This is a genomic window from Stappia albiluteola, from assembly GCF_014050225.1.
Classification (GTDB): domain Bacteria; phylum Pseudomonadota; class Alphaproteobacteria; order Rhizobiales; family Stappiaceae; genus Hongsoonwoonella; species Hongsoonwoonella albiluteola.
The window spans coordinates 1-57,671 of record NZ_JACFXV010000058.1; the positions used below are offsets into that span (position 1 = coordinate 1).

Sequence of the window (57,671 nt, forward strand, 5' to 3'; positions counted from 1 at the left end):
GAGCAAGGCCGGCCCGGTCTGGACGGGCGAGGTGCGGTTCAACGAGCAATGGCTTGACCAGCCCCTGCGCTGGAAGCGGCCGCGGCGCATCTTCGTCGCCGCTCATGGCGACCTGTTTCATGAGGCCGTGCCGGACGAAGTGCTCGACGAGGTTTTCGCCATCATGGCGCTTTGCCCGCAGCACACATTCCAGGTGCTGACCAAGCGCAGCAAAAGGATGCGGGAATATCTGAGAGACCCCAATACGCCGTTCAGGGTCGCCGATATGGCGACGGTTGTTGGCCGTCATCTACCAGATGGACACCCAGGATGGCAGCGAGGCAATTGGCGGGCATCGCCAATAATCGGCTGCACTCAACCCGCAAATTGGCCTCTGACGAACGTCTGGATTGGCGTCTCCGTCGAGGACCAGACCCGCGCCGACGAGCGCATTCCCGACCTGCTCGCCACCCCGACCGCCATCCGCTTTGTCAGCGCCGAGCCGCTTCTCGGGCCGGTGGATTTTTTGGCGTTCCAGGAGGGAATCCCCGGGAATGAGTGGCTGACATGGCTTGATGGCATCGACTGGATAATCGTCGGCGGCGAAAGCGGCCCCGACGCACGGCCGATGCATCCGGATTGGGCGCGATCCATCCGCGACCAATGCGCCGCCGCCGGCACCGCTTTCTTCTTCAAACAATGGGGCGAATGGGCGCCGCAAGTGGGCGCCGTCGATGGCTGGAACATCGACGACAACCCGGAAATAAGCCGCTTTGACCACAGGGATTGGGAAGGCGGCCATTGGGGTGAACCTTATCGGCCTATGTGGTGCGACGAAGTCGATGACGACACAGTCTCCCGCATCGGCAAATCCCGCGCCGGCCGTCTTCTCGACGGCGTCGAGCACAACGCCATGCCGGAGGTGGCCCGGTGAACCGTTGCACAAACCTCATAAAGCGAGCGTTCATCGGCCTTGGCCGCGCCATATACGACGCCTTCCCTGTCTGCCTATGCGTCCTTGGCGGCGTCTTCTTCGGCATCTCCTTCCACGTTCCGGAAAATCATGATTCTGGAATGCTAGGCATGGCCCTTCTCGGCTTGGTTTGCTGTTCGACGGCGCTTTCTCTCGCCAGCGAGCGCGCGCGGGCGCGCGGATTTCTGGACGGGGCCGAAGCCCTCTTTCACCTGATAAACCGCGAATTCGCAAAGGACGACGGCCAATGACCGCCGCCCTTCCCGTGACGATCGATGCCGCCGCCACCCTTTGCCACCGGCGCAAGGTTGCCGACCGCCGCGTCAGGCTGGAGCTGCTGGTCGAGGATTACACGGTCGACGCGCAGGCCGCCTATGACGTCGGCGATCCGGGCCTCGGCAAGGCGCTCGAGCGCAACGCCGGCCGCATCCGCGCGAAAGCAAAATCGCTCAGCCGCCGCAACGACGGCCGCTGACGCACGCCGCCCCATCGGCATTTCCCCCTCGTTTCAGGAGGTCAATGCAATGTCTGATTTGCTCAAGATCGAGACCCCCGCCGGCGACCTGCGCAAGGTTCTGTCGCTGCTGTCGCGCATCCGGCTTCACAGGTCGAAAATCCCTGTTCTCGGCTGCGCGCTTGTCGAGGCGAAGGACAACGCGGTCACCCTGACCGTGACGGACCTTGGCGCCTGGCTGACGCTCAGCCTGCCGGCGCGCGTCCACGCGCCCGGCCGCGCGCTGCTGCCGTTCAACCTTGCCCGCATGCTTGTCGCCAATCACGCCGCCGGCACGCCCATCACCATCGAGCAGGCGGCCGGCGGCACCGAGCTGACGGTGAGCGACCCGGACGGCCGCACGACGCTGATCACACCACCGGTCAGTGACTTTCCCGAAGATAACCTTTCCACCAGGCCCGTGATCGGCACCTTGACGCTTGCCGACGAGGCAGCCTTTCGCGACAGGTTGAAACGGGCGCTGCGTGTCGTTTCGACCGAAGAGACGCGCTATTACCTCAACGGCGTCTGCCTGGACGTTGCCGAAGGCGCCGACAAGGTCAAGCTCGTATCGACCGACGGTCACCGGCTGATCGCCATCGATGCGGGGGCCGAATGGAGCCCGGCGGCGCAGGGTGAGATGGACCCGCCCGACCAGCTTTGCATCCTGCCGCGCATGATCGTCCCCGCATTGACGGCCATGCCCTTCGCCGGGCCGATCCTGCTGCGCGAGGGGGAGAATTTCGAAGTGCCGCTCGTCGGCGGCCGCATCATCACCAGCACGATCGATGGCAAGTTTCCGGACTGGCGCCGCGTCGTGCCGAAGTTCGGCGAACGGCAGCCGGACATGATCAGCTTCGACCGGGCCGAACTTCTGTCGGCGATGCGGCGTATCCCGTGGGGCCATAGATCGACGCGGATCGACATCGCTGTCGGCAAGGGCAAGGCGGTTCTTAGCTACAACAGCCGGCATGACCTCAGCGGCTTCCGGGTATTGTCCGTCGAGTCGTCCACAAAAACACCCGAGTGGTTTCACGCCTTTGACCGACAGCACCTCACGGAGGCCTGCCTCGCCTGCCGGGGAGATCTGCTGACACTCGAATGCACGGCCGGTGAGGAAGGCGCTCCAGTCCTCATCGCCTCTGACAGTGGCGTGGACTTCGTGCTGATGCCGATGCGCGGCGATCAGGACGAGGCCCTCGCGCTGCTGCGCTCCCTCACCGCCGAACAGCCCCGCGCCGCCGCCTGATCGCCCACCCCCACAACGGAAGGAAATTCCGATGTCAAATCACGGCGGCGTTGCCGCAGACCAGCTCCGCGCCTTTGTCGAGCGCATCGAGCGGCTGGAAGAAGAAAAGAAGGTCATCAGCGATGACATCAAGGACGTCTATGCCGAGGCCAAGGGCAACGGCTATGACGTCGCCGTGCTGCGCAAGGTGATCTCGCTGCGCAAGAAAAAGCCACATGAGCGCGAGGAAGAAGAAGCCGTGCTCGACCTCTACATACACGCGCTCGGCATGGCCGGCAGCGGCGAAGCGGAGGGCCGGGACAATGGCTGAGCCAAGCATCGAACAGGCCGAAAACTGCACGCCTGTCGATCATATCGACGAGGTTTCCCCGGTCTACCCGAAGCCGGATGACTGGATCCTGACGCGTGACGGCCGGCCCTATCTCAAGGGCGCGTCATGGGGTGCGTACGGTGATTGCTTCGACGAGGACGTCTTGCCGCTGGCGGAAGGCGACACGGTCGAGTTTTGTTTTGCCACCTCCGATGGCCGGACATTCATCACCATCCACGAGACGGCCCGGCAAGATGGCGGCACGGCCACCGCTGCGGATTTTGAGTTCGAGCGGTCAGGCGCGACCGGCAGTCTTTACTGGATCCCCGGAGATCCCGACACGATCAACGAAGACCCGGTCGAATTCATGCGCGAACAGCAAGACTACGACCCCTGGCACGACGACGGCGAGACGGTCGAGTTTGAGGCTTACACCCTCTTCAACCGATGGATGCGCCTGACCCGCACCGACGCCGGCGAATGGACGTTCCGGGAAATCGAACAGGAGGCGCCCCGCCAATGAACGCCCCCGTCAAAAACCCAGTCGCCGCAGCACGTCCACCCGTCTGGAAACAGATGGCGTCCGGCCGCATGGTCGACCTGGCGAACCTCAAGTCCCATGACGTCTATTTCCCGGACATCGTCGAGGCCCTTTGCAAGATCGCCAGGTTCGACGGCGCCACGCCGAACGTGGTCTACACCGTCGCCCAGCATTGCTGCCTGGCTTATGACGCAGCGTCCGAAGAGCGGGTGAAACCCTTCGCCCTGCTGCATGATTTTCATGAGGCCTATATCGGCGACATCACCACGCCGACAGCAAGGCTGCTGCAGGCGATGCATATCCACCCCGGCGAAATCGTGGGGCTGATCGGACGGGTGAAAGCCCATCTCGACACGGCGATCTTCGCCGCCGCCGGCATCCCGCCTTTTATCGACGTCGCCGCCTATCAGGACGTTGCCCGCCAGGTGCGGGCGATAGACGACGCGCTGCTCGCCACGGAACGGCGCGACCTTCTGGCGCCGGCGCAGGGCGCGGGCTGGCCGGAGCCGATGCAAAGGCCCCTGCCGACCCGCATCAGGCCATGGGGACAGGACAAGGGCCGCGAAGAGCTGCTCAAGCGCCTTAGCCTGATCGGCATCGACGGCAGGGGGTGAGCGGTGGCAAAGTCTTTACAACTGACCGATATTTCGGACGACGAGCCGGTTACCCTGGCCGAGGCGTGCCGCCTTTTTTTCGGCGGCAGGTTGTCGCCGTCAGCGTTGCGCACGGAAGCCGCGAAGGGCAATCTTGAGATCATGCAGATCGCCAGGAAGGACTTCGTCACCCGGCGCTCGATCGAGGAAATGAAACAGCGATGCCGCAGAAGCGCAAGCCGCCCCGACTCTGGCTCAGAACAGAAACCGACTCCAAGGGTCGAAAGCGGCAAAGCTGGATCATCAAGGACGGCAGTCGGAATATCCGCACAGGATGCCTTGCGGAACAAACTGAGCAGGCGGAGCAAGCCCTGCACGACTACCTCGCAGAAAAATACGAAGCCCCAAGGGGAGGTCGTGCCTCTGAAATCACGGTCGGAGATGTCCTGACCGTCTACCTTGACGAAAAATCGTCGGCCACCGCCCGGCCCCGCGAGACGGAACAGGCGATTGGCCGCCTGAACGAATTCTTCGGCGACAAGCCCCTGAGCGATATCAAGGGCAAGACATGCCGGGAATTCGCGGCGCACCGCGCGACGCAGGCCGGCGCCAGGCGCGACCTCGAGATCCTGCGCGCCGCGATCAGATACTATCACCGGGAATATGGCCTCGACGTCGTGCCCGCCCTGACGTTGCCGCAGAAAAGCACGCCGCGCGAGCGCTACCTGACGCGCTCGGAAGCGGCCCGCCTGTTGCTGGCCTGCATGGGATGGGAACGGGTATCCGAAGATCCTGACGCCCGCTGGCGTCGACGGCCATACCACCGGGGCAGCCATCTTGCTCGCCTGGTCCTCATCGGCCTCTACACTGGCACCCGGCCGGGCGCGATCAAGGCCCTGCAGTGGATGCGCAACACGACCGGCGGATGGGCCGACATGGAGCGGGGCGTCATATTCCGCCGCGCGGAGGGCGAACGCGTTGCCCACAACAAGCGCAAGCCGCCGGTCAAGATCGCCCGTCGCCTGTTGGCGCACATGGCACGGTGGAAGCGGATGGACGGTTGGGAGGCTGACCGCACGGGACTGCGCTATATCGTGCATTACTACGGCAAGCCCGTCGTCAAGGAGAACAAGGCCTTCCGATCGGCAATAGCAGCCGCCGGGCTTTCGGACGATGTCACACCCCACATTCTGCGCCACACACGCGGCACATGGCTCGCGCAGCGCAATGTGCCATCGAACGAAGCCGCAGCGTCCCTCGGGCTCACGGTCGAGGAATACGAGCGCACCTACCTGCACAACGATCCTGAATTCCAGAAATCCGCCGCCGACGCCTACTGACGTCGCGTTCTTCGCTTGATTTCTCGCTCGATAGCGTCGCGGATCATGTCCAGGCGCGCCTCGCCTTGCATGAGTACAGCATCGATTCGAGCGGTATCCCCCTCAGCGAGGGGGAGCCGCAGTTGCTCCGCCCATTGCTTTTTCCGTCCGCCGCGCCTGGGCACTTCCCGATCTGTCATGTTGACTTTCTATCATGTACACGGTACACGTTCAAACATGTACATGAATGAGGTGTTTTATGCCGCAGCATCGCAAGCCTCCGCGACTGCTATTGCGTAATGAGAAGACCGGAAAGACGTGGATTATCCGAGACAATGGGCGATCATTCAGAACTGGCTTTTCTGAGGGGGAAATCGATCTCGCAGAGGAACGATTGGCCCAATATGTCGCTGGAGAATACACACCCTCAAACACGAAGATAGCTTACGTCTACTATGTGACGGCCGCCCACTCGGTCGACTACCCGATAAAAATAGGGTTCACGGCCGGCGCCATGTCCATCCGACTGACACAGTTTCAGTTAGGGAACCCAAACGTGCTGGTTTGCTTGGCGACGGAGATTGGATCACAAGCCCTTGAGCGGGATCGCCACGCGCGCTTTCGGCATCTTCACATTCGTGGAGAGTGGTTTAGGCGTGATCCGTCTTTGATGGGCTTCATAGAGAGTATCCAGCCAACAGAGATCTATAAGTAAACAAACGGTGCGCGCGCACCGGCAACGCACCAAATCACGGAACATGAGCGGAACAAACGCGGTTCAGTTGGAATGAAATTCATTGATTTCTATGAGATTTTTGAGAGGCTCCCTTTTTCGGGACGAGGGGGTCGCAGGTTCGAATCCTGCCACTCCGACCATTTTTCCTCAAATAACTTATTGATATTTATTGGAATTTCGCATTCCTGCGATATTCCTGCAAAAAGCATGTTGTTACGCGCCAATGATTGGGCCAGTGTTTCGTTGTACAAGCATGGCACTTGAGTAATTGGTTTGGCCGGCAGCGGCCATGATTGCTTTCACATTGGGCAATGACGATTGCTCGATATGCCTCGCCTATGAAGGCTTGCGCTCCGACCCGGCAGCATAGCCGTGGCGACCTCATCGAATTTGGCCTCTTCTCGCGTGGCTTCCTGGAACCCGCAAATGGCGAAATTTTGATAGAAAATGGCGACGCCTTGCAAGGTAATTCTCCAATTGATCGGTTACACCCCAAAGAGGTAGCCGCAGCGGTTGGAGGACCACGCGGCCATCACCGGAAGGGGAGGACATGGAGGTCTTTTGGTTCATCGCCGGGAACTGGGCATCGATCGTCGAGTTGGCGCTTGAACACATCACCATTGTCGGTGTTGCTGTCGGCTTTGCTATAGTTGCGGGCGTTCCCATTGGCATCGCAATCACGCAGAACCAGTCGATTGCGAACGCCGTGCTTTATATCGCATCGATCATCGTCACGATTCCGTCGATTGCCCTGTTTGGCCTGATGATCCCGATCCTTTCGACGATCGGCCACGGCATCGGCTGGCTGCCGGCGGTGATAGCCATCCTCCTCTATTCGCTGCTGCCGATCATCCGCAACACCCATACAGCCATCACCAATGTCGACCCTGCCCTGCGCGAGGCTGCCCGCGGCATGGGAATGACCTCAATGCAGCGCCTGACACGGGTCGAGATCCCGATCGCCGTTCCGGTCATCATGGCCGGTGTACGCACGGCGGTCGTAATGAATATCGGCGTAGCGGCCATCGCCGCCTATATCGGTGCCGGCGGTCTCGGCGTGCTGATTTCGCGAGGCATCAGCCAGACTGACCCCCGCCAGCTCATTACCGGAGCCATAGCCGTCTCTCTTCTCGCGATTTTTGCCGATTGGACTTTGCTGAAGCTGCAAAAGCTTCTGACCCCCAGCGGCCTCACGCATTGAGCCGCTACGCGGCCAAATCCCCAGGGAACCGGATGATCCAGCTCGAAAATCTCACCAAAACGTTCGAAACACCCAGAGGCGTTGTGGTTGCGGCGGACAAGGTCAACATGACGGTGCCGACGGGCGAAATCTGCGTGCTGCTTGGTCCGTCGGGCTGCGGAAAGACCACCGCCCTCAAGATGATCAACCGGCTCATTCGACCGACGAGCGGCCGCATCCTGATTAACGGCGAGGACACTGCAGACAGGAACACGATCGAGTTGCGCCGCCAGATCGGCTACGTGATCCAGCAGATCGGCCTGTTCCCGAACATGACGGTGGAGGAAAACATCTGTGTCGTGCCGCGGATGCTTGGCTGGGAGGCCAAACCCGCAAAGGCCCGCGCAGCCGAACTCATCGATCTGGTCGGCCTTGATCCGCATCACTTCCTGTATCGCTACCCGAAGGAATTGTCCGGCGGCCAACAGCAGCGCATCGGTGTTATCCGAGCTCTCGCCGCCGACCCTCCTGTCATGCTCATGGACGAACCCTTCGGCGCCATCGATCCCATCAACAGGGAGATCATTCAAAACGAATTCCTGAAGATGCAGGCCACGCTGAAAAAGACGATCATGTTCGTCAGCCATGACATCGATGAAGCCGTCAAGATGGGCGACAAGATCGCCATTTTCAGGGGCGGCAGGATCGAGCAATACGATACGCCTGACCGGATCCTCTCCCATCCCGTCAATGCCTTCGTCGCCGATTTCGTCGGCGCGGACCGCACACTGAAAAGACTGCGCCTGGTCACCGCGGAGATGATAGCGGATCCGGGCACGCCGGCTGTAGCACGCGGCGCACGCCCGCAAGAGGCGCTGCAGGCCGCCAAGGCGCATGGCGGCCGGACCGTAATCGTGATCGACGCCAATCATCGCCCTGTCGCCTATGCAACCGTCGAAGAGCTTTCAGGCGCGCACGGCACTGTGGGCGACTTTGCCCATCCGCTCCCGGCCACGGTTCCGGCCCGGGCCGACCTGCGGGCGGTCGTTTCGGAAATGTTCGCCAACGACGTGATGTGGCTCGCCTGCACTGACGATCAGGGCCGGTTTGCCGGTGTTGTTACACAGCCTGCCGTGACCGCCATGCTCGGTCAGAGCAGCGGCCAGCCTTTGACAAACTGAATTTGGACAGGCGTGATGCAAAACATGTCGGGCATGAGCCGAATGCTAAGCCTGGTGATGGTTTTCGCCCTTGGAATCTGGGTTACCTCATCCGGACTGCTCAGCGAGATCGCTGTCTATGAAGAGGACATCCTCTATCTCCTGAAGCAACACATCATTTTGGTCGCTGCGTCGGGCGGCGCCGCGATACTGGTGGGAGTTCCGATCGGCATCTGGCTCTCACGGCCGATCATGGAACGCTCTGCCGAGATGATCATGCAGATCTTCAACGTCGGCACGACGATCCCGACCCTTGCGGTGATCGCCCTGTCGATGACCCTGCTCGGCATCGGCTTCGCCCCCGCCTTCTTCGGGCTGTTCGTCGCTTCGCTGCTGCCGATCGTCCGCAACACATATACCGGCCTTCTCGCCGTCCCGAGGCACCTCAAGGAGGCCGCGATCGGCATGGGCATGACCCCTGCGCAGATGCTGATACGGGTCGAGTTTCCGAACGCACTATATGTCGTGTTTTCAGGGATCAGGACCGCGCTTGCGGTCAACGTCGGTACCACGCCTCTGGCTTTCCTGATCGGTGGCGGCGGTCTTGGCGAACTGATCTTCACCGGCATCGATCTGATGGACACCGGCATGCTGCTCGCCGGTGCCGTGCCAACCGCGCTGCTGGCGGTTTTCGTCGATTTCGTGATGGGGCAGGCGCAACTGCATCTCGTCCCCAAAGGTGTGAACCCGCTGCGCTGAATGCGGCGTCGGAAGATACAAACAACAGGGAGAAAACAAAGTCATGATGAAATATCTCAAGATCGCCGTTACCGGGATGGCACTTTGGGGGGCCGCCTCCGCTGCCCAGGCAACCGAGATCGTGGTTGGCGGCAAGAACTTCACCGAACAACAGTTGCTATCGTCGATTACCGAGCAGTTGCTGGAGGCCAAGGGCTATACCGTTGAAAACCGGGCCGGCATGGGCTCTGCTGCGGTCCGGCAGGCAACCGAAAGCGGCCAGATCCACATTTACTGGGAATACACCGGCACTTCGCTCATCACCTATAACAAGGTCACGGAAAAACTCGACGCGGACGAGACCTATGAACGGGTGAAAGAGCTGGACGCTGAAAAAGGCATCGTCTGGCTGAATGCGTCGGACGCCAACAACACCTATGCCCTTGCCATGCGCAAGAGCGATGCCGAAGAACGAGGCATCAAGACGCTCTCCGACCTTGCGGCCAAGATCAATTCGGGTGAAAGCCTGACCTTCGGCAGCAACGCCGAATTCTATGCCCGCCCGGATGGCCTGAAGCCTATGCAGGAAGCCTATGGCTATGAGTTCGGCCGGGAAAACGTCAAGCGCATGGATTCCGGCCTTGTCTATCAGGCACTGCGCGATGCCCAGGTCGACATTGGTCTCGTATTCGCAACCGACGGCCGCATTCCGGCCTTTGATTTCGTGGTGCTTACTGACGACAAAGGCTATTTCCCTGCCTATGCGCTTGCGCCGGTGATCCGCAAGGAAATCCTCGACGCAAACCCCGAACTGGCCGACCTGCTCAATGCGGTTTCGGGGAAACTTGATGACTCCGTCATGGCCTCCCTCAACGCCAGGGTCGATGTGGACAAGGTATCGATCGAAAATGTCGCAGCGGAATTTCTGAAGGAAAGCGGTCTGCTCTGATTGCCAAAAAGGGGCGCGGGACGGCCGCGCCCCTTCACTTCGAAAGGCTCTTCAATGTCCGCGCGCAAGATCAAGGTTGGTGCAGCACAGATTGCCAGCGAAATCGGCGATGTCGACGCCAATATTGAGCGTCATCTCGAATGGATCGGGCGCGGCCGCGAGCAGGGTCTCGACCTGCTCGTCATGCCGGAACTCTCGCTGACCGGGCATTACGGCCCGGAGCGGCTGCTGGACGCCGCCATGAAACGCAGCGACCCGCGCCTGAAAATGCTGGCCGAAGCGGCGGGCGACATGTCGGTCGTGATCGGCTTTATCGAGGAAGGCGCGGCGGCGCAGTTTTACAACTCGGCCGCTATGTTGCATGCGGGCCGGATGGTGCACCTGCACCGCAAGGTCAACCTGCCTACCTATGGCAAGCTGGAGGAAGGCAAGTACTATGCCTCCGGTCGATTTGTCGAAACGCACAATCTCGATGAAGACTGGTGCGCGGGGCTGCTGATCTGCGCCGACGTCTGGAATCCCGCCCTGACCCATCTGGCTTTTCTGCATGGCGCAACGCTCTTGCTCTGCCCGGTAAGCTCCGGGATCGAGGCTGTGGGGATCGATTTCGATAACCCGAGTGGCTGGGCACTGACGATGCGCTTCTATTCCATGATGTATGGCGCCCCCGCGATCATGGTAAACCGCACGGGCACCGAACGGGAGCTGACCTTCTGGGGCGGGTCGCGCATAGTCGACCCCTTCGGCAAGGAACTCGCCGTCGCGGGTTCCGGGGAAGAATTGATCTCCGCCACCCTGGACTTCGAGACAGTGCGAAAGGCGCGTCATCTCCTCCCGACGGTACGCGACAGCAATCTCGCCCTGGTCATGCGGGAAACCACCCGGTTGATCGGCAAGATCGGTGTTCCCGACTTCGTTCGAAACGACAGCTGAGGTCGAGTGCCCACCCTGGCTCACGGACCCAGTTGATATCCGAGCGTACTGGAGCAGCCACGGCGCCGGCGGAGAGAGGCATTGCCATGCATTGCGAATTCACGGATTTCCTGCATGACCTGACTTATGACGACCTGACCCCTCAGTTGAAGGGCGTCGCAAAGGGCTGGCTACTGGATCTCGTCGCGGTCGCGGCATGTGCGACTGATACCGCGCTCTCGCGGATCATCAGGGATCATGCTGCAGATCATTTTGGAGCCGGGACACGCACTGCCACCATGCTGTTCGATGGCCGGCGCGTCAGTCCAGCAGGAGCGGCGCTGGCCGGGGGAATGACCATCGACGCCATCGACGCACATGACGGCCACAAGCTGACTAAGGGTCATGTCGGCTGCGGTGTCTTGCCGGCGCTGCTGGCCTTCTGTGAAGCGGAGAATATCGATGACGGGGGCGATTTCCTTGCCAGCCTCGTGCTGGGCTACGAGATCGGCACCCGCGCCGGGATCGCATTGCATCGTATGGCCTGCGACTATCACACCTCAGGCGCCTGGGTTGCGGTGGCGGCGGCGGCTCTTGGCGCGCGTGCGCTGCGGCTGGATGCGGCCAGGACCCGCGAAGCCGTCGGCATTGCGGAATATCATGGGCCGCGCAGCCAGATGATGCGCTGTATCGATCATCCGACGATGCTAAAGGACGGATCGGGCTGGGGCTCCATGGCCGGTGTGTCGGCAGCCTATTTGGCGGCAGCGGGGTTCACCGGGGCACCTGCGATCACGGTTTACGGCGAGGACGTCTCGGATCTCTGGTCGGACTTCGGCCAGCGCTGGCGCATTCTGGAGCAGTATTTCAAGCCCTACCCCGTTTGCCGCTGGGCCCAGCCGTCCGTCCAAGCCGTACTCGATTTGCGCACGCGTCATGGTTTGACTTCCGAGGCGGTCGAGCGCATCGAAATCAAGACCTTCCACGAAGCCATCCGCCTGGCTGTGCGGCATCCCCGCACGACGGAGGAGGCGCAGTATTCGACCGCCTTTCCCGTCGCCTCGGCTCTCGTCCGCGGCCACATGGGTCCGGCGGAAGTTGCGGAGAGAAGCTTCCGCGATCCCGAGATCAACCGCTTGGCTGATACGATCACCTTCACTGAAACCGAGGCTTTCAATCTGGCCTTTCCTGCTCGTCGTTTCTCCGACGTGACGCTTTACCTTGGAGACGGGCGAATGGTCTCCTCAGGCCCGACCGAAGCCATAGGCGACCCGGAAGTTCCGGTATCCACGGACGCCATTCGTCTGAAATACAAGGAATATACTCATCCGGTTCTCGGTGCCGATCGTGCCTGCGCAATCGAGACCTGCATCGACAGCCTGGCTTCCGGGACGGGGTTGCGCAGCCTGTTCGGCCTTATCCTTGCGCCGGCCGCCGATGCGCCTCTTCAGCGTGATTGTGCCTGAGGCATCGGCCCTTCCGGAATATGCGCAAGCCGGAACCCGGCAATCAATGTCTGTCGGCCCTGCGCCGTTCTTCGCCGGGACTGAGGCCGAATGTGCGCTTGTAGGCGCTGCCCATATGCGAGGCGGATACGAAGCCGCAGCGCAGCGCAATTGAAACGATGGGTTCCGTGCTTTCCCTGAGCAATCGGCGCGCTTCCTTGAGTCGAACGGACACGTAAAACCGTTGCGGCGTCATTCCGAAATGTTGGAGCCAGAGACGTTCCATATGCCTTAAAGAAAGACTGCTTTGCCTGGCGATCTCTCCGATCTCGATCAGGTTTTCGAGATTTTCCTCCATGCAGGCAATCGCGGCATTGATCCGCTGATCATGAACGCCGTAACGCCACTGGATTTCCATGCGCTGCTGCTCTTGCGCTCCCCGGATCCGGCTGTGCATGAACTGATCGGCAACATCCGCGGCCAACTGACCGTTGTAGTCGCTGGAGATCTGATCCAGCATCATGTCAACCGCCGCGATCCCGCCCGCGCAAGTCCAGCGATTGCGATCGCGCACATAGATTTCGCGACATACCTGTATCGTGGGAAATTCCTCGGAGAACTGGCGCAGCGACTCCCAGTGCAATGTACAGCGATACCCCGACAACAACCCCGCCCGGGCCAGCACGAATGTACCCGTGCTAAGCGCGCCGAGTGCCTTGCCGCCAACCGCGAGGCGTTTCAGGAAATTCGTGACCTTCTTGTCGTGCAGCTTCTCGATGTCCAGGCTTGCAACGATCACGACACGGTCGAGTGCCGGTGCATTCTCAAGAGATTGCGTCTGCAGGTCGAATCCGCTGCTCGAAGTCACCGCGCCCCCTTCCGGGGACAGAATATGCCACGCGTAGAGGTTCTTTCCCGCGAGCCGGTTCGCCGCCCTCAGAGGCTCGCTGGCCGAGGCAAAGGCCATCATCGAGAAATTCGGGAACAGAATAAACCCGATGCGTTTCGGCCCCTCGGAAAAAACTGTGGTCTCCTCCGGAGCAGCGCGCCGGTCTTGTATCGAACTCGACATTCGCTCATTCGTTTCGGTCGGTGACTGGCATTCACTGACGACCCGTCACGGCGCATCATTTTCAACCAAAGAAACCTGAATACAACCCCGTGCCTGCCCTCGGGATTGCCGAATGCAGGACCTGGGGCACGAATCCCGGATGTAGATCGGCCCCGGACTGCGGATTGCATCCAGATCAGGCGCAATGTGCGCGAATACCATGATCGATATTATCGATGAGCGACTTGAAGATGACGTGATCAGCCATCAACTGTTGGCCATGCTCCATCCCTGCTACGAGCAAGGCGCTTTCGCCCTTCTCGCCGGGATAGACCTTGTGCAGGCGAACCGATTCCGACGGCATATGCAGGGTGTTGTCCGCACCATGGACAATCAATGCAGGCGGAAACCTGCCGGAAACCGCAGAGAGGTCAGCTTCGGGATCGAAATTCACGGAAGACTTGTAGGACTTTGCGCTTACATGGCTGCAGCCTGGCCAACGGTCCACTCCGCCCGCTTCCGTGTAATTTCCAAGCTGCTCATCCACATAAGCCTGGGTCGCCGGATCGAGGGGATAATAGCCGAGCTTTGTCGCCTCGGTGCCGGTATCGAAGGGCGGGATCGGGGCGTCGTCCGCGAGCCCCGCGATCGCGACGTGAGCTGCGACCGCATCAGCACGCAAATTCTGCAGGGCGCTGAGACGCGTGTAGCACATCGGCACAAAATAGCTGATCTGTTCGCCGCCAGCGCGCGCCAGATCCAGCACGGCGGCGAGGCTGGCAACCGAGCCCATCGCCCAGGACGCGACCGCGGGCATGGCGCCGAAACGGTTCTTCGTCCAGGCGACCAGGGCCAGCAATTCTATCTTCTGATCCTCCAGACTTACGTTCGTGATTGTCAGGTCGCCGGACTTGTAGGTATTCCGGGCTCCCTTGTTCGTGAAGAACCCCGAAACGTCATAGGTGGTTACGGAGTAGCCGCGTTGCGCCAAGGCGTTGCCAAAAAGCTGGCCATACATGGATACGCCTCCGGTAAAGCCCGAATTGAAGACGACCGGCGGGAGGGCCTTGGCCTCTTCGCTGAGCCTGGCCGGGCGGAACACGCGCCCGCGCAGCTCGATGGTTCCATCGGCATAGGTCACCGGAAAGGTGAAATCTTCTTGTACTACCTCGGTCATCGTCTTGCTTTCTTGGATTGGGGCCCGTTTTGGATCAGGAAAGACCATCGCGCGCGCGCCATGCCGAAACGCATCGGCGGAAAGGCTGGTGCGCCGCGCCGCCAGGTCGGAAAGGCGTGCGACGAAATCAAGGGCGGAAAGCGGTGTGAAAGTGTCGGCAAAAGGCCGGCCCGATTGATCCTTGCCGACATGCGGCCCGTCGCTGGCCTGCAGCAGCAGCTTGTCCGTCCCAAGCTCATCGACGATGCGAAGGACGAAAGGCAAAACAGCCTCGGGGTCTAGCCCGGTTCGATAGCCGGGCCCTTTGAAGGCGACGTTGCCCCGCCTTTTCGCCTCTTGCATCAAAGCGACATAAACGGGGTCGTCCGCTCCGCGTTCGGGCTGACAGGTGCCCAGATGATCAATGACCGTCCTTACGGTTTCAGGCACCTGCCTGAGAACCTTCAGATTGACTTCCGGATCCTGGGCATAGATGTGCAGATGCTGGTCGGCCCGCAGCCGCCCGAACAAATCGCGCCACGCCGGCGTCGCATAGGCATGCTCGCCCACGGCATGCGGACGCGCGTCGTGCAGCACGATGCGGATCCCCTTTACCTGGGGATGCGCCAGCCGCTCGGCCGTCGCATAGTCCGGCTCGGCCAAGATGGTTCCGAAAAGCTCGATTCCGCCATAGCGGGAGGGATTCTGGGCCTGCAGTCTCGCCAGTTCGTCGAAGGAGGCGAAGACGTTTTCCGATTCCGGCAGGATGCTCAAATGCACGTTGTTGACCAGGGCCGGTTTGATACCGGCATCGATCAGGGTATCGAGGTAGGCGGTCAGCGAATGGGCCGACGGCAATCTATAGGGTAGCTGTCCTGAAACCCGCGCCAGATCGTCGGCAGTGAAAAAGTGCACATGTGCGTCGATTATTTGTGACGTCTGGGCCATGTTCCGAAATCCCGCGTTGTGGCGCGAGAATATCGGTTTCAGGACTTGCTGCGTCCAAGCAGTCCGACGACTACTATCATTAGGTCGCCATATCGACGAAACGTCCTGTAGATTCCCTAGCGGAAGAACGAGCTCGGCAAGACTGCCGTCCGCGCCCGGGTACCAGGGACAGGCGGCTGCGGCATGTAGCGGCAATGAGCGAAAAAAATCCCGCCTCGCTTGTGGCTCGGCGGGAAAAAGTGACATTCGCTGAAAATCGCTGACCTCGGAAAAGGTCAGGACGCCCAACAGTTTTTCCATTCGCCTGATTTGTCAACGGCAAAATTGAATGGCCGGGAGCGAACGATTGTCCCAAGATGACGTGCATTTGATACGTAACGTAATTTCGCAGATTTTCCTGCCATCCGCTTGATCGGGAATCCGTATGTCCTTCAAGCGTTTGCAGAAGGAGCAAAGCCGGTGGCGATAGGCGGCCGGAATGTCGCGAAAGGATCAGGTCCGATGCGTTTCCTGAAGCACGCAGCCCTTCTCTTTCTCATATTGCCGGCGGCCGTTTCAGATCCCGCGCATGCAAGGCCCGACACGCGTCAGATGACCTGCGCCCAGGCGCAGGCGCTCGTCAAGAAGCAGGGTGCGGTCGTCATGTCGACCGGCCAATATACCTACAACCGCTTCGTTTCGACGCTTCGCTATTGCGATCGCTCGCAGCAGCTTGCGCCGCTCTACGCGCCGACGCGCGACACGCCGCAATGCTTCGTCGCCTATTATTGCAAGGACATCTACAGGCCGAACCGCTGAAGCGCTACGCCATCGCGAGGTCTAGCCCGCGGCGCGGCCAAGCTGGGGAGCCGTCTGCCAACCGAGATCCGGCATGGAGACGACGCGGTTGCCGCGCATGTCGCTGGCGCAGACGATGAAGCCGCGCTCTTCGAGATGGGTCAGCAGCCACCGCGCGCGACCAAGCGACCGCGTTCCGTAGGCGCGCGCAATCGCTTCGTCGGAGGGGCACGGCTCGGCACGCGCGGCCGCACCGGCGATGAGCAGGAACACGCCGCGCATGTCCTGCGGCACGCTTTCGGCGATGAACTCCGCCTTCGCCCATTCCCCGGTGTCGATCTCCTGCTGGTCGACGCCCGCGCGCGCGAAAGCCACCAATTCTCGAAAGGCCTGGAGATCGGGAACCTGCCCGGGAATGCGCGCGATCCGCAGCCGGACCTGGAAATCCTGGTAGAGCGCGGCGATAGGCTGGAAGGCCGCCTCGGGCTCCGCCATGAGATCCGTCATCACCTTCTGGATCGCCGCATCGCGCTCGGGATCGTCCACCGTTTCGGCAAGCGCGAGATCGGGTTCCCGATCCCGCCCCGACGCGTGGCGATTGAGACGTTCGAGAATATCGCCGGTCACGACAGGCGGTGCAGGTTTGCGTTCGACGAATATCCTCTCGCTCTCGGTTGCCGGCTGGAAAAGCAGTTCCTGGACGTTCTCCGCCGGCGTTTCGGGCAATGGAGTGAGCTTCGGCCCTCCTCCGCGACCCGTGGTCTCGACGGTACCGATCGTCACCTTCACCGGACGCCGGTAGAGCGCCGGCCCGAGGGCCACGAAATGGCCGCGGCCGAGATCGCGGAAGGTCTCCGCCTGGCGTTTTTCCATGCCAAGCAGGTCGGCGGCGCGCGCCATGTCGATATCGAGGAAAGTGCGCCCCATCAGGAAGTTGGAGGCCTCGGCCGCCACGTTCTTGGCAAGCTTCGCCAGACGCTGGGTCGCGATGATGCCGGCAAGACCCCGCTTGCGGCCCCGGCACATCAGGTTGGTCATGGCGCCCAATGAGGCGCGACGCGCCTCCTCCGCGGCTTCGCCGGAAGCTGAGGGCGCGAAAAGCTGGGCTTCGTCCACCACCACCAGCATCGGATACCAGTAGTCCCGGTCGGCATCGAACAACGCGTTCAGAAAGACCGCCGCCGCCTTCATCTGACGGTCGGGTTCCAGCCCCTCGAGGTTGAGGATGGTGGAGACGCGATGCTGCCGCACCCGGGCGCCGATGATCGCCAGGTCGCGCTCGGCGCCGGCCGCATCGATCACCACATGGCCGAAGCGCTCGGACAGGGTGACGAAATCGCCTTCTGGATCGATGATGCATTGCTGCACCCAGGGGGCGCTCTGCTCAAGCAGCCGGCGCAGCAGGTGCGACTTGCCGGAACCGGAATTGCCCTGCACCAACAGGCGGGTGGCGAGCAGTTCCTCCAGATCCATCTCGGCGGTTTCCCCGCTGGATGTCCGGCCCATGTCGATCCTGATCGTCATTGCGTGATGCGTGTTCCAAAAAGCAATAGCTCCGGACCTTGGACGATTCGCATCGTCACTTCAAAGGCGCCGGAAAACCCGTGTGGAAAGCGGACGGGACGGCTTCGAGCCGCCCCGACGCGGTGTCCCGCCATCAGGCGGAGAACGTGTCCTTATAGATGTCGCGCAGCACGTTCTTCTGGATCTTGCCCATGGTATTGCGCGGCAGGTGGTCCACGACGTGGACCACCTTCGGCTGCTTGAACTTGGCAAGCTTGCCGGCCAGCGGCACCTGGATCGCCGCGGCATCGAGCTTGGCGCCGGGCTTGGCCGCAACCACGGCCACCACCCCTTCACCAAAATCCGAATGGGGCACGCCGATCACCGCGTTTTCCGCCACGCCCGGAATTTCGTCGATCAGCGCCTCGACTTCCGCAGGATAGACGTTGAACCCGCCGGTGATGATCAGGTCCTTCGACCGTCCGACGATCGAGACATAGCCCCTGTCGTCGATCATCCCCATGTCGCCGGTGATGAAATAGCCGTCGGCGCGAAACTCTTCCGCCGTCTTCTCCGGCATCCGCCAGTACCCCTTGAAGACGTTGGGCCCCTTCACCTCGATCACGCCGACGGATCCTTTGGCAAGCACGGCGCCGCTATCGGGATCGGCGATACGCAGGTCGACGCCCGGCAGCGGAAAGCCCACGGTTCCCGGCCGGCGGTCGCCCTCATAGGGGTTGGAAGTGTTCATGTTGGTTTCGGTCATGCCGTAGCGCTCGAGGATCGCATGGCCGGTACGGGCTTCGAACTCCTTGTGCACCTCCGCCGAAAGCGGCGCGGAGCCCGAGATGAACAGCCGCATGTGCGAAACCAGTTCCCGCGTGAAGTCCTTCGACCCCAGCAGACGCGTGTAGAAGGTCGGCACGCCCATCATCGCCGTGGCGCGCGGCAGCAGACGCAGCATTTCCGCCAGATCGAATTTCGGCAGGAAAAGCATCGACCCGCCGGCCATCAGCGTCACGTTGGTGGCGACGAACAGCCCGTGCGTGTGGAAGATCGGCAGGGCATGCAGCAGCACGTCATCCGGCGTGAAGCGCCAGTAGTCGACGAGAGTCCGGGCATTGGAGGCCAGGTTCTCATGGCTCAGCATCGCGCCCTTGGAGCGCCCCGTGGTGCCGGAGGTATAGAGGATCGCGGCGAGGTCGTCCGGTCCGCGCTCCACGTCGGCGAACTGGGAAGATGCCACGTCGGCGCGCGACATCAGCGAGCCCTTGCCCGCCGCATCGAGTGTTTCGAGCGTGGCGCCGACGCGTGTGGCAATCTCGCCGAGCGCCAGCATGTTGGCCGGATCGGCAATCAGCACCCTCGGTTCCGCATCGCCGACGAAATAGGCGATCTCCGCCGCGGTATAGGCCGTGTTGAGCGGCAGGAATACCGCCCCTGCCCTCACCGTGCCGAGGTAGAGCATCAGCGCTTCCGGCGATTTCTCCACCTGAACGGCGACCCGGTCGCCGGGCTTCACGCCGAGCCCGACCAGCGCGTTGGCGATCTGCGCGGAGCGGGCGAAAACGTCGCCATAGCTCAGCGCGGTGCCGGCCGGCGTCTCGATGAATGTCTTTTCCGGCGAGCCGAGGCGCGCGCGGATCTGGTCGATCAGATGGTTGGTCATTCGGCGGGTACCGCGGTTTTCTTCACTTCGGGGATCGACTTCAGCAGACGGGCGACGGCGGACGATGTGGCGACCGTGCCCTTGGCTGCAAAAGCCTCGTGGTTCTTTTCGATATGGCCGAGGTCATAGAGGTAGTTGACCATCATGCCGTGGGATTGGCGCAAGCCGTTCGGCGACGGATCGCCCAGCCAGTTGACCCGCTCCAGCCTCGCGCCGTTGCCGAGGTGAAAACGGGCCACGGAATCAAGCGGCCGATCCGTGTCCTTGCGCTTCTCCCTTACCAGATAATGGGCGCAAAGCGCGCGCATGGGCTCGGCCAGGGCCACTTCCGCGTCCTCCTGCCAACTGTTTTCCGCGCTCGCCTCCAGGAGATCTTCCACCTGCGACCCCAAATGCGAGCGTGCGACGCTTTCCTCGCTGGCAAGATCCCTGTCCAGCCAGGCGCGGAACCCCGGCACCGGCGACAGCGTGACGAAGGTCTTCAGCCCGGGCAGTTCCCGCCTGAGTTCCTCGACCACCTGCTTGATCAGGAAATTGCCGAAGGAAATGCCCCTGAGCCCTTTCTGGCAGTTGGAAATCGAATAGAAGACGGCAGTCGTCGCCTCTTCCGGGGAAATGGCAGCCCGCTCCTCTGCGAGGATCGGCGGGATCGCGCCGGGGATTTCGCGTGTCAACGCCACTTCCACGAAAATCAGCGGATCGTCGATGAGGGCCGGATGGAAGAAGGCGTAGAGGCGGCGGTCGGCAAGATCGATGCGGCGGCGCAGGTCGTTCCAGTCCCGGATTTCGTGCACGGCTTCGTAGCGGATGATCTTCTCGAGGATCACGGCGGGCGTCGACCAGTCGATCCTTCGCATTACCAGAAATCCCCTGTTGAACCAGGACGAGAACAGATGCTCGAAATCGTTGTCCACCTCGGCGAGTTCGGGCATTTCCCGGAGCTTGTCGATCAGCGCGGCGCGCATGGCAACGAGCGCGCTGGTGCCGCCCGGGGCCAGGTTCAGCCTGCGGATCAGTTCCTGGCGCCTTGGTTCGGACGCGCGATGCAGTTGCCGGATCAGTTCGTCGTCGTCGGGATCGGCTGCGATCCGCGCGCAAAGCTGCTGAATCTCGTGGCGGTCCGCCCCGAAGCGTTTCAGGAGTTCCAGGAAGAACTGCGTGCGCTCATCCGGATCGAGCGCGCGGTAGCTCGTCAGCACATCGCCGGCCAGCGCCACCCCGGACGCCTCGCCGCGGCCGGAAAGCAACGCCTCGCAGACATCGCCCACGGCACGGCCGCTCGGCGCCTTGTCGCGGCGACGGTCGAGCAGTTGACGCCCCTGCACGGCGATGGAGGACAAAAGCTCGTTGAAGAAGCTGGTGTTCATAAGCTTGGTCCCATCAGAAGGTCCGGCAGCCATGTCGCTATACCCGGCAAGAGACACAGCAATATGATGCCGACGATCATGCATCCCACGTAAGGGATCGAGCCCTTCAGGATTTCACCAAGACTGATCGACGGCGCAATGCCGTTGATCACGTAGAGGTTCAAACCCACCGGCGGTGTGATCAGCCCGATTTCCATGTTGATAGTCAGGATGACGGCGAACCAGTACGGGTCGAAACCGGCCTGCAGGATGATCGGCAGCAGGATCGGCGCCGTCATCAGGATAACCGCAACGGGCGGCAGGAAGAAGCCGGCGACCAGCAGGAACAGATTGATGATCGCCATCAGCACCCATTTATTGACCGAAAGGGCCGCGATCCACTCGGCGATCGACTGGGTGATGAACAGCGACGACAGCATGAAGGAAAACAGCTCGGACGCACCGATGATCATCATGATCATCACGCTTTCCTTGAGCGTGTCGCGGAACAGGCCCGTGTAGTGCCTCGGCCTCCACAGCCTGTAGATGACGGCCACGAAAAGCAGGCAGACCACCGCTCCGACGCCGGCGGCTTCCGAAGGCGTCGCCACCCCTCCGTAGAGCACATAGAGGATCGCGACGATCACCAGCACGAAGGGCAGAACCTTAGGCAGGGCCTGCAGGCGTTCGGCCATCGAATAATGTTTGGTGACGTCGCCAAGGCCTATGCCCCGTCTTTTGCAGGAATAGACCGTCCAGGCCATGAAAAGACCCGTCAGCATGAATCCCGGCAGCAATCCTGCAAGGAACAGCCGCCCGATCGAGGTTTCCGTCGCGATCCCGTAGACGATCATCGTGATCGACGGCGGAATGAGGATGCCGAGCGTACCGCCTGCCGCGATCGACCCTGCGGCGATCTCGTTCGGGTAGCCGCGCTTCGTCATCTCGGGGATGCCCATCTTGCCGATGGCAGCGCAGGTGGCGGGCGACGACCCCGAAAGTGCCGCGAAGATCGAGCAGGCGCCGAGGTTCGACAACACCAGTCCTCCGGGGACGCGGTTGAGCCAGCGGTCGAGCGCCTCGTAGAGATCGCGACCCGCCGGCGACGAGGCGACCGCCGCTCCCATCAGGATGAACATGGGGATGGAGACGAGGCTGAAGGAGGCGAGACCGCCGAAGAACGTCTCGCCAAGGATCCCGAGCGACCCCCAGCCTTCCGCCAGTATCAGGATCAGGATCGAAACGAAGCCGAGGGCAAAGGCGATCGGCGTGCCAATGGCAAGCAAGCCAAGGAGTGCGGCGAGGACCAGAGTGCCCCAGATCAGAGGAGTCATGCGTCCCCTCCGAAAATCTTCATGATTTCAGCGATATATTGCAGGACAAGCAGCCCCGCGCCGAGCGGCAGCGGCAGAAGCGGTATCCATAGCGGAATTGCCCACACCGTTTCCGTGCGCCAGCCGCCTTCCCATGCCTCGTGGAAATAGACCCAGCCCGACCAGGCCAGCAACGCGCAGAACAGGATTCCGACCAACCCTGCCGCTGCCTTCAGGATCCGCTGGAGTTGCGGAGGGGCCGCCATCTGCAGAAGGTCCACATTCACATGCCCCTTCTCCAGCAACACGTAGGGAGATCCGATGAAGGTCGCCGCGACGAGGGCGTAGATCACGTATTCCGTCTGCCAGATGGTTGAAGCCCCCAGCACGTAGCGCAGGAACACCATCTGGGAGACCACGATCGCCGCCGAGGCCGTCAGCAGGATGGCGACGACGGCGCCCATCCGCGACAGCACCGAGACGGCACGGATATATGCGTGCATGGAGCCTCCGGCCTGGAACCTGTTGAACTGCCGCTCCGGCCGGGGAAGCGATAACCGAACGCTCCCCGGCCGGACCTCAAGTCGCCTCAGTCGACGGCCAGCGCCTTGGCGATCAACTCGTCGCCACCTGGAACGTTGCTGGAAAACTCCTTGTAGGAAGTGTCCTTGGCGATGGCCAGCCAGGCCTCGTAGTTCTCAGGCGTCATCTCCACGACTTCGACCCCGGCCTTCTTGTAGACGTCGACCATTTCCTGATCGAGCTTCTTGGCCTCGCCGACGAAATAGTCCTCGGCGACCTTGGCCGCGGCCATCAGCGCGTCCTGCTGTTCCTTGTTCAACTCGTTCCAGCTCTTCTTCGACATCAGGATCGGTTCGTACATGAACCACAGGGCGTTGGCGCCCGGTGCCGTAAGGCACTTCACCTGCTCGAAGAGGCGGTAGGACACGAAGGAGCCGGAAGAGGTATTGGCGGCATCCAGCACGCCCGTCTGCATTCCGGTATAGATCTCCGAGGACGCCATGGACGAGATGGAAGCGCCGGCACCCACCAGCATCTGCTCGAAGGCCGGACCGGCAGCCCGCGTCACCTGTCCCTTGATCGTCTCCGGAGAGGTGATGCATTGCTGCTTGGAGGCAAAGCCGCCGGCAAGCCACGCATCGGCAAGCACCACGACGCCCGCCTCATCGATGATCTTCTTGATGTCTTCCATGAACGCAGAATCGTTGAGCCGCAGCGCCCTTTCGTGATTGCGCACGAGGCCCGGCATGAGCGTCGCGGAAAACTGCGGATGACGCCCCGACGCGTAGTCGAGCGGGAACGCGGAAATATCCAGCTGTCCCTTTGTCATCGCGCCCCATTGCTCGCGCGCCTTGAACAGCGATTGGCCGGGATAGACCTGGATCTTCAGATCGACATCGGCCTTTTCGACCTCGCGGGCCAGGATCTGCACCATCTCGTCACGGACATCGCCCTTGCCGCCCGGGAACTGGTGCGATGCCTTCAGCACCGTTTCAGCCTGGGCCACAGGCATTGCCATCATGAATGCGGCTCCGAGACAGAGCGCGGCTTTCGTCAATCGCGTCATCATTTCCGGTATCCTCCCAGTGCCGGCCGCCAAGGCGGCCTTTTGGCAATCGTTGCTCTTTGCCGCCGCCCGTTCGCCATCATGCGCCTGCGGGCAAGCGGGCGCCTCCCTTTCGCAACGTTAGGCAACCATGGCATTGCATCCAAGTCAATCAACTTTGTATACAATCGATAGGCGATTGCATAAGATGCCATCATGACGACGGTCGGAAAATCACATTCGAGAACGGCGCAAGCGCTGCGGGAAGCGCTTGAGGACGACATTGCCACCGGCCGCTATCCGCCCGGAAGCCGGCTCGATGAGGTAACGCTCGCCAACAGGTTCGCGGTTTCGCGAACTCCGATCCGCGAGGCGCTGATCGAGCTTTCCATGGCGGGACTGGTCGAGATCAGGCCGCATCGCGGGACTTTCGTTCGCGACATCGGCATTCCCCGCCTCGTCGAAATGTTTCAGGTGATGGCCGAGCTGGAGGCGATGTGCGTGCGTCTTGCCTGCCGGCGGATGACCGCGGAAGAGCAGCATGCGCTCCAGGAAGCCCACGCGGCTTGCGTTTCCGCGGCTGAAACGGGCAGCCCCGACAATTACTTCCACGCCAACGAGCGTTTTCATGAAGCCATCTATGTCGGCAGCCACAACAGCTTTCTCGCCGAACAGGCCCGCGCCCTGCAAAATCGCCTGAAAGCCTATCGGCGCCTGCAGTTGCGCGTCCGGAACCGGGTCCGCAATTCGCTGTCCGAGCATCAGGCCATCGTCGACGCCGTTCTGGCCGGCGATGCCGAGCGGGCGGAAAACGTGCTGCGGTCGCACATTCTCATTCAGGGCGAACGCTTCAACGACTTCGTGGCATCGCTCGGTGACGCCAGAAAGATCGGCTGACCCTCTTATCCTCAAGGCAAGAAAATCTGCGCGAGGTTCCCCAACGACACGATTGCGTCGCGCACTCTCAACCTTCACCCTGCACGGATGGAAGAGCCAGCAGCGGAGCGTAGTGTGGGTACCCGGGCAGAATATATTGCAGACAGCGTTATCCATGTGATCGGCATCTCGCTCGGCCTCGCGGCGGCGGTGTGCCTCGCCGTGCTTACGTGGCCGGGAGAAGACGCCGGACGCATCGCTAGCGTGTCGGTCTACAGCGTCTGCCTGATCATGATGCTGGTCGCGTCGGCCCTCTACAACATGATTGCGAAGGACGACAAGACGGGCATCCTGCGCCGCCTCGACCACGCGGCGATCTTCCTGATGATCGCCGGCACCTATACGCCCTTCTCGGCCATGGTGATCGGCGGCACCGCCGGACAGATCCTCCTGATCGTCGTCTGGAGCGGAGCGGTGGCCGGCGCGCTGATCAAGCTCTTCGCCATCAGCAGCATGGAACGGCTTACAGTGCCGATCTGCCTGGCGCTCGGGTGGGTGATCGTCTTCGCCTACGAGCCGCTGCTGATGAATGCATCCGCTGTCGGCTTCTGGTTCCTTGTCGCGGGCGGCGTGCTCTATACCGCCGGCACGGCCTTCTACGTCTGGAAATCGCTCCCGTTCCAGAATGCGATCTGGCACGGCTTCGTGCTGGCGGCCGCAGGCTGCCACTTCGTCGCCATACTGTCCGACGTCGCCTTGCCGAGCATCGGCTGAAACCGGGTCAGGCCGCCGCCGGCGTTTCCCTGGAGATCACCACGACCTTCGTTTCCAGTGGCACGCGATTGAAAAGGTCGATCACGTCCTGATGCCACATTCGAATGCACCCGCTTGAGGCATTGCGGCCGATCGACTCCGGTTCGGGCGTCCCGTGGATGCGGTAGAGCGTATCCGTCGCGCCCTGCCACAGGTCCATGGCGCGTGCGCCGAGCGGATTGTTCGGCCCCGGAGGAAAGCCTTCCTTCGCATATTTCTTCAGCTCGGGACGGCGCGCGACCATTTCTTCCGGCGGACGCCAGAGCGGCCAGGGGCGCTTGACCCGGATCTTGGCCTCGCCCGACCAGGCAAAACCCGCCTTGCCGACGCCGATGCCGTAGCGCAGGGCCCTGCCGCGGCCCAGCACCCAGTACAGATGCTTGTCATAGGGATCGACCACCACCGTTCCGGCGCGCTGGTCGGTGTCGTAATCGACGACCTGGCGCCAGAATTTCCGGTCGAATGACTGGTACTTGATCGCCGGGATCTTGTACTCGTCCTCCTGCACTGCGGCATAGGCAAGCGCGTAATCGAAGGTTTCATCCGGCAGCGGCGGCTGATTGGAGAGGCCGATCAGCGGCGTGCTCTGGCACGCCGACAAGGCCAGTGGCGCCGTCGCGATCGCGCCTGCGACAAAAGTCCTGCGGCTCAACTGGAAAGATCCGGCTTGTGCCTTTCCGGAGGTCTTGCTGAACGTCATGCCTTCACCATCGCGCCTGTTCCGGCGTTTCTCCAAACCCGTGGCCCCATCGGGCCTTCCGTCGGTTCTCGCCAAAGGGCCTGTGTTTTGCAAGCGCGAAGTCGCCTGCCCGCACCTCATCCCGAAAGATTGTTCGCCGCTGCGGCAATTAGCTCACGGGTATAGTCCTGCACCGGACTTTCGAAGATGACCGGCGTCGGTCCGGCTTCCACGATCCTGCCGTGCTGCATCACCATCACCCAGTCGGCGAGCGCCCGCACGACGGCGAGGTCGTGGCTGATGAACAGATAGGTCAACCCGTGATCTGCCTGCAGCTTTCGCAACAGCTCGACGATCTGCTTCTGGATCGTGCGGTCGAGGGCCGATGTCGGCTCGTCCAGCACCACGAGTTTGGGTTTCAGCACCATGGTGCGGGCGATCGCGATCCGCTGCCGCTGGCCGCCTGAAAACTCGTGCGGGTAGCGATTGCGAAGCGCGGGATCGAGCGAAACCTCCTCAAGCACCGCACAGGCGCGCCTGTCGCGCTCGGCCGCCGAAAGCCCCGGCTCGTGCACCAGCAGCCCCTCCGTAACGATCTGCCCGACCGTCATGCGCGGGCTGAGCGATCCGTAAGGGTCCTGGAAAACGAGCTGCATCTGCCGGCGCAAGGGCCGCATCGCGCCTCTGTCCTTGTTGGATATGTCGTTGCCGGAGAAGAAGACCCGCCCCTGATGCGGCAGCAATTGCAGGAGCGCCCGCCCGAGCGTCGATTTGCCCGAACCGCTCTCGCCGACAATGCCGAGCGTCTGGCCCTGGCGCACGGCCAGCGATACGTCATCGACCGCCTTCAGCACGATCGGCGCCTTGAGTAAACCGCTGTCGAGATCGAAAGCGACCGACACCTTCTGTCCCTCCAGCAGGATCGGGCTCTCGCCCGTGACCGGTGCCTTGCGCCCCTCCGGCTCGGCGTCGAGCAGCATGCGCGTATAGGGGTGCTTCGGTTCCGTCAGAATGCGGGCCGCTTCGCCTTGCTCGACGACCTGCCCGTCCTTCATCACATAGACCCGGTCTGCGATCTGCCGGACGATGCCGAGATCGTGCGTGATGAACACCACCGCCATGCCGAGCCGTTTCTGCAGGTCGGCGATCAGCGCCAGGATCTGGGCCTGCGTGGTGACGTCCAGCGCGGTTGTCGGTTCGTCGGCAATCAGCACGTCCGGATCGTTGGCGAGCGCCATGGCGATCATCACCCTTTGGCGCTGGCCGCCGGACAGTTCGTGCGGAAAGCTTCTCAGCTTTCGCTCGGGCTGGGGAATGTTGACGAGTTTCAGCAGTTCCAGCGCCCTTGCCTTCGCCCTGGCCCTCCCGATCCCGCCATGCTCGACCATCGGTTCGATCAACTGCCGCTCGATCGTATAGAGCGGATCGAGCGACGTCATCGGCTCCTGGAAGATCATGGTGATCTTCGCGCCGCGGATACGATTGAGCTTCGCCGTGGGCAGGCCGAGGATATTGGCGCCCCTGTAGAGCGCCTCGCCTTCCGCCTTGCCGTTTGCCGCAAGCAGGCCCATCGCCGCCATCATCGTCTGGCTCTTGCCCGAACCGCTCTCGCCGACAATCGCGACCGTCTCGCCCTTGGCCACCGAAACGTCGACGCCGCGCACGGCCTGCACCGTGCCGACCGCGGTTGCGAAGCTGACCCTGAGATCGCGGATGTCGAGCACGGCTTCCCCGGCGGATTTGTGGGCGTTCGTCATGGCTTCCGTCATGTCTCAGCGATCCTTGGGGTCGAGCGCATCGCGCAGGCCGTCGCCGATGAAATTCAGCGCAAACAGCGTCGAGGTGAGGAAGATCGACGGAAAGATCAGCATCCAGGCAGCGCCCTGCACGTTGCGCGAGCCTTCCGAGATCAGCACGCCCCAGCTTGTCAGCGGTTCCTGCACGCCAAGGCCGAGGAAGGACAGGAAGCTTTCAAGCAGGATCACCTTCGGGACCAGCAGCGTCATGTAGATGACGACCGGCCCGAGCGTGTTGGGGATGATGTGCCGCTTCAGCACGCCGGCATTGTCGACGCCCAGCGCCTCGGCCGCCTGGACGAATTCCTGCCGCTTCAGGCTCAGCGTCTGACCGCGCACGATCCGCGCCATGTCGAGCCATTCCACGGCACCCACGGCAATGAACATCAGGATGAAATTCCGCCCGAAGAAGACGACCAGCAGGATGACGAAGAAGATGAAAGGCAGCGAATAGAGAACATCCACCACGCGCATCATCAGCAGGTCCACGCGCCCGCCGAGATAGCCGGAGACCGAGCCGTAGATGACGCCGATCGAAATGGCGACGAGGGTTGCAAGCAGGCCGATCGTCAGCGATACGCGCCCGGCGATCAGCGTGCGCGTCATCAGGTCGCGGCCATTGGAATCCGTGCCGAAGAAGAAATGCAGGCGGCGCACCTCCGCCGTCACCGTCGCGGACTTGCCGTCCGCCGCGAGATCCGCCACTTCCCCGTTCCTGAACAGGTCGGAGCGGTCGAGATAACGCACCAGCCTGGGGTCGATGTCGCGAGAGGACGAAATGCGCGCCGTGACCCGCTCGCCCGAAACCTCGACGGTATCGACCGTCACGCGCCCCCGCCTCAGCAGGCTCTCAAGTGCCGGAGCGATCTGGTCTTCGCGCGGGTAGGCTTCAAGGCTCGCGGGAACCTTGACGAAATCGCGATAGACCGCGTCATAGGGATGCGGCAAAACCAGCGGGCCGAGGAAACAGGCGATCGCCACCGCCGCCAGCAGGATCATGCTGGCGACGGCCGCCTTGTTGGCAAGCAGGCGGTCGCGCGCGTCGTCCCAGAGCGAGCGCCCACGAACCGCGTTGCCGTTATCCGTTGCAGGCATTTGATCGATCGTTGCCATGATGCCCTCAGTCGTAACGCACGCGCGGGTCGAGCAGCGCATAGACGAGATCGACGATCAGGTTGAAAACGATTACGAAAACGGCGACCACAACCACCGTTCCCATGACCAGCGTGTAGTCGCGGTTGAGCGCTCCCTGGACGAAATAGCGGCCGATGCCCGGAATACCGAAAATGGTCTCCACGACCACCGAGCCGGTGAGCAGCGCGGCAGCCGCCGGCCCGAGATAGGAGACGACCGGCAAGAGCGCCCCCCGCAACGCATGGACGACCACGACACTGTAGCCCGACAGCCCGTAGGCACGGGCGGTGCGCACGTGGTTGGACCGCAGCGCCTCGATCATCGAACCGCGCGTCAGCCGCGCCACGACCGCTATCTGGGGCAGCGCAAGCGTCACGATGGGCAGGATCATGTTTCGCGCCGCGCCGTTGTTCCAGCCGCCGACGGGCAGCCAGCCGAGCCAGACGCCCAGCAGCAGGGTAAGGAGCGGCGCCACCACGAAATTCGGGATCGTCACCCCGATCGTGGCCGCCGCCATGATCGAATAGTCGGCCGGCCGGTTCTGGCGCAGCGCCGCCAGCACGCCCATGGCGCCGCCAACGATCAGCGCAAGCACAAGGGCCGACGATCCGAGCTGGATGGAGATCGGCAGACCTTCCGCGAAAAGCTCGTTGATGGTGAAATCGCGGAAATAGAAGCTCGGCCCGAAATCGCCCGAAGCAAGGCTCTTGAGATAGAGCAGGTATTGCTGCCAGAGCGGCTTGTCGAGTTGATAGATGCGGGCAAGATTCTCCATCACCTTGGCTTCCAGCGGCCGTTCGAGATCGAACGGCCCTCCCGGCGCGATGCGGATCAGGAAGAACGAGATGGTCACGATCAGGAACAGGGTCGGGATCGCGCTGAGCAAGCGGCCCAGGATATAGCGCGCCATCGAATGCGCCTTTCATTTCCAGCTTCTGTGGCGGTGCGAGCCTCGCTTCGAGGAAGCCGGAACGCTGAATTCGACGTTCTGACCACAGCACCGCAAACGGTTTCCGCCCTGCCCGGCGCGAAGCCGAGACAGGGCGGATCCAGGCTTTATCCGGCCGAGGCCATCACTGAGCGATGCTCATGTACCGGCTCGGGTGGATGTTCTGCAGGTTGTCTTCCCAGCCGTGCAGCTTGGAGGACACCAGGCTGATGGAACCGTAGTAGAGGAGCGGCAGGAAGGGCAGATCGCGCATGAAGATCTCTTCCGCATGCTTGAGGATCGAAGCCCGCTTTTCCAGGTCGGTGGTGGCTGCGGCCTCGTCCATCAGCTTGTCGTAGTCCGGGTTGTTGTAATTCGCGTAGTTGAAGCCCGGATTGTCGGATTCCACCAGGAACAGGAAGTTCTGCGGGTCGGAATAGTCGCCGATCCAGCCGGCGCGGGCGACGTCGAAATCGCCCTTGTCCCGCAGCAGCGCGTAATGGGTTGCCGTATCGGTATTGACGAGGCTGACCTCGACACCGAGCGGCTTCCACATGTCGGCGATGGCAACCGCCGTGTTCTTGTGGTTCTCCGACGTGTTGTAGCGCAGTTCCAGCTTCAGCGGATGATCTGCCCCGAAACCGGCGGCCTTCAGCAGATCCGCCGCCTTCTCCTCGCGGTCGATCTGCGACAGGTCCTTGTAGTCGGCATAGGCCGGCTCGCCATAATTGCCGATCCCCGGGGGCACCATGGAGTAGCCGGGCACCATCGTCCCGCCCCAGATTTCCTCCGCCAGGAATTCCCGGTCCACCGCCATGGAAAGCGCCTGGCGAACGTCCGGGTTGGAGAGCGCCTCGTCCTTGTGATTGAGTGCGTAGTAGTAGGTGCCGAGATACGGGGCAACGCGGAACTGATCGCCCAGCGTCTCGCGCATGAACTTCACCTGCTCGACCGGCGCGTCGTTGTTGGAGTGGATTTCACCCGCCTGGAACCGGCGCAGCGCCGCGCCGCGGTCCTCGGTCGGGTAGAACATCACCGTGTCGATCTTGACGTCGGCCGCGTCATGAAAGTTTTCGTTCTTCGTCACCTTGATGTGGCTGTTCGGGACGAACTCCTTCAGCACGAAGGCGCCGTTGGAGACGATATTCTCCGGCTTGACGAACTCGGCGCCGTATTTTTCGACGCTCGCCGGATGAACCGGCAGGCCGGTCTGATGTGCCAGCAGATCGATGAAATACGGCGTCGGCGCTTCGAGAGTGATCTCGAGCGTATGATCGTCAATCGCCTTGACGCCCAGCTCCTCGGTCTTCGCCTCGCTCTTGTTGACCTTTTCCGCATTCTTGATCGGGAAAAGGATGTTGGCGTACTTGGCGCCGGTTTCCGGGTTCATGATGCGCTGCAGCGAATAGACGAAGTCTCCGGCCGTCACCGGATCGCCGTTCGACCACTTGGCATCGGCGCGAAGCTTGAACGTGTAGACGAGGCCGTCGTCGGAGATCATCCAGCTTTCCGCGACGCCGGGGACCGTTTCGCCCTTGGCATTCGCCGTCGTCAGTCCCTCGTACAGGTCGCGCAGCACGTTCGCTTCGTAAATCGTCGAGGTCTTGTGCTGATCGAGCGTCTCCGGGTCCGCCGTGTTGCCGCGGTGATAGACGACTTCCGCCGACGCCGTAAGGGCAGTGCTGGCGATCAGCGCCGCGGCCAACAGCCCGGTGCGCATGACAGTAAACATCGAAGGCTTCTCCCTCTGTCGCGCCTTGCATCGCAAGCGCACTTTGTTGTCCGGTTCGGCACAGCGCGCCTTTATCGGAAGGTCCGCGCCCGCCGCCCCTGATCGACCTCCGGAATGCCGGATGGCAGCGCCTCCCGCCCCGCCTGTGCCGATCCTGCCAAGACCATTCCATTGCTGCCCGGAACTTTCAATCCGCCTTGCAACCACAACTTCGCTACGGGGCGAAAAAGCGGAAGTTGTTCCCGTGACCCATCATGCGAGGAATAATTTCCCTCTGGTTGCAAGACCCGATTACCACGCGTCATCCGTATTCCTGGCAGGCTGAGGAAGGCTCGTCTTGCTCATGCCCCGGAAGAGGCCGGCTCCGCTGCAAAACCGTGTTCGCCAAAGCCCTTGTGATGCGATATTGAAATTGACTGATACCCCGCAAAACACAGGCGTAAATCTGCAAGGTCAAGATGTGGCGGGCAATGAGACAAGTTTCCCGGAAAAGGGAAGCGGCCGACGGGGCGAAAATCGGAGGGGCGAGTGGCGACGAGAAAACTCAAGGATACGGTCGCGGAGAACATCGCGCTGAAAATTCTTGATGGCACGTACCCGCAAGGCGCGGTACTGCCCACCGAGGCCGAACTTTTGCACGAACACGGCGTCAGCCGCACCTGTCTTCGCGAAGCGCTGCAGGTCCTCTCCGGCAAGGGGCTGATCTCCTCGCGGCCAAAACGCGGCACCACCGTCCGGCCCTCCGTGGACTGGAACTTCCTCGATGCGACGATGCTGTCATGGCGTCAGCGGGTCGTGCCTTCCGCGCAATTTCTGGCCGAACTGACGGCGATCCGCTCGATGATCGAGCCGGAAGCCGCTGCGCTTTCGGCGACCAATGCGTCGGCCGAAGAACTGGAAGAGATGCGCGCGGCACTCGAGGAAATGCGCGTCGCCGACGGAAAGCGCACGCCGGAAACCATGGAGGCGGATGTCCGTTTCCACCGGCTGATGCTGGCCGCCAGCGGCAATCCGCTCATTTCCGGCCTCGGCGCCTGTATCGAGGAAGCCCTGCGGGCCTCGATCGCGGTCACCTCCAGCCCGAAGGTGGAAGACCCCATCGCCCTTGCCCAGCACAACCTCGTCTTCGACGCGATCGTCTCCCGCGATCCTGACAAGGCCCGGCAGGAAACGAGGGTGCTGCTGGGTATGACGCGCGAACTGCTGCAGAAGGCGAAGGTGTTTTCGTGACGTGCATTGGCATTGCCACGATAACGTGAAGTGACACGAGGTGATTGCGGACTTACGCCCGACGGCATGGGCATGCGGTTGTTCCTGAATCTCCTCCTGACTGTTGCATTCGTGCTGTCGGCGGCCAACATGGTGGCCGCAAAGCCCTTGCTCGCCTCGCAAGCCACCTTTGCGATGAAACTCTGCTGCCCGGACGAAGGCCACCTCTGCCCGACAAAAGGCGGCGAGGCGTGCGGGACGGATTGCCTTGCGACTTGCACGCCCCCGCTAACGACACCCCCAGGCAGCCACACGGGCAAGCAATTCATTCCTTCACGGCGTCTGGATCGCGGTTGGCTGGTTGACCAGCGAAAGGGCCTGCGGATCCCGCCACCGACCGACCCTCCCCGCGCGACCGCCTGAACAGTCTGAAACCTGCTGCGTCGGGCGACCAGCGGCCTCATGCCGCCCGCATGCCCGTTCGCCGGCGTTTTCGGTTCAAGCGGAGCAAATTCAATGCAAGGAAAGACAATCGCGCTGGCTCTCGGTACGGGCCTGGCGCTGCCGCTCATGGGGATTGGCACATACGCGCTGATGCCGGCCCGGGAGGCGCCAAGCGGCGCATTCAGGTGGGAAGCGGTTACCTCGGAGTTGCCGGTCGGCAAGGCGACCAAGGTCGAACTGAAACTCGTCAGCCCCGACGGCGTCGCACAAGTCGGCGGCGATGTTCGCCTGAGCCGCACCCGCCTCGACATGGGTCCCGACGGCATGGAAGCGATGGAAGCGCCCCTCACCTCCATCGAGCCGTCAGCCGACGGCACCGTTGCCTTCGAAACCGAACTGCTGATGGCTGGCCGCTGGGCCTTTTCGGTGGAAGGCGAAGTCGAAGGTTTGGACGCGCCCGTATCCGGAACCGTGCTTCTGACGGCGATCGACGGCGCCACGGATTCAGAGGAAACGGCGGAGGCCGCGCCAACCGACCGCAAGATTATCTATTATCGCAACCCGATGGGCCTGCCCGATACCTCTCCGGTGCCGAAGCAGGACTGGATGGGCATGGACTACATCCCCGTGTATGCGGACGAGGCCAACGATCCGCCAGGTACCGTGCGCATCAGCGCGGCGAAGATCCAGCGCGCCGGCGTACGCACGCAGGCGGCGGAGATGATCGAGGTTATGCGCCCGGTGCGTGCATTCGGTTCTCTCGTAACCGACGAAAGCCGCATGCAGGTGCTTACCGCCAAGTTCGGCGGCTATGTGGAAAAGCTATTCATCGGCACGACGGGAGAGACGGTGAAGCGCGGCGAACCGCTGATGCAGGTCTTTGCCGACAGCCCCGATGTGCTGCAGAAGCTTCAGGGGCTGGCGTCCGCTGCCCGCAGTGACGATCGCATGGGCATTGAAACCAGCGAATATGCGCTGAAAAACGAATTCGGTCTTACAAGCGAAGATCTCAAGCGGATCAAGGCGACATTCAGCGTTGACCGATCCCTGCCGCTGCGCTCGCCGATCGACGGCACGGTAACCCGGAAGCCCGCCATGGCAGGCCAGCACTTGAGCCCTGGCGAGATGGTCTTCGAAGTGGCCGACCTTTCCGTGCTTTGGGTGGTAGCGGAAGTTCCCGAACGCGATCTCGCGCTGGTTCGACCGGGCGACGCGGCGAAGGTAACGCTCATCGCAAATGAAGGCGAGGCAATCGACGCCAAGGTCGATTTCATCTACCCCGACATCGACATGGCAATGCGCACCGGCAGGATCCGCATCGTCCTACCCAACCCGGAGGGGCGGCTGAAACCCGGCCTCTTTGCCGAGGTGAACATCGAGACGGCGGGCGATGGCAATCCGAAAGTTTCGGTTCCCGACGCCGCCGTCATCGACAGCGGCAAGCGACGGGTCGTCTTCGTTGCGAAGGGCGACGGTGTCTTCGAGCCACGCGCGGTGGAACTCGGACGACGGGGCGGCGGCATGGTGGAGATCACCTCCGGCGTCGAAGCCGGCGAGGAGGTAGTCGTTGCCGGAAACTTCCTGATCGACGCGGAAAGCAACCTCAATGCCGCTTTGGCGAGCATTGCCGCAGCCGGGGAGAGCGCCGAATGATCGCCCGCCTCATCCGCTGGTCGGGCGAGAATGTCGTTCTCGTGCTGATTGGCGCTACCCTTGCTACCCTTGTCGGCCTTTATGCCGTCACCCGCATCCCGCTCGATGCGATTCCCGACCTCTCCGACACCCAGGTGATCGTCTACACCGAATATCCGGGGCAGGCGCCACAGGTCGTGGAGGACCAGGTCACCTATCCGCTGACCAGCGCGTTGCTGAGCGTACCGAATTCGCGCGTCGTGCGCGGCTTCTCCTTCTTCGGCGTGTCTTTCGTCTACGTCATCTTCGAGGACGGGACAGACATCTATTGGGCCCGGAGCCGCGTGCTCGAATATCTCGACGCAGCGCAAGGCCGACTGCCACCCGGCATTTCGCCGACGCTCGGCCCCGATGCCACCGGCGTGGGGTGGGTCTATCAATATGCAATCAAGGCGGACGAGCGGAACCTCGACGAACTGCGGTCCATTCAGGATTGGCAGGTGCGCTTCGGCATCGCCAAGGCGGAGGGCGTGGCCGAGATCGCCAGCGTCGGCGGTTTCGTCAAGCAATATGCCGTGGTGGTCGACCCGCTGCGCATGCGAGCCTTTGGCCTGACGCTCGGTGACCTGCAGAAGGCGATCCGCGCCAGCAACCTGGATGTCGGCGGACGCACCATCGAACTGGCCGAGGCGGAATTCATGATCCGCGGCCGCGGCTATCTCAAGGGCATTGCCGATATCGAGGAAATCACCTTGATGGCGGCAAACGGCGTTCCGGTGCGCATCGCTGACGTGGCGCGGGTGGAGCTTGTACCCGATCAGCGGCGCGGCGTCGCCGAGCTCGACGGCAATGGCGAGGTGGCGAGCGGCATCGCCGTCCAGCGCTACGGCGCCAACGCGCTCGACGTCATCGGCTCGGTGAAGGAAAAGCTCGCGGAACTCAAATCGAGCCTGCCGGAGGGCGTCGAGATCGAAACCGTCTATGACCGCTCACAACTGATCGGTCGGGCGATCGAGACGCTGCGAAAGACGTTGACGGAGGAGATGATCGCCGTCGCCGCGATCTCGTTCCTCTTCCTGCTCCACGCCCGCAGCGCCATTGTCGCCGTCGTGACGCTGCCAATCGGCGTGCTGATCGCCATTTCCGTCATGAATTTCCTCGGCATCGGCTCCAACATCATGAGCCTTGGCGGCATAGCGATTGCCATCGGCGCCATGGTCGACGCCTCCATTGTCATGGTGGAGAATGCCCACAAGCGGTTAGAGCAGACGCCGGAAGCCCAATCCCGGGTCGAGACGATCATTCGGGCGGCGGAAGAGGTCGGCCCATCGCTCTTCTTCAGCCTGCTTGCGGTCGTCGTTTCCTTCCTGCCGATTTTCGTGCTTGAGGATCAGGAGGGTCGGCTCTTCAAGCCCCTCGCCTATACCAAGACATTCGCCATGGCCGCGGCCGCAATACTCTCAGTGACGCTGATCCCCGCGCTGATGGTGCTGCTCGTCAGAGGGCGGTTGCCGCGCGAGGACCGTAATCCGTTGAGCCGGGCGTTGATCTTCCTCTATCGGCCGGTCATCCGCCTCGTGCTCAAAGCAAAGGTGCTGACCGTGCTCCTGGCGGTGGCGGTTTTCGGGGCATCGTTCCTGCCGGCAAGCCGTCTCGGCTCGGAATTCATGCCGACGCTGAACGAGGGCACGCTTTTCTACATGCCCGTCACCCTTCCCGGCCTTTCGGTCACGAAGGCTTCGGAGCTGCTGCAGACGCAGAACAGGATCATCCGGAGCTTTCCGGAAGTTCAATCGGTCTTCGGCAAGGCGGGCCGTGCCCAAACGGCCACCGACCCTGCACCTATGGAGATGTTCGAGACTGTCATCAATCTGAAGCCAGAAGCCGAATGGCGTGACGGCATGACCATCGACTCCCTTGTTGCCGAAATGGACGAGGCGCTGCAGTTTCCCGGCATCAGCAATGCTTGGACCATGCCTATCAAGGCCCGCATCGACATGCTGGCGACGGGTATCCGCACGCCGGTCGGTGTCAAGATCTACGGCGAGGACCGCGAACTCCTTGAGGCGATCGCGCTTGACGTCGAACGGGTGGTGCGGAAGGTGCCAGGCGCGACAAGCGCCTATGCGGAACGCGTCAATGGCGGCTATTTCCTGGAGATCGAGCCGGACCGGCAGAGGCTTGCCCGTTACGGGTTGAGTGTTGAAGCCGTTCAGGAGACGGTCTCTATGGCGATCGGCGCAAAGGCCGTCACCGAGACCGTGGAGGGACGCGAGCGCTACGACGTCATCATACGCTATCCTCGCGACATTCGCAGCGATCCGGACGCCATTGCCTCGGAAGTGCTGGTGCCTCTATCGAACGGCGCGTCGATTCCGCTTGGTGACGTGGCGACGATCCGCCGGACTCAAGGGCCAACCTCGATCCGTACGGAGGACGGCCAGCAGGTCGTCTATGTCTTCGTCGACATTCGCGGGCGGGACCTGGGTGGCTTCGTCGCCGAGGCGCGGGCAACCGTGGAGCGGGAGCTTCCGCTGCCTCCCGGCTACCGCATCGGCTGGAGTGGCCAGTTCGAATATCTCGAAAGGGCTAAAGCGCGCTTCCAGATCGTCGTCCCGGCGACCGTACTGGTGATCTTCTTGCTGCTCTACCTCAATTTCCGCCGCCTGTCGGATACGCTCATTGTCATGCTTTCGCTGCCCTTTGCGCTGACCGGCGGACTGTGGCTAATGGACTTCATGGGGTTCAACATGAGTGTTGCGACGACGGTCGGCTTCATCGCGCTCGCTGGCGTGGCGACCTCGACGGGCGTAGTCATGCTCGTTTATCTGAACCAGGCCCTGGAGGAAGCTCGCAACCATGCCCTCATCGAGGGCAGAAGCCTCGAACGCGGCGACTTGCACCAGGCCGTCATCGCCGGCGCGGTCGATCGCGTGCGTCCGAAAATGATGACGGTCGCCACCACCATGATCGGTCTCGTACCGATCCTGTGGAGCACGGGTGTCGGTTCGGAAGTGATGCAGCGCATCGCCGTGCCGATGATCGGCGGCATGGTCTCCTCCACGCTGCTGACGCTTGTTGTCATACCGGCGTTGTTTGCCCTGGTGCGTGGCTGGAGGATCGAACGGCGAGCACAAGGCACACCGCAACGTGCCGAGAGTGCGCCTTCCCCAGCCTGAATTTTCCGCCGGCCGGGCTGTCGCGCTTGACAGCCCGGCCGGTTAGGGGAATGACGCGCCTAGCCCAATAGCAAGCGCGAAAGCAAACCGTTCGATGGCACCTCCCCTTCTGATTCTGCGCGACATTGCATTGACCTTCGGCGCGACGCCGCTCCTGACCTCGGCCGAATTGCAGGTGATGGAAGGCGACCGGCTGGCGCTTGTCGGGCGCAACGGCTCGGGCAAGTCGACGCTTCTGAAGATCGCCGCCGGCATCGTCGAGCCGGACGGGGGCGAGCGTTTCCTGCAGCCGGGACGCACGGTGCGATACCTGCCGCAGGAGCCGGATCTGTCCGGCTTCGCGACGGTACTGGACTATGCCAGCGCTGAACTGACCGCCGGCGACGATCCCTACCGTGCGCAATACCTGCTCGAGGTGCTGGGTCTGACCGGCAAGGAAGATCCTGCCCGGCTTTCGGGCGGCGAGGCGCGCCGCGCCGCCCTTGCCCGCACGCTCGCGCCGGAACCCGATATCCTGCTTCTGGACGAGCCGACCAACCATCTCGACCTGCCGGCGATCGAATGGCTGGAAGGCGAGCTTTCCTCGCTGAAATCGGCGATCGTGATGATCAGTCACGACCGGCGCTTCCTGCAGAACCTGTCGCGGGCGACGGTGTGGATCGACCGGGGCATCTCGCGGCGGCTCGACAAGGGCTTCGCCCATTTCGAGGAATGGCGCGACGAGGTCTTCGAGCAGGAGGAACGCGACCAGCAAAGGCTGGCGCAGAAGATCCGCCGCGAAGAGCATTGGATGACCTACGGCGTGACCGCGCGGCGCAAGCGCAACATGCGTCGCGTGCGCGAGCTTGCCGATCTTCGCGCGCAGCAGCGGAACCATCGCGGCCCGCAGGGCACGGTGACGATGGCCGCCAGCGAAGCGGAAACGTCCGGCAAGCTCGTCATCGAAGCCAGGTCGATCTCGAAGGACTACGGCGGCGGCCCGGTGGTGAAGGAGTTCTCCACCCGCATCCAGCGCGGCGACCGCATCGGCTTCGTCGGGCGCAACGGCGCGGGCAAGACGACGCTCTTGAGGATGCTGACCGGCGAACTGGCTCCCGACAGCGGCAGCGTGCGGCTTGGCGCCAATCTGGAGATGGTGACGCTCGACCAGAAACGGGAACGGCTAAACCCGCAGGATACGCTGGCCGAGGTTCTGACGGGCGGGCGCGGCGACACGGTGATCTTCGGCAACGAGTCCAAGCATGTGATGAGCTACATGAAGGACTTCCTGTTCCAGCCGGAGCAGGCCCGCACCCCCGTCGGCGTGCTTTCGGGCGGCGAACGCGGCCGGCTGATGCTGGCGCGCGCGCTGGCGCGGCCATCCAATCTCCTGGTGCTTGACGAGCCGACCAACGATCTGGACCTCGAAACGCTGGATCTGCTGCAGGAGATGCTCGGCGACTATCAGGGTACGGTGCTTCTGGTCAGCCACGACCGCGACTTCCTCGACCGGGTGGCGACGTCGGTCATCGTCTCCGAAGACGGCGGGCGCTGGCAGGAATATGCGGGCGGCTACAGCGATATGGTGGCCCAGCGCGGCGAAGGCGTGACCGCCAGGAAAGTCGAAAAGTCCGCTCCGAAAAGGGACGCGAAGCCGCAGGGCAACGGCGGCCCGCCTGCCGCGAAGGCCAATGGCAGGGCCAAGCTGAGTTTCACCCAGCAGCATCTTCTCAAGACGCTGCCGGAAACGATCGACAAGCTCGGCAAGTCGCTGGAAAAGCTGCAGGCGGAAATGGCCGATCCGCAGCTCTACAATCGCGATCCGTCAAAATTCGCCAGGCTCTCCCGGGAAATATCGGAAAAGCAGCAGGCGCTGGACGAAGCCGAGGAACAGTGGCTGGAACTCGAATTGTTGAACGAGGGCTAAAACAAGGTATCGCCCACGACGGTTTTGCCATCGAGCGTGATGCGCAGCGGGGCGGACTTGCCGCTTTCCGTCAAGGCGATCACCAGGCGGAGCCGGTTTCGGTCCGCCGTTTCGAGCGGCCTGCCCGTGCCCTCCGGCACGTAGAAGGCATCGAGCCCGTAGTCGATCGCCAGTGTCGTTGCACCTCCGGCCGAAGTTACCTCGCCGCGAATGGCAAGCGCGCCATCCACCGGCGGTTCGGTGGAAACGGCGGCAGCATGCGCGACGCCGCCCGCATCCTTCTCAAGGCTGACATAGACCGTGTCGCCACGTTCGAAGGTCTCGCCCGGCCGCGCCAGACTGCGGTCGACGCGCTCGATTTCCAGGCTGACGATGACGTAGTCGCCGCGCAGCAGGTCGCGCGGGTCGATGGGCTGCATGGCAAGCACCACTTCCCGGCCGCCCATATGCACGCCGATACGCTCGGCAAGGGGCGTGGCCACGAGGCCGATCTGGATCAGGGCGACGAGCCCCCACTTGACCCAGGCGGGAGCATAGGAAAGCACTGTCATCCCCCTTCTCCCCGGGTTGAGCGCATGCGTCTGGCGCTCCAGAACGCCACGGCGATCAGCACGAGGCCGGCGACGAGGAAGAACAGAGATTGACCGATGAGCGACCCGATTGTCTCGTTTAGCAACCACAAAGCGACCACTGCTGTGCCGATATGTCCCGCGAGCGTCCAGTAGGAAAGCCCGGCATAGGCGCCAGCCGAACTGACCGCTATGACGGCAGCCAGAGCCACAGCAGCGTGGAGAATGACGGCTTCCGCCAGAAAATCGGACAGGATCGGTGCGGCAAGCGACAGCACCGCCGCGCCGGCGACGAAGAGCACGCCATTGCGGTTCGCGGCGTTGGAGATGGCGGCAAACAATAGCCCGGCGGCAAGCAGGATCATGACACTGACGGGCCACAGCGCAAGCACCGCTCCGGCAACGCCCTTGTCGTCGCCGTCAAGCGTTACCGCGATCAGATTGATTGTGACCGTGCCTATCAGTGCCGTCGCGCCCGCGTCGATCAGCGAATGGGCAAACAGCAGGATGCCGTCCCGCGGCAGGCGCGTCGGCAATGCGCCTTCGCCCTTCGCGGCGAGCCACAGGCCAAGGCCCGTCATGGCCGTTCCGAGGGCGGCGACCGCCACAAGCAGGCCCTCGTTGAAGATCAGTTCGCCGTAGCCTGCTTCGGCGACGAGCCGCAAATATATGGCATAAACGAGCAGCAGCGTGACCCATCGCCCAAGCCGCGAGGGATGCAGGATGGTGTGGACGGCGATTGCCGCCAGCAGAGCCAGCGAAAAAAAGCTCGGCAGCGGTGCGAAGCCGGCGGGATCGCCGCGCGCCAGCACATAGCTGATGGAAGCGGCGGCGGCTGCAATGGCCGCTCCGCGCGAGCCGGTGAGCCAGGCGGCCGCCAGCGCGCCGAGCGCCGCAAGGGCAGCACCCGCCGGCCAGTCCTGCGGCAGGTGGTAGATCTGGCCGACCAGGGCCAGTCCGGCGATGAAGACCAGCACCGCAAAGAGGGTTGCGAGGTCGGCGATGAAGGTACGCCCCCGCGACCAGGCGAAAGCCGCCAGCCCGTTAGCCCCTGCAATGGCTGCAAGAATGCCGATCAGCTTGGCAGCCCGGGGGATCGCATCCCAGTTGGCGGCGACGAAGGCGGCAACGGCGAGCGCCAGGCACAATACGCCGACAGTGGCGAGGATGGCGGGAAAGCGCGCCTTCTGCTGCGTCCTGGCGCGCACATCCGCAATGATCCGCCCGGCATTGTCCGAGCTGATCCAGCCCTTGCCGACCCAGCTCTCCAGATCCTGCTCGATCCTGCGGCGGTAACTTGCGTCAAACACGAAAACGGCCTCTCGCGGTCCGATGACTTAGCGATTGTTACCCCGCGACAACAAGTTGGAAAAGCCGAAACAGGGAGGCCGCCAGCAGGCCGGCGGCCGGAACCGTGATCAACCAGGCGGCGATGATGGTGGTGAAATGGGCGCGGCGCACCAGCTTGCGGCGGCGAGCCTCGATGCTCGCCTTGTCCACTCGCCCTTCGAGCGGGGTAACTTCACCTTCGGCAAAATGGTGGCTGCGTTCTGCGGCCGTCTGCGCGTATACCCCGCCAGGAAAAGCATGACGTCGTCCCGAGCGGCGCGTGTACCACTCGCGCAGGAAACCGACGCCGAAGACGCCACCAACCGCGATATGGGTGGAACTGACCGGCAGGCCCATGGAGGAGGCCAGCAGCACCGTGACGGCGGTCGACAGCGCAACGCAATAGGCGCGCATCGGGTTGAGCCGCGTAATTTCGGAGCCCACGGTGCGAATGAGCCTCGGGCCGAAAAGAACAAGACCGAAGGAAATGCCGAGGGCGCCGATGACCATCACCCATTGCGGCACGAAAACGGTCGTCGACACATCGCCTGCACCCAGCGCCTTGACGATCGCCGCAAGCGGACCGATGGCATTGGCGACATCGTTGGCGCCATGGGCAAAGGAAAGCAGCGCCGCCGACCCGATGAGCGGCAGGTGAAAGACGCGCCTGAGCGACTGGTTGGAGTTTTCCGCACCTTCCAGCTGGCGACGGATCACGGGACGCGCGGCAATAAAGGCGATGGCGAAGACGGCAAGGCCGACCGCCAGGGCAATGGTGCCGCCAAGTTCGGCAAGCCGTCCGCCCTTCAAAACCAGGTAGGCCGCGAAAGTGCCAGCCATGACGGCGATCAGCACCGGCACCCAGCGCTTCGCGGCGCCGATCTTGTCCTCGCGATAGATGAGGTTGAACTTGATGAAGGCGAGGAACAAGGCGGCAATCACGCCGCCCGCAAGCGGCGAGACGACCCAGCTTCCCGCAATGGCCCCGACCGCCGGCCAGTTGACCACCGCCGGCCCGACGGCCGCCAACCCCGCGCCCACGACGCCGCCGACCACCGCGTGCGTGGTGGAGACCGGCGCGCCAATCCAGGTGGCGAAATGGGTCCACAGCGCCGCAGATAGCAATGCCGCCATCATGACGACAACGAAGACGCCCTCGTCCGCGATCATCGCCGGGTCGACGATGTTGCGGGAAATCGTTTCCACCACATCCCGTCCCGCGATCAGCGCGCCGGCACTCTCCGCGACAGCGGCGATCGCAAGCGCGCTTGCCAGCGTCATCGCGCGCGCGCCCACGGCAGGGCCGACATTGTTGGCGATGTCGTTGGCGCCGATGGCGAGCGCCATATAGCCGCCAATGGCGGCGGCCGCACCGATCAACAGCCAATTGGGGCTTTCTGCGAAGGCAAGTGCTGCAACAATGGCGGAAAAGCCGAGGAACAGGAAGGCAAGCCCGGGCGCGACAAGACGACGGGAGAAATGGCTCGCCGCCTCTTCGACGCGTGCGAGCTTGTCGAGATCCTTGTCGAGGGTCGCCTTGGCATGGGCTGTTCTGGTTTCCGCCATGCGGCTTCCCTTAACTGCTCCCTATGTCGTGTAAGCGACGGAAATAGCCGGATGGACGGGGAAACGGAAGTCCCGGCGATATCAGGCAGACGCTAAAAATGGGGCTCAGCCGCGAAATTTCCGCAGCAGGCCGGAAAGTTCCGGCTCATCGACCAGACGGGCTGCCTCCAGGGCATCCACCCAGGCGACGCGGCGCTGGCCCTGCTCCGGCCACTCATCGAGCTGGCCCCGAACTTCCATCGGAAAGACGGCAACCTGCACGCGTTTGCTGAGGCCGTTGTCCAGCCCCTTGCTGTACATGTAGGTGCCGAAAGGCTCTTTCGCGATGTCGCCGACTACGCCAACTTCTTCATAGGCCTCCTGCGCCGCGGACTGATCGAGCGTCAGCCTCTTGTGCGGCCAACCCTTGGGAAGAACCCAGCGTCCGGTATCGCGGCTGGTGGCGATCATCACCTCGATGCGGCCGTCTTCGGTACGCCGCCAGGGCAGCGCGGCGCACTGCACCTCAGGCGGCTTGCCGCCCATCAACCGGCGCACCCGCTCCACCGCCCTCAGCCACAGGGCGCGCACCTCCGGTGCGATCGATACCGATCGCCCGGCCACGGCCGACTGATGCTTGGATATGGCGGAGGGACCAGCCACGGCGATAAAGCTCCTATGAAGGCCCGGTTCGCATGCAAGGCTGATTCGCCTCGCACAATCACCATTAAAGGATATAAAAGATGTGAGTTAATTTTCAACAAAAGCCGCATGCATTACGATTTTGTGAAAAATCCCACATAAATCCGCAGGGCAAATTCAGCAATCCACCGGAGAGTGTTGCGATATTTCCCGCAATCCCCGATCACCCATCCGCCGTATGGACGATTTCGCGCGTCTCGCGGAAGCGGATGTCCGGGTTCTTTTCGCCGATATAGGTGACTTCCCAGGCGCTCTTGAACAGGAAGACAGGCTTGTCGTCCCGGTCGAGCGCGACATTGGCCCGGTTGGTCTCCAGGAACTTCCTCAGTTCCAGTTCGCTGTCGGCCTCCACCCAGCGCGCGGTGTTGTACTGCACGGCGTCGAAGCCGATCTCGGTGGCATATTCCTGCTTCAGCCGCTCGATCACCACGTCGAGCTGCAGGATACCGACGACACCGACGATCCAGTTGGAGCCGATGGTCGGCTTGAAGATCTGCACCAGGCCTTCCTCGGCCAGATCCTCAAGCCCCTGGCGCATCTGCTTGACGCGCATGGTATCGGTGAGGCGAACGCGCCGCAGCACCTCCGGCGCGAAGGCCGGCAGGCCGGTGACGTGGATCTCCTCGCCTTCCGTCAGCGTGTCGCCGACGCGGAGTTGTCCGTGGTTCGGCACGCCAATGACGTCGCCGGGATAGGCGGTCTCGGCAAGTTCGCGCTCCTCGGCGAAGAAGAAGATGGGGGCAGCGACGGCGATCGACTTGCCGGCGCGCACATGCTTCAACTTCATGCCGCGACGGAACGTGCCTGAGCACAGCCGCACGAAGGCGATGCGGTCGCGGTGCTTGGGGTCCATGTTGGCCTGAACCTTGAAAACGAAGCCCGTCACCTTGTCCTCGTCCGGCAGGATCTTCCGCCCGGTCGCCTGCTGCGAATGGGGCGCGGGGCCAAAGGTGGCGATAAACCGGATCAGTTCCTCCACGCCGTAATCGCGCAGCGCCGATCCGAAGAAGACAGGCGTCATGTGCCCTTCGAGGAACGCCTCGCGGTCGAACGGCGGATAAGCCTCGCCGCCGAGTTCCACATTCTCGTTCAGTTCGTCCATCACCCGGTCGAAGACCGTGCCGGTCAAGGCCTCGTCCTCAAGGCCGCTGACCGGCTTGACCACGTTGAACGGCCCGCCGCGCCCGGCGTCGGATGTCAGGAATTCCTTGCTCTTCCAGTCGTAGACGCCGAAGAAGTCGGAGCCCATTCCGACCGGCCAGGTCATCGGCGTCACGTCGAGCGCCAGCGCCTCCTGGATCTCATCCAGGGCCTCAAGTGGATGGCGACCTTCGCGGTCGATCTTGTTGATGAAGGTGATGATGGGAATGTCGCGCAGCCGGCAGACCTCAAACAGCTTGCGCGTTTGCGTCTCGATGCCCTTGGCGGCGTCGATCACCATGATCGCGGCATCCACGGCCGTCAGGGTGCGATAGGTATCCTCGGAAAAATCCTCGTGGCCCGGCGTGTCGAGCAGATTGAAGATGATGCCGTCGCGCTCGAAGGTCATGACCGACGAGGACACCGAAATACCGCGCTCCTGCTCGATCTTCATCCAGTCGGAACGGGTGCGGCGGCGCTCGCCGCGCGCCCTCACCTGCCCCGCCTGACGGATGGCGCCACCCGAAAGCAGCAGCTTTTCCGTCAGCGTCGTCTTGCCGGCGTCCGGATGGGAGATAATGGCGAAGGTGCGACGGTTCTCGTAGGGACGCATGGCAGCGGACTTCGTGGCGATTTCGGCGTCGGTGACGCTCATGGAACCTCCTTCAACGCCGGCGCCGGCTCGCGGGAGAGCGCGCGCAGCAAATCGGCGTATCGGCATGTCGGGTATCGACGGATTCTTCGGCTGTGGTCATAGTGGAGGACGGTTGCAAATACCAGTCCCGCCTGCCTCCTCATCCAGGGAACCTTGCATGAAGCCTGCCGAATTCGCCGCCCGGCCGATGACGGTCGCCGCCGCCATCCTGGCGCTGCTTGTCCTGACCGCCGCGACGCTTCTGGCCATGGGCCGCGTGCCGATCTGCGAATGCGGCACCATCAAGCTCTGGACGAGCGACGTGCTGTCTTCCGACAATTCGCAGCATATCTCCGACTGGTATACGCCCTCGCACATCATCCACGGCATGCTCTTCTACTGGGCACTGTGGCTGCTGATGCCGCGCGTCGCTATCGGCTGGCGAGCGGTTATCGCAACGGTGATCGAGGCAGCCTGGGAGATCGCGGAAAACAGCCCGGCGGTCATCGACCGCTACCGGGAAGCGACGATCGCACTCGGCTATTCGGGCGACAGCGTGCTCAACTCGATCTGCGACATCCTGGCGATGCTGGTCGGCTTCGAACTGGCCCGCCGCCTGCCCGTGGCGGCAACGGTGGTCCTCGCGCTCGCCTTCGAAATCGTCGCCGCACTCGTCATCCGGGACAATCTCACGCTCAACGTGATCATGCTGCTCTATCCGATCGAGGCGGTAAAAGCCTGGCAATCCGGGCTGTAGAGTATCGGATTACCGCGCCTCGCGACCGAAGACGTCGCCGACGACCTGGACGACGAGTGCCGTCGTCCAGCCGAAGGCGATGAGGCCCACGGCCGCCTGGAAACCGGAAACGAGGCGCCAGGACCCCTCCAGCACGATGTCGCCATAGCCAAGCGAGGTGAAGGTGACGAGCGAAAAATAGAAAGCCGTCTCGAGATCGACGAACTCGCCGGCGCGCAGATAGACCAGCGCCCAGCTGTAGGCCTCAATGACGCTTGCCAGGAACATCGTAAAGACGAAGCCGGCGACAATCAGCGTGCCATGCAACTTGCCGATACGTGAGCGGTGCGGCGTCAGGCGATGCACAACGCCGAGACCGGCAAACATGAAGGCGGCATGGATCGCCGTGGTTACCACAATCATGGCCGCAACCGTCGCCAGGATTTCGACCACACCGCCTCCGTGAAAGCTTCAAAAAACGGAGCAGGCGGCCATCCGGGAGTGCGGATGGCCGCCCGATAATCGATCAGGCTTCGATGCCGCCGAAGCAGATATACTTGATCTCGAGGAAGTCCTCGACGCCGTATTTCGAGCCTTCACGGCCAAGGCCCGACTGCTTGAAACCGCCGAACGGTGCGACTTCGGTGGAGACAAGGCCGGTATTGACGCCGACCATGCCGTATTCCAGCGCCTCGGCCACTTTCCAGACGCGGGAAAGATCGCGGGCGTAGAAATAGGAGGCGAGGCCGAACTCGGTGTCGTTGGCCTGGGCGATCACGTCGTCCACCGTCTCGAAGCGGAACAGCGGGGCGACCGGACCGAAGGTCTCCTCGCGCGCCACCTTCATGTCCTTGGTGACGTTGGCAAGGACGGTCGGCTCGAAGAATGTGCCGCCCTTCTCGTGCGGCTTGCCGCCGACCAGCGCCTTGGCGCCCTTGGACAGCGCGTCGGCAATGTGGTCCTTCACCTTGTCGAGGCCCTGGTTGTCGATAAGCGGACCGGTGGTCACGCCGTCGCCGAATCCGTCGCCCACCTTCAGGGTGTCGGCCACCCGCTTGGCAAGCTTTTCGGCGAACTCGTCATAGACGCCGGCCTGGACGTAGAGCCGGTTGGCGCAGACGCAGGTCTGGCCGGCATTGCGGTACTTGGAGATCATCGCACCGTCGACGGCCGCGTCGACATCGGCATCGTCGAACACGATGAAGGGCGCGTTGCCGCCAAGCTCCAGCGAGACCTTCTTGATCTGGTCGGCGCTCTGGCGCATCAGGATGCGGCCGACCTCGGTCGAGCCGGTGAAGGTGATCTTGCGCACCTTGTCGTTGCCGCAAAGCTCCTTGCCGATCGCCGGGCCGTCGAGACCGACAATGACGCTGAAGAGGCCGGCCGGAACGCCGGCCTTTTCGCCGAGCTTGGCGAGTGCGATCGCCGAAAGCGGCGTTTGCTCGGCCGGCTTGGACACCATGGCGCAGCCGACGGCCAGCGCCGGCGCAACCTTGCGGGCAATCATCGCGTTCGGGAAGTTCCACGGCGTGATGGCGCCAACGACGCCGACCGGCTGTTTGATGACCACGATCCGCTTGTCGGCCTGATGGCCCGGGATCGTGTCGCCATAGACGCGCTTGGCCTCTTCCGCGAACCATTCGATGAAGGAGGCGCCGTAAAGGATCTCGCCGCGCGCCTCGGCGAAGGGCTTGCCCATCTCGGCCGTCAGGATCAGGGCGAGATCATCGGCATTCGCCAGCAGCAGGTCATTCCACTTGCGCAGGATCGCGGCGCGCTCCTTGCCGGTCTTCGCCGCCCAGGCCTTCTGGGCGTCATAGGCGACGTCGATGGCGCGGCGGGTTTCCTCCGCGCCCATGTCGGGCAGCGTGGCGAGCACTTCGCCCGTGGCCGGGTTGGTGACTTCGAAGGTCTTGCCCGACAGGGCATCGCCCATCCATTCGCCGCCGACATAGCCCTTGGCGGGCAGGATCGACGGATCTTTCAGGCGGCTGGAAAACTCACTGGAAAGCGGCATCTTTCATTCTCCCTGTCGCGCCGCCGGGTAACGCGGACCGCCGGTCCTTCCGGGCGGGCGGCCATCGGCTTGCAGGCAACAAGGAGCAAGCCGCCAGGGCGGCGCATTCATAGGTGCTGTCGCTAAGGGTGAAGCACCGGCAGGGCGCTCCGTCAAGTCGAAGAGCCGGGATTACCGCTCAATTCAACTCCGAACGGTTGCAAGGCCCTTCGATTGGGATTTCCAGATGGAAAGTCGCTCCCTGCCCGCGGCCCAGACTTTCCGCCCAGACCCGGCCCCCATGCGCTTCCGCAATCTCCCTGACATTGGACAGTCCGAGCCCGACGGAGTTTTCGCCGCCGGTCGGTTGCGCCGACAGCAGCTGGAAAGGCTGAAAGGCACGCTTGAGGTCGGCTTCCGTCAACCCCTGCCCCTCGTCGCGCACGATAACGCGCACCATGCCGTCATTGCCCTCGCAGCGGATTTCCACCCGCGACCCGCGATTGGAATATTTCACCGCATTGCTGATCAGGTTGTCGACCGCGTCGAGGAGCAGGTCCTCGTTGCCGAAACAGCGGTATCCCACGTCGTCCGGCATCACGATGACGATGTCCTTGCTGAGCGCCGCCGGACGGTTGACCTCCACTGCCGTGGAAATGACACCGGACATGTCCACCGGCGCCGGCTTGAAGCGCAGCGACACCGTGTCCATCCGCACGTCTTCGAGCGTGGAGCGAATGCGCACACTCATGCGCTCCGCATTGTCGATGATGCGCTCGCAGCTCTTGCGCGCCCGCTCCACCTTGGGCTCTGCGCCGGCAAGCTGCGTCATCGCCAGTTCCGCCTGGGCGACGATGGCCGCAAGCGGGTTTCGCAGATCATGGGCGATCATGCCCAAAAGCCTCGTCTTGAAGGCATTGGCGACGCGGAGCGTCTCATAGCGGCGTCGAAGCTTGAGCGAACTCACCCGCAGGTCCTGAATGAGTTCCTCCCGCTGTGCGGCTGCAGCGGAACGGCGCCGCTCCGCCTCCACGCGCTGCGCGAAGATGCGCACCAGGCTTTCGGCAAAGTCCGCGTCCTCGATCGGCTTCTCGGACAGGACCGCGACGTGGCCGCTGACATCGCCGTTTTCGGAGAAGAGCGGTACCCCGACATAACTTGCAAGGCCAGCTTCGGTCGGAAAATGCTGGGCAAGGTCGCAGGGAATGACGACCCGCTGGCCGGTATAGACCATCGCGCATGGCGTGTTTTCAAGGTCGTAAAGGATGTCTCCCGCGATTTCTCCGTTCTCGATCGCATAGACCGCGCGGGCACGAGTGATTGGCTCTCCCTCACCGACGGTTATGAGGGCAAGCGTCACGTCCATGGCCTCCTGCAGCGAGGAGGCCAGCGCCTTCAGGAAGTCCGCCCCGACTTCGCCCGAGACGCTCTCGGCGATCCTGAAAAGGAGTTCGGTACGCTTCGAATCAAGAGAGGATTGCCCGTCCGGCACGTCTAACCCGCCTAACTCTCTTCACTCGCGGCCGTATTCCGCCAAACGGCGGATGCCGAACCGCAGCGAAGCCTTACCGCATTCACTTCTAAGTTACTAATCGGTAAATTCTGCACTGACAATTGTCTCATTACAACGACGGCCTTGCGCCTTGTCGGCGCCTTGCGCGCATTGGTCGCGCCCATTCTCATTTGTCCACAGAACCCGCAATCCAAGCTATTTGCTTGGCTCCGCCGCCATGGCAAAGAGGCGGCGCCTGCCCGCAGTGCCGGGGCAGGCCTGCAGCCCATGCAAGCAGCCGAAGCAAGTCAAAGCCGCGATTTCGCCAGCGCCACCCAACAAGCTCGTGGCAAGGCAACAAATGGCGGTGGAAAAAGTTTTTTGGCCAAATTTGCCCCAGAACTGCGTGTTAGTGCGATCATAGTCTGCAATAAAACTGATTCGGCACCGGCAAGAGACAGGTGATGCGCTTTCGCGGCAAGTCATTCATCGCAATTGTGCTCAGCCCCGAGCACCCTCGCAACGAATGGTTCAAGGAGATTGACCGGATCATCTCTCGTTCGCCTGGATTCTTCCTGAACCGACCTATCGTCCTCGACGTAAGAGGCCAGAAGCTTTCAAGCGACGAGTTAGAAGATCTGCATAAGGAGATCATTTCCCGTGGCATTCAGGTCATGGGGATTGAGGGTGTCGCCGACATGAAGCTGAAGCCCGGAATGCCGCCCAGCATTTCCGGTGGCAGGTCGACGAGCGACATCGATGCGCCTGGCGAACCTGACGTGAGCGTCAAGGCGGAGAAGGCCGTCCCGGAAAAGCAGGTCCCTACCAAGGCAGAAGAGCCTTCCGGGGAAGCGGCGTCCAAGGCGGCGGCGGACACCCTGACCGAAACGGAGGACAAAGCACAGTCTTCCGGCGGCTCGCTCCTCATCTGCGAACCGGTGCGCTCCGGCCAGAGCATCCTCTTTCCGGAAGGCGACGTGACGGTGGTGGGCGCTGTGAGTTCGGGCGCCGAAATCATCGCCGGCGGTTCGATCCACGTCTATGGCGCGCTGCGTGGCCGCGCCCTGGCAGGAATCTCCGGCAATTCCAACGCGCGCATCTTCTGCTCCAGGCTCGATGCGGAACTGGTCGCCATCAACGGCATGTACAAGGTGGCCGACGACTTCGAGCCTCGACACATCCGCAAACCGGTGCAGGTCCAGCTCAAGGACGACCGGCTGATCTTCGAAACGCTGGACTGACAGGACGGGACTACGAAAATGGCAGACGGCAAGGTAATCGTGGTGACCTCCGGCAAGGGAGGCGTTGGCAAGACCACCTCATCGGCGGCGATCGCAGCCGCTTTGGCGCAAGGCGGCGACCGGGTCTGCGCCGTCGATTTCGATGTCGGACTCCGCAATCTCGACCTGATCATGGGCGCCGAACGGCGCGTGGTCTTCGACCTCGTCAACGTGGTGCGCGGCGAGGCCTCGATTACCCAGGCGCTGGTGCGCGACAAGCGGGTGGAGAGCCTGTTCCTGCTGCCCGCCTCCCAGACCCGCGACAAGGACGCACTGACCGAGGAGGGCGTCGGCAGCGTCATCCGGGAGCTGCGCATGTCCTTCGACTGGATCGTCTGCGACAGCCCGGCCGGTATCGAGCGCGGCGCCACGCTGGCGATGAAATTCGCCGACGAGGCGATCATCGTCTCCAACCCGGAAGTTTCGTCGGTGCGCGACTGCGACCGCATCATCGGCCTGCTGGATGCAAAGACCGTGCAGGCCGAAAGCGGCAAGCGGATGCCCAAGCACCTGCTGATCACCCGCTTCGACGCCGAACGCGCCAAGAAGGGCGAGATGCTTTCGGTCGATGACGTCGTCGACATCCTTTCCATCCCGCTCCTCGGCGTCGTCCCGGAAAGCAAGGAAGTGCTGAAGGCTTCCAACGTCGGCATGCCTGTGACGCTTTCCAGCGAAGGCAGCGCGCCCGCGAAGGCCTACGCGGAAGCGACGAGGAGGCTGCGGGGCGAAGACCTGCCGGTCAGCCTGCCGAGCGACCGCAAGGGCCTCTTCGGCAAGCTCTTCCGCGGGAGGGCTGCATGAATATCTTCAGCCTGCTGACCCGAAGGACGAACACGGCCGTGGTCGCCAAGGACCGGCTGAAGATCCTTCTCGCCCATGAGCGGGTCTCGACCGGCAGCAATGCCGAACTCGTCAACAAGCTGCGCGAAGACATCCTGGCGGTGGTGCGCAAGCATCTGGAGATCGATCCGGAAGCGGTGAAGGTCGAGATGGACCGCAACGGCGACATGACCATGCTCGGCATCGACATCGAGCTTCCGGTCGACAACAAGCCCGCCGCCGAGGACGAAGGAAAATCCGCAAGCAAAGCGGCCGGCGCCTGATCGACGCCGGCCGATTTCCCCTGCCCGGCCTGAGGGCATTCCGCTATTCTCGCCCCCGATCCCGGCACGACAAAAAGCCGGGAGAACGGGGGTGGAATGCGTTCCTTTGCCGAAATCCGCGAAATAGCCGCTGCCAGGAAAGGCGGCGAGGCAGCGCTTGACGCCCTGCTGCTGACGCCGCGCAGCGCCGGTGAAATCCGCGCGACGCCGGCCGACCGCTGGCTGAGCGAGATGACGCGCTGCGTCTTCCAGGCCGGTTTCAGCTGGTCGCTGATCAACAAGAAATGGCCGGGTTTCGAGGACGCTTTCGAGGGTTTCGACATCTTTCGCTGGACGCTGATGTCGGACGAGGACATCGACCGCCTCGCTCGCCACAAGGACGTCATCGCCAACGTGGCGAAGATCCAGTCCGTCGGCACCAATGCCCAGTTCCTCGCAGGGCTTGAGCGCGAGCACGGTTCGGCCGGCGCCTTTTTCGCGGCCTGGGAACCTGAAAACTACGTCGAACTGCTGCAGGTGCTGAAAGCCCGCGGAAGCCGGCTAGGCGGCAATACGGGACAGATCTTCCTTCGTCGCATGGGCGTCGATGCCCTCGTCTTCTCCAAGGACGTCGTCGCCGCCCTGCAGCGCGAAAGCATCGTTGCCAGGGCGCCATCATCGCAAAAGGATTTTAAGGCCGCGCAGGCCGCGCTGAACGAATGGCGCGCGGAAACCAGACTGCCTCTCACACAGATCAGCCAGATACTTGCATTCTCAGTGGGAGAGTGAGTTCGGCGTGCCGGAGGAGGGTTTCTGGTGGCAATCGTCGTTCGAACCGGAAATTCAGCACCACGATCTGGTGGAGACGCGTCCAAGTGGCCGTTCCGCAACCGCGGCATTCTCCGATGACATGGAGACCGTCAGCCGACGATTGCACGCACCCGCCAAACCAAGGCCACTCACCCATGAGATTACTTTTGGTGCAAGCGGATTTCGTTCGCACCCATGGCCAAACAGCTTTCGGCCGGATCTGTCCGGAGATGGCAGCTACTCCACATTCCTCGTCAATTCGTCGCGCTCGCATCTTGCGTAGTCTGACGCATTATTTGAAAACTCTATTGCTCGCTTGGCAAAAGAGAGGCTTTCTTTCGCATATGTATCTAGTCGGCGGATGTAATCGTTCATTTCACTGATAAAGTTATCGATCTCGTAGGGCTTACATGAATGTCGTCTTGTATAGGAATAGTCTTCGAGGCAACGAGGCACGCTAGGTCTCGTATAGGTTTTTGGCGCGCTTGGTACGATCCCGTAGAATGAAGGTTCATAACAGTATCCCGATGCATTGGCATGGCCAAACATGGTTAAAACAATCGCAACTCCGAAAAATGTTCTGATAACCATCAAAACCCCACTTCACGCTTACCAAAATTAATTTTCTTTATTAAATTGAATGCCACTGCCGCTGGGCAAGGCATTGCTGTTTGTTTCTTGCCGGTGACCTGCGCCTCAAATTCCCCCTGCTATTTCGAGGGCACAAGGCTTATTTCTGACCTCATGCGGCCTGCTTTTCCAACCTGATTTTCACAGCAATCTCGCTAGAGCATATCCCGTCAAATCCGATTCGGATTTGGCGACAAGGATATGCTCAAAGCATTGATCCTGGAGCGATTTCTTATCGACCGGATGATCCCATCCGGTCGGAAAGCGCTCTAGGTGAAATACCGTCGAGCGCCGAATACGGTCTCTCGTCCGCAGGAAAACACGCGCTGTCTGCTTTCGGGAAGACTTTCCTGATGACGATCTCGAGATCGACCGGCAAGGCGAGTTTTGCCGCACCCAAAGCCTAAGTGCGGCGGAAAAGCCGAAAGGCAAAATAAAATCAGATATTTGGGCTAAATGGTGGTGCCCAGGGCCGGAATCGAACCAGCGACACGCGGATTTTCAGTCCGCTGCTCTACCAACTGAGCTACCTGGGCCAAGGCGGATGGTCGTCGAAAGAAGCCATATCCACCAGAAGTGCCGGTCTTATAGAAGCTGACAGGGCGTCTGTCCAGCGGGGCCAGGCGACTTTTTCACAGGCCCGTTCGTCAATGGTGCGAGTAGCTTGCCCTTGCAGCGGCATCGTTCTGCAGCCCGGTTGGAGGCTCGATTTCGTAGACGCAGGGGCGCAGAAACATTCGCCTCCGGTGGCCGTGCCGGCCGAGCGCTGACCGACGACAGCCCCGCCAAGTCGCCTGAAAAGCTTCTTCCGGAGCAGGCTGGCTGGCGGCCTTGTCAGAATGATTCAAGGCATACGGTCCTAAAAGTTCTTGATGACGGAGATCGTAGCCGAGGCGTCGGAATATTCCCGCGTTACGTAATTCGACTGCTGACGATGCAATTCGCCCGTCAATGCAAGTGCGACATCCTCGCGGACCGGTACCGTGAGGATCGCGCGCAGCCAGCCTTCGTTGTCGTACTGGGTCTGCGTCAGGCTGACCGCAGGGTTGGGTTCGTCATAATCGCGGCGGATATAACCGGCCTCCAGATCGAACGCCCAGTCATAGGGCACGGCATCGATCGGCGACGAGAACGTATAGGTGGCACCGAGCGCGAAGCCCGCCTCCCAGCTCTGTTCGAAGTTTGCGCTCGCTTCCTCATAGTCGGCAAGCACCTGCACCCACCATCGGATCGCTTCAGTCGCCTGGCGGGAATAGGTCACGACGCCGAGCAACTGGTAGCCGTCGTAGTCGGTGACCGTCGGATAGGTGGCTGTATCGTTGAACCAGCGCCGACGGATTTCCGCCCGTGCGTTCAGGCTGCTCTGGATATCCGGCAGCATCTCGAATTTCAGGCCGGAGCCCACCGAACCCGAATAATTGGCGCCGTTGAGCCGCACGCCACCGAGGATGCCGTAGACCCCGAGGCGGGCATTGTCGATCTCGAAGCGGCCGAGACTGAAACTTGGACCGAAAGTCAGCTCCGCCAATTCGGTATCGAGCCTCGTGAAGTCGGCGTAGCGCGACCCGTAGAAAACGAGATCGGCCTCAAGCAGATCACCCTGATTGCCGACGTCGTAAGCCCCATGTACGCCGCCGGCGATGAAACCGTTGACATCCGGATCGCCGACCGCGGTCTCATCGAGAACATATGGAATGCCGTTGAGGGTGACGAACCTGCTGCTGGGGCCGGCATTGGCATTCGATTGGTAGCGCACACCAAGGATCACTGTCCCGGAAATGCTTGCCGGATCCTCCGCTTCCTCGATCGCTGCAAGATAGACCGCCGCCCGTTCCCGCGTTTCAGCCGTGGCTGAATTGCTCGACTGGGCGAATTCCAGATAGGTACGAGCCACTTCGAAGGACCCGAGGCGAAAATAGAGGGCACCAAGTTCAAGCTGCGCCGCCCCGAGCCCCGGCGAAAAGATCAATAACCGCTCCAGCGTGCTGATTGCCGCTTCATAGTCGCCGAGCGTCACCGAGACCTCGGCATAGCGGAAAGCCAGTTCCACATTCTCCGGCGCGGCAAGCGAAGCGGCCAGGAGGTCCGCCTGTTCGGCGACTAGCTGCGGATTTGCTCCCTCAAGCGGGTCGAAAACCTGGGCCAAGGCTGGCGGCGACAACAACATGGCAGCCACGCTCGCCCTGGCCGGGATCGAGCGGAGCGCCTTGCACAGATACTTGAAGGCTGGAAGATGACACACGCAGAACCCCGGCAATAAAGAAATAATTTATTATTACCCTAAGGCATTTTCATTGTCGGAGTCGCGATCCGCGTACACCTATTCATAAGTTGGGTTAGTGATGTTGTAGCACTGCAACAATTACGGATATTGAATACAATTAGCGGAAGAATTCTGACAAGAATCAACCGGCGCCGCTGCGGATTAACGGCGGCGCCGGCCGGGATAGAGTCTCACTCGACTTCGCGAACACGCTCGTCGAGATACGGCTTGTAGGCACCGCCCAGTTCGGCGATGTAATCGGCCACGACCTGCTCCAGCCCGGGCCCGTAGTCGTAGGCATTGAGCCCAGCCGTGGCGAAGATCTTGTAGCCATCGCCGCCGCCGCGCATGTAGTTATTGCTGACGACGCCGTAGACCTTTTCCGGATCAAGAGGGACGAAGGTTCCGCCCTCGTTGACCTCCGCCTTGATGATACGGCCTTCGCCGGGCTTCTTCGCCCTGGTCCAGGTGTAACGCAGCCCGGCGACCTGCGGGAAACGGCCGGCACCTTCCTCGACCTGCGAAACGCCGTTCTCAAGCGCGGCCAGAACATCCGCCCCCTTGAGCTGGAAGGTCGACAGCGTGTTCTGGAAGGGCAGCACCGTCAGCACTTCGCCCATGGTGACTTCGCCGCCTTCAATTGACGCACGCAAGCCGCCGCCATTCTGGATGGCGATCTGGATTCCCTGATCCTTGACCCGATCCAGCATGGCATCGGCAACAAGATTGCCCATCTCGCATTCGCGGGCGCGGCAGCTGTCGCGCGAGCCGTCGATGGTTGCGGAGGTGCTGCCGACCACCTGCGCCTTCAGTTCTTCCAGTGGCCCGGCAAGCTCTGTCACGCGTGCGGCAACCGCCTTGTCGGCTGGTACGGAAGCGTCCAGCAGGATCGGCTCACCGACAGCGGAAACGACGTTCCCGTCATCGTCGAAGACGACCTCGACCTCGCCGACATACTTGCCGTAGGCATAGGCCTGAACGATCGGGACCTGCTTGCCGGCAGGATTTTGCACGACCACGGGATAGGGCCCCGCCGCATTCTCTGCCGTGTTCGAGAGCAAGGTGTGAGAATGACCGCCGACGATGACATCGATCCCCGGAACGCGGGACGCAATCTGCATGTCGCGCGGCAATCCCATATGCGTCAGGGCAATGATCTTGTCGACGCCGGCAGCCTCAAGGCCTTCCACTGCGCCCTTGAGATAGTCTTCGGCCGTCAGGAACCGCA

At 62.3% G+C, this 57,671-nt stretch carries 49 protein-coding genes and 1 tRNA gene (1 of these 50 running past the window's edge); 26 read left to right on the forward strand and 24 right to left on the reverse strand.

Going from position 1 to position 57,671, the window contains the following annotated elements:
- From H2509_RS13620 to H2509_RS13680, 14 genes are all read left to right on the forward strand, one after another.
- Positions 1 to 913: phage Gp37/Gp68 family protein (locus H2509_RS13620; RefSeq protein WP_182166149.1), on the forward strand; the 913-nt coding region annotated here is incomplete at its 5' end.
- A 286-nt stretch (positions 914 to 1,199) separates the two neighbouring features.
- Positions 1,200 to 1,427 (forward strand): hypothetical protein, encoded by a 228-nt coding sequence (locus tag H2509_RS13625; protein ID WP_182166151.1) that lies wholly within the window; start codon positions 1,200 to 1,202, stop codon positions 1,425 to 1,427.
- 49 nt (positions 1,428 to 1,476) lie between these two features.
- Entirely contained in the window at positions 1,477 to 2,694 is a 1,218-nt protein-coding gene (locus H2509_RS13630) for a DNA polymerase III subunit beta (protein WP_182166153.1), read from the forward strand.
- A 31-nt stretch (positions 2,695 to 2,725) separates the two neighbouring features.
- Entirely contained in the window at positions 2,726 to 3,004 is a 279-nt protein-coding gene (locus H2509_RS13635; RefSeq protein WP_182166155.1) for a DUF2312 domain-containing protein, read from the forward strand.
- Positions 2,997 to 3,527 carry a hypothetical protein gene (locus H2509_RS13640; protein ID WP_182166157.1) on the forward strand — a complete coding sequence of 177 codons (531 nt, stop codon included), beginning with the start codon at positions 2,997 to 2,999 and terminating at the stop codon, positions 3,525 to 3,527. Before H2509_RS13635 ends, H2509_RS13640 begins: the two co-directional genes overlap by 8 nt.
- Positions 3,524 to 4,159 carry a hypothetical protein gene (locus H2509_RS13645; RefSeq protein WP_182166159.1) on the forward strand — a complete coding sequence of 212 codons (636 nt, stop codon included), beginning with the start codon at positions 3,524 to 3,526 and terminating at the stop codon, positions 4,157 to 4,159. Before H2509_RS13640 ends, H2509_RS13645 begins: the two co-directional genes overlap by 4 nt.
- A gap of 200 nt (positions 4,160 to 4,359) precedes the next feature.
- Positions 4,360 to 5,478 carry a tyrosine-type recombinase/integrase gene (locus H2509_RS13650; protein ID WP_182166161.1) on the forward strand — a complete coding sequence of 373 codons (1,119 nt, stop codon included), beginning with the start codon at positions 4,360 to 4,362 and terminating at the stop codon, positions 5,476 to 5,478.
- A 238-nt stretch (positions 5,479 to 5,716) separates the two neighbouring features.
- Complete coding sequence (locus H2509_RS21265; protein ID WP_408022678.1) at positions 5,717 to 6,172, forward strand: GIY-YIG nuclease family protein; 456 nt, start codon at positions 5,717 to 5,719, stop codon at positions 6,170 to 6,172.
- Between the two features lie 571 nt (positions 6,173 to 6,743).
- Positions 6,744 to 7,394 (forward strand): ABC transporter permease, encoded by a 651-nt coding sequence (locus tag H2509_RS13655; RefSeq protein WP_182166163.1) that lies wholly within the window; start codon positions 6,744 to 6,746, stop codon positions 7,392 to 7,394.
- Between the two features lie 32 nt (positions 7,395 to 7,426).
- Entirely contained in the window at positions 7,427 to 8,554 is a 1,128-nt protein-coding gene (locus H2509_RS13660; RefSeq protein WP_182166165.1) for an ABC transporter ATP-binding protein, read from the forward strand.
- 33 nt (positions 8,555 to 8,587) lie between these two features.
- Positions 8,588 to 9,292, forward strand: a complete 705-nt coding sequence (locus H2509_RS13665) for an ABC transporter permease (protein WP_235974936.1) — start codon at positions 8,588 to 8,590, stop codon at positions 9,290 to 9,292.
- 43 nt (positions 9,293 to 9,335) lie between these two features.
- Positions 9,336 to 10,220 (forward strand): glycine betaine ABC transporter substrate-binding protein, encoded by an 885-nt coding sequence (locus tag H2509_RS13670; protein WP_235974939.1) that lies wholly within the window; start codon positions 9,336 to 9,338, stop codon positions 10,218 to 10,220.
- A gap of 54 nt (positions 10,221 to 10,274) precedes the next feature.
- Positions 10,275 to 11,153 (forward strand): nitrilase-related carbon-nitrogen hydrolase, encoded by an 879-nt coding sequence (locus H2509_RS13675; RefSeq protein WP_182166167.1) that lies wholly within the window; start codon positions 10,275 to 10,277, stop codon positions 11,151 to 11,153.
- Between the two features lie 86 nt (positions 11,154 to 11,239).
- On the forward strand, positions 11,240 to 12,598 hold the full coding sequence (locus H2509_RS13680) for an MmgE/PrpD family protein (protein WP_182166169.1): 1,359 nt from the start codon (positions 11,240 to 11,242) through the stop codon (positions 12,596 to 12,598).
- 43 nt (positions 12,599 to 12,641) lie between these two features.
- On the opposite strand, the gene H2509_RS13685 is transcribed toward H2509_RS13680, so the two are convergent.
- Positions 12,642 to 13,649, reverse strand: coding sequence for a GlxA family transcriptional regulator (locus tag H2509_RS13685; RefSeq protein WP_209001959.1), 1,008 nt, complete (start codon positions 13,647 to 13,649; stop codon positions 12,642 to 12,644).
- 175 nt (positions 13,650 to 13,824) lie between these two features.
- Positions 13,825 to 16,032 carry an amidohydrolase family protein gene (locus H2509_RS20745; protein ID WP_209001960.1) on the reverse strand — a complete coding sequence of 736 codons (2,208 nt, stop codon included), beginning with the start codon at positions 16,030 to 16,032 and terminating at the stop codon, positions 13,825 to 13,827.
- 201 nt (positions 16,033 to 16,233) lie between these two features.
- On the opposite strand from H2509_RS20745, the gene H2509_RS13695 reads away from it, so the two are divergent.
- Complete coding sequence (locus H2509_RS13695; RefSeq protein WP_182166171.1) at positions 16,234 to 16,530, forward strand: hypothetical protein; 297 nt, start codon at positions 16,234 to 16,236, stop codon at positions 16,528 to 16,530.
- A 21-nt stretch (positions 16,531 to 16,551) separates the two neighbouring features.
- Here the strand turns inward: H2509_RS13695 and H2509_RS13700 are convergent, their stop codons facing one another.
- From H2509_RS13700 to dctP, 6 genes are all read right to left on the reverse strand, one after another.
- The gene (locus tag H2509_RS13700) at positions 16,552 to 18,033 is read right to left on the reverse strand and encodes an ATP-binding protein (protein WP_182166173.1); all 1,482 of its coding nucleotides are present in this window, start codon (positions 18,031 to 18,033) and stop codon (positions 16,552 to 16,554) included.
- A 133-nt stretch (positions 18,034 to 18,166) separates the two neighbouring features.
- Positions 18,167 to 19,681, reverse strand: coding sequence for a malonate--CoA ligase (locus H2509_RS13705; protein WP_182166176.1), 1,515 nt, complete (start codon positions 19,679 to 19,681; stop codon positions 18,167 to 18,169).
- Complete coding sequence (locus tag H2509_RS13710; RefSeq protein WP_182166178.1) at positions 19,678 to 21,048, reverse strand: malonyl-CoA decarboxylase; 1,371 nt, start codon at positions 21,046 to 21,048, stop codon at positions 19,678 to 19,680. The genes H2509_RS13705 and H2509_RS13710 overlap by 4 nt, the downstream gene beginning before the upstream one ends.
- Positions 21,045 to 22,361, reverse strand: a complete 1,317-nt coding sequence (locus tag H2509_RS13715) for a TRAP transporter large permease (RefSeq protein ID WP_182166180.1) — start codon at positions 22,359 to 22,361, stop codon at positions 21,045 to 21,047. The genes H2509_RS13710 and H2509_RS13715 overlap by 4 nt, the downstream gene beginning before the upstream one ends.
- The gene (locus H2509_RS13720) at positions 22,358 to 22,843 is read right to left on the reverse strand and encodes a TRAP transporter small permease (protein ID WP_182166182.1); all 486 of its coding nucleotides are present in this window, start codon (positions 22,841 to 22,843) and stop codon (positions 22,358 to 22,360) included. The genes H2509_RS13715 and H2509_RS13720 overlap by 4 nt, the downstream gene beginning before the upstream one ends.
- An 86-nt stretch (positions 22,844 to 22,929) precedes the next feature.
- Positions 22,930 to 23,883, reverse strand: a complete 954-nt coding sequence (gene dctP / locus H2509_RS13725) for a TRAP transporter substrate-binding protein DctP (protein ID WP_235974944.1) — start codon at positions 23,881 to 23,883, stop codon at positions 22,930 to 22,932.
- A gap of 240 nt (positions 23,884 to 24,123) precedes the next feature.
- On the opposite strand from dctP, the gene H2509_RS13730 reads away from it, so the two are divergent.
- Positions 24,124 to 24,804, forward strand: coding sequence for a GntR family transcriptional regulator (locus tag H2509_RS13730; protein ID WP_182166184.1), 681 nt, complete (start codon positions 24,124 to 24,126; stop codon positions 24,802 to 24,804).
- Between the two features lie 114 nt (positions 24,805 to 24,918).
- Positions 24,919 to 25,557 (forward strand): PAQR family membrane homeostasis protein TrhA, encoded by a 639-nt coding sequence (trhA, locus tag H2509_RS13735; RefSeq protein ID WP_209001962.1) that lies wholly within the window; start codon positions 24,919 to 24,921, stop codon positions 25,555 to 25,557.
- A gap of 7 nt (positions 25,558 to 25,564) precedes the next feature.
- On the opposite strand, the gene H2509_RS13740 is transcribed toward trhA, so the two are convergent.
- The 5 genes from H2509_RS13740 to H2509_RS13760 form a co-directional block, all read right to left on the reverse strand.
- Positions 25,565 to 26,296: a L,D-transpeptidase gene (locus H2509_RS13740; RefSeq protein ID WP_182166188.1), complete on the reverse strand. Its 732-nt coding sequence runs from the start codon at positions 26,294 to 26,296 to the stop codon at positions 25,565 to 25,567.
- 116 nt (positions 26,297 to 26,412) lie between these two features.
- On the reverse strand, positions 26,413 to 28,044 hold the full coding sequence (locus H2509_RS13745) for an ABC transporter ATP-binding protein (RefSeq protein WP_235974941.1): 1,632 nt from the start codon (positions 28,042 to 28,044) through the stop codon (positions 26,413 to 26,415).
- Positions 28,045 to 28,047: 3 nt separating this feature from the next.
- Positions 28,048 to 29,184: an ABC transporter permease subunit gene (locus H2509_RS13750; protein WP_235974943.1), complete on the reverse strand. Its 1,137-nt coding sequence runs from the start codon at positions 29,182 to 29,184 to the stop codon at positions 28,048 to 28,050.
- A 7-nt stretch (positions 29,185 to 29,191) separates the two neighbouring features.
- Positions 29,192 to 30,115: an oligopeptide ABC transporter permease OppB gene (gene oppB / locus H2509_RS13755; RefSeq protein ID WP_182166190.1), complete on the reverse strand. Its 924-nt coding sequence runs from the start codon at positions 30,113 to 30,115 to the stop codon at positions 29,192 to 29,194.
- A gap of 163 nt (positions 30,116 to 30,278) precedes the next feature.
- Positions 30,279 to 31,865: a peptide ABC transporter substrate-binding protein gene (locus H2509_RS13760; protein ID WP_182166192.1), complete on the reverse strand. Its 1,587-nt coding sequence runs from the start codon at positions 31,863 to 31,865 to the stop codon at positions 30,279 to 30,281.
- Between the two features lie 528 nt (positions 31,866 to 32,393).
- On the opposite strand from H2509_RS13760, the gene H2509_RS13765 reads away from it, so the two are divergent.
- The 4 genes from H2509_RS13765 (at position 32,394) to H2509_RS13780 (ending at position 40,235) form a co-directional block, all read left to right on the forward strand.
- Positions 32,394 to 33,095: a FadR/GntR family transcriptional regulator gene (locus H2509_RS13765; RefSeq protein ID WP_182166194.1), complete on the forward strand. Its 702-nt coding sequence runs from the start codon at positions 32,394 to 32,396 to the stop codon at positions 33,093 to 33,095.
- Between the two features lie 495 nt (positions 33,096 to 33,590).
- Positions 33,591 to 35,171: an efflux RND transporter periplasmic adaptor subunit gene (locus tag H2509_RS13770; protein ID WP_182166196.1), complete on the forward strand. Its 1,581-nt coding sequence runs from the start codon at positions 33,591 to 33,593 to the stop codon at positions 35,169 to 35,171.
- Entirely contained in the window at positions 35,168 to 38,329 is a 3,162-nt protein-coding gene (locus tag H2509_RS13775) for an efflux RND transporter permease subunit (protein WP_182166198.1), read from the forward strand. Before H2509_RS13770 ends, H2509_RS13775 begins: the two co-directional genes overlap by 4 nt.
- Before the next feature lie 94 nt (positions 38,330 to 38,423).
- On the forward strand, positions 38,424 to 40,235 hold the full coding sequence (locus tag H2509_RS13780; protein ID WP_182166200.1) for an ABC-F family ATP-binding cassette domain-containing protein: 1,812 nt from the start codon (positions 38,424 to 38,426) through the stop codon (positions 40,233 to 40,235).
- Here the strand turns inward: H2509_RS13780 and H2509_RS13785 are convergent.
- From H2509_RS13785 to H2509_RS13805, 5 genes are all read right to left on the reverse strand, one after another.
- On the reverse strand, positions 40,232 to 40,786 hold the full coding sequence (locus H2509_RS13785) for a GDYXXLXY domain-containing protein (RefSeq protein ID WP_182166202.1): 555 nt from the start codon (positions 40,784 to 40,786) through the stop codon (positions 40,232 to 40,234). The genes H2509_RS13780 and H2509_RS13785 overlap by 4 nt on opposite strands.
- Entirely contained in the window at positions 40,783 to 42,114 is a 1,332-nt protein-coding gene (locus H2509_RS13790; RefSeq protein WP_182166204.1) for a DUF2157 domain-containing protein, read from the reverse strand. Before H2509_RS13790 ends, H2509_RS13785 begins: the two co-directional genes overlap by 4 nt.
- A gap of 37 nt (positions 42,115 to 42,151) precedes the next feature.
- Positions 42,152 to 43,699: an inorganic phosphate transporter gene (locus H2509_RS13795; RefSeq protein ID WP_182166206.1), complete on the reverse strand. Its 1,548-nt coding sequence runs from the start codon at positions 43,697 to 43,699 to the stop codon at positions 42,152 to 42,154.
- Positions 43,700 to 43,804: 105 nt separating this feature from the next.
- Positions 43,805 to 44,341 carry an NUDIX hydrolase gene (locus H2509_RS13800; protein WP_328805082.1) on the reverse strand — a complete coding sequence of 179 codons (537 nt, stop codon included), beginning with the start codon at positions 44,339 to 44,341 and terminating at the stop codon, positions 43,805 to 43,807.
- Positions 44,342 to 44,543: 202 nt separating this feature from the next.
- Positions 44,544 to 46,175 (reverse strand): peptide chain release factor 3, encoded by a 1,632-nt coding sequence (locus tag H2509_RS13805; protein WP_182166208.1) that lies wholly within the window; start codon positions 46,173 to 46,175, stop codon positions 44,544 to 44,546.
- Positions 46,176 to 46,332: 157 nt separating this feature from the next.
- Between H2509_RS13805 and H2509_RS13810 the strand changes: the two genes are divergently transcribed.
- Positions 46,333 to 46,911 (forward strand): DUF2585 domain-containing protein, encoded by a 579-nt coding sequence (locus H2509_RS13810; protein ID WP_209001963.1) that lies wholly within the window; start codon positions 46,333 to 46,335, stop codon positions 46,909 to 46,911.
- A gap of 9 nt (positions 46,912 to 46,920) precedes the next feature.
- Here H2509_RS13810 and H2509_RS21190 read toward each other — a convergent pair whose 3' ends face one another.
- The 3 genes from H2509_RS21190 to H2509_RS20985 all read right to left on the reverse strand — a co-directional run bounded on the left by H2509_RS21190 (position 46,921) and on the right by H2509_RS20985 (position 50,378).
- Positions 46,921 to 47,343, reverse strand: a complete 423-nt coding sequence (locus tag H2509_RS21190; protein ID WP_182166210.1) for a potassium channel family protein — start codon at positions 47,341 to 47,343, stop codon at positions 46,921 to 46,923.
- A gap of 73 nt (positions 47,344 to 47,416) precedes the next feature.
- Positions 47,417 to 48,907: an NAD-dependent succinate-semialdehyde dehydrogenase gene (locus H2509_RS13820; RefSeq protein WP_182166212.1), complete on the reverse strand. Its 1,491-nt coding sequence runs from the start codon at positions 48,905 to 48,907 to the stop codon at positions 47,417 to 47,419.
- A gap of 178 nt (positions 48,908 to 49,085) precedes the next feature.
- A complete protein-coding gene (locus H2509_RS20985; protein ID WP_182166214.1) occupies positions 49,086 to 50,378 on the reverse strand; it encodes a sensor histidine kinase in 1,293 nt (430 codons plus the stop codon).
- A 464-nt stretch (positions 50,379 to 50,842) separates the two neighbouring features.
- On the opposite strand from H2509_RS20985, the gene minC reads away from it, so the two are divergent.
- The 4 genes from minC (at position 50,843) to H2509_RS13845 (ending at position 53,529) form a co-directional block, all read left to right on the forward strand.
- On the forward strand, positions 50,843 to 51,619 hold the full coding sequence (minC, locus tag H2509_RS13830) for a septum site-determining protein MinC (RefSeq protein WP_182166216.1): 777 nt from the start codon (positions 50,843 to 50,845) through the stop codon (positions 51,617 to 51,619).
- Positions 51,620 to 51,637: 18 nt separating this feature from the next.
- Positions 51,638 to 52,459, forward strand: coding sequence for a septum site-determining protein MinD (gene minD, locus H2509_RS13835; protein ID WP_182166218.1), 822 nt, complete (start codon positions 51,638 to 51,640; stop codon positions 52,457 to 52,459).
- Positions 52,456 to 52,761: a cell division topological specificity factor MinE gene (gene minE / locus H2509_RS13840; protein WP_182166220.1), complete on the forward strand. Its 306-nt coding sequence runs from the start codon at positions 52,456 to 52,458 to the stop codon at positions 52,759 to 52,761. Before minD ends, minE begins: the two co-directional genes overlap by 4 nt.
- Positions 52,762 to 52,857: 96 nt before the next feature.
- The gene (locus H2509_RS13845; RefSeq protein ID WP_182166222.1) at positions 52,858 to 53,529 is read left to right on the forward strand and encodes a DNA-3-methyladenine glycosylase I; all 672 of its coding nucleotides are present in this window, start codon (positions 52,858 to 52,860) and stop codon (positions 53,527 to 53,529) included.
- A gap of 1,111 nt (positions 53,530 to 54,640) precedes the next feature.
- On the opposite strand, the gene H2509_RS13850 is transcribed toward H2509_RS13845, so the two are convergent.
- The 3 genes from H2509_RS13850 to H2509_RS13860 all read right to left on the reverse strand — a co-directional run.
- Positions 54,641 to 54,716, reverse strand: a tRNA-Phe gene (locus H2509_RS13850).
- Between the two features lie 323 nt (positions 54,717 to 55,039).
- Entirely contained in the window at positions 55,040 to 56,422 is a 1,383-nt protein-coding gene (locus H2509_RS13855) for a tetratricopeptide repeat protein (RefSeq protein WP_182166224.1), read from the reverse strand.
- Positions 56,423 to 56,634: 212 nt separating this feature from the next.
- Positions 56,635 to 57,671, reverse strand: the 3' portion of a protein-coding gene (locus tag H2509_RS13860; RefSeq protein ID WP_182166226.1) for a bifunctional metallophosphatase/5'-nucleotidase. Its footprint extends 589 nt past the window's final position; only the last 1,037 of its 1,626 coding nucleotides appear in the window; the start codon falls outside the window, past its right edge; its stop codon occupies positions 56,635 to 56,637.

Coding starts and splice junctions, on each gene's coding strand:
- minC (WP_182166216.1), top strand. CDS start 50,843: ATGCGCTTTCGCGGCAAGTCATTCATCGCAATTGTGCTCAGCCCCGAG.
- H2509_RS13670 (WP_235974939.1), top strand. CDS start 9,336: ATGATGAAATATCTCAAGATCGCCGTTACCGGGATGGCACTTTGGGGG.
- H2509_RS13675 (WP_182166167.1), top strand. CDS start 10,275: ATGTCCGCGCGCAAGATCAAGGTTGGTGCAGCACAGATTGCCAGCGAA.
- minE (WP_182166220.1), top strand. CDS start 52,456: ATGAATATCTTCAGCCTGCTGACCCGAAGGACGAACACGGCCGTGGTC.
- H2509_RS13635 (WP_182166155.1), top strand. CDS start 2,726: ATGTCAAATCACGGCGGCGTTGCCGCAGACCAGCTCCGCGCCTTTGTC.
- H2509_RS13710 (WP_182166178.1), bottom strand. CDS start 21,048: ATGAACACCAGCTTCTTCAACGAGCTTTTGTCCTCCATCGCCGTGCAG.
- H2509_RS13745 (WP_235974941.1), bottom strand. CDS start 28,044: ATGACGGAAGCCATGACGAACGCCCACAAATCCGCCGGGGAAGCCGTG.
- H2509_RS20745 (WP_209001960.1), bottom strand. CDS start 16,032: ATGGAAAAACTGTTGGGCGTCCTGACCTTTTCCGAGGTCAGCGATTTT.
- H2509_RS13715 (WP_182166180.1), bottom strand. CDS start 22,361: ATGACTCCTCTGATCTGGGGCACTCTGGTCCTCGCCGCACTCCTTGGC.
- H2509_RS13805 (WP_182166208.1), bottom strand. CDS start 46,175: ATGAGCGTCACCGACGCCGAAATCGCCACGAAGTCCGCTGCCATGCGT.
- H2509_RS13780 (WP_182166200.1), top strand. CDS start 38,424: ATGGCACCTCCCCTTCTGATTCTGCGCGACATTGCATTGACCTTCGGC.
- H2509_RS13770 (WP_182166196.1), top strand. CDS start 33,591: ATGCAAGGAAAGACAATCGCGCTGGCTCTCGGTACGGGCCTGGCGCTG.
- H2509_RS13795 (WP_182166206.1), bottom strand. CDS start 43,699: ATGGCGGAAACCAGAACAGCCCATGCCAAGGCGACCCTCGACAAGGAT.
- minD (WP_182166218.1), top strand. CDS start 51,638: ATGGCAGACGGCAAGGTAATCGTGGTGACCTCCGGCAAGGGAGGCGTT.
- H2509_RS13845 (WP_182166222.1), top strand. CDS start 52,858: ATGCGTTCCTTTGCCGAAATCCGCGAAATAGCCGCTGCCAGGAAAGGC.
- H2509_RS13650 (WP_182166161.1), top strand. CDS start 4,360: ATGCCGCAGAAGCGCAAGCCGCCCCGACTCTGGCTCAGAACAGAAACC.
- H2509_RS13625 (WP_182166151.1), top strand. CDS start 1,200: ATGACCGCCGCCCTTCCCGTGACGATCGATGCCGCCGCCACCCTTTGC.
- H2509_RS13695 (WP_182166171.1), top strand. CDS start 16,234: ATGCGTTTCCTGAAGCACGCAGCCCTTCTCTTTCTCATATTGCCGGCG.
- H2509_RS13685 (WP_209001959.1), bottom strand. CDS start 13,649: ATGTCGAGTTCGATACAAGACCGGCGCGCTGCTCCGGAGGAGACCACA.
- H2509_RS13700 (WP_182166173.1), bottom strand. CDS start 18,033: ATGACGATCAGGATCGACATGGGCCGGACATCCAGCGGGGAAACCGCC.
- dctP (WP_235974944.1), bottom strand. CDS start 23,883: ATGATGGCAATGCCTGTGGCCCAGGCTGAAACGGTGCTGAAGGCATCG.
- H2509_RS13655 (WP_182166163.1), top strand. CDS start 6,744: ATGGAGGTCTTTTGGTTCATCGCCGGGAACTGGGCATCGATCGTCGAG.
- H2509_RS13750 (WP_235974943.1), bottom strand. CDS start 29,184: ATGGCAACGATCGATCAAATGCCTGCAACGGATAACGGCAACGCGGTT.
- H2509_RS13730 (WP_182166184.1), top strand. CDS start 24,124: ATGACGACGGTCGGAAAATCACATTCGAGAACGGCGCAAGCGCTGCGG.
- H2509_RS13680 (WP_182166169.1), top strand. CDS start 11,240: ATGCATTGCGAATTCACGGATTTCCTGCATGACCTGACTTATGACGAC.
- H2509_RS13820 (WP_182166212.1), bottom strand. CDS start 48,907: ATGCCGCTTTCCAGTGAGTTTTCCAGCCGCCTGAAAGATCCGTCGATC.
- oppB (WP_182166190.1), bottom strand. CDS start 30,115: ATGGCGCGCTATATCCTGGGCCGCTTGCTCAGCGCGATCCCGACCCTG.
- H2509_RS13640 (WP_182166157.1), top strand. CDS start 2,997: ATGGCTGAGCCAAGCATCGAACAGGCCGAAAACTGCACGCCTGTCGAT.
- H2509_RS13740 (WP_182166188.1), bottom strand. CDS start 26,296: ATGACGTTCAGCAAGACCTCCGGAAAGGCACAAGCCGGATCTTTCCAG.
- H2509_RS13775 (WP_182166198.1), top strand. CDS start 35,168: ATGATCGCCCGCCTCATCCGCTGGTCGGGCGAGAATGTCGTTCTCGTG.
- H2509_RS13660 (WP_182166165.1), top strand. CDS start 7,427: ATGATCCAGCTCGAAAATCTCACCAAAACGTTCGAAACACCCAGAGGC.
- H2509_RS13810 (WP_209001963.1), top strand. CDS start 46,333: ATGAAGCCTGCCGAATTCGCCGCCCGGCCGATGACGGTCGCCGCCGCC.
- H2509_RS13705 (WP_182166176.1), bottom strand. CDS start 19,681: ATGACCAACCATCTGATCGACCAGATCCGCGCGCGCCTCGGCTCGCCG.
- H2509_RS13760 (WP_182166192.1), bottom strand. CDS start 31,865: ATGTTTACTGTCATGCGCACCGGGCTGTTGGCCGCGGCGCTGATCGCC.
- H2509_RS21265 (WP_408022678.1), top strand. CDS start 5,717: ATGCCGCAGCATCGCAAGCCTCCGCGACTGCTATTGCGTAATGAGAAG.
- H2509_RS13785 (WP_182166202.1), bottom strand. CDS start 40,786: ATGACAGTGCTTTCCTATGCTCCCGCCTGGGTCAAGTGGGGGCTCGTC.
- H2509_RS13630 (WP_182166153.1), top strand. CDS start 1,477: ATGTCTGATTTGCTCAAGATCGAGACCCCCGCCGGCGACCTGCGCAAG.
- H2509_RS13720 (WP_182166182.1), bottom strand. CDS start 22,843: ATGCACGCATATATCCGTGCCGTCTCGGTGCTGTCGCGGATGGGCGCC.
- H2509_RS13665 (WP_235974936.1), top strand. CDS start 8,588: ATGAGCCGAATGCTAAGCCTGGTGATGGTTTTCGCCCTTGGAATCTGG.
- H2509_RS13645 (WP_182166159.1), top strand. CDS start 3,524: ATGAACGCCCCCGTCAAAAACCCAGTCGCCGCAGCACGTCCACCCGTC.